The 57,671-nt window shown below is 51.3% G+C and carries 51 protein-coding genes and 2 tRNA genes (2 of these 53 cut by a window edge); 13 read left to right on the top strand and 40 right to left on the bottom strand.

The features are described from left to right. From HCX92_RS12670 to HCX92_RS12685, 4 genes are all read left to right on the top strand, one after another. Positions 1-409 carry the 3' portion of a hypothetical protein gene (locus tag HCX92_RS12670; protein ID WP_169295325.1) on the top strand. 29 nt of this gene lie to the left of the window's left edge, so 409 of the gene's 438 nt are visible here — the last part of the coding sequence; its start codon lies beyond the left edge, outside the window; its stop codon occupies positions 407-409. A 117-nt stretch (positions 410-526) separates the two neighbouring features. Further along, a complete protein-coding gene (locus HCX92_RS12675) occupies positions 527-1,597 on the top strand; it encodes an FAD-dependent oxidoreductase (RefSeq protein WP_169295326.1) in 1,071 nt (356 codons plus the stop codon). Next, on the top strand, positions 1,594-1,821 hold the full coding sequence (thiS, locus tag HCX92_RS12680) for a sulfur carrier protein ThiS (protein ID WP_169295327.1): 228 nt from the start codon (positions 1,594-1,596) through the stop codon (positions 1,819-1,821). Before HCX92_RS12675 ends, thiS begins: the two co-directional genes overlap by 4 nt. An 11-nt stretch (positions 1,822-1,832) precedes the next feature. Then, positions 1,833-2,639, top strand: a complete 807-nt coding sequence (locus HCX92_RS12685) for a thiazole synthase (RefSeq protein ID WP_169295328.1) — start codon at positions 1,833-1,835, stop codon at positions 2,637-2,639. Between the two features lie 50 nt (positions 2,640-2,689). On the opposite strand, the gene HCX92_RS12690 is transcribed toward HCX92_RS12685, so the two are convergent. From HCX92_RS12690 to HCX92_RS12720, 7 genes are all read right to left on the bottom strand, one after another. Then, positions 2,690-3,019 carry an AzlD domain-containing protein gene (locus HCX92_RS12690; protein ID WP_169295329.1) on the bottom strand — a complete coding sequence of 110 codons (330 nt, stop codon included), beginning with the start codon at positions 3,017-3,019 and terminating at the stop codon, positions 2,690-2,692. Then, entirely contained in the window at positions 3,006-3,701 is a 696-nt protein-coding gene (locus HCX92_RS12695; protein ID WP_169295330.1) for an AzlC family ABC transporter permease, read from the bottom strand. Before HCX92_RS12695 ends, HCX92_RS12690 begins: the two co-directional genes overlap by 14 nt. An 84-nt stretch (positions 3,702-3,785) precedes the next feature. Further along, positions 3,786-4,586, bottom strand: a complete 801-nt coding sequence (locus HCX92_RS12700; RefSeq protein ID WP_169295331.1) for a heme ABC transporter ATP-binding protein — start codon at positions 4,584-4,586, stop codon at positions 3,786-3,788. Positions 4,587-4,600: 14 nt separating this feature from the next. Then, a complete protein-coding gene (locus tag HCX92_RS12705; RefSeq protein ID WP_371808423.1) occupies positions 4,601-5,545 on the bottom strand; it encodes a FecCD family ABC transporter permease in 945 nt (314 codons plus the stop codon). A 55-nt stretch (positions 5,546-5,600) separates the two neighbouring features. Beyond that, positions 5,601-6,431, bottom strand: coding sequence for a hemin ABC transporter substrate-binding protein (locus HCX92_RS12710; protein ID WP_169295333.1), 831 nt, complete (start codon positions 6,429-6,431; stop codon positions 5,601-5,603). Between the two features lie 7 nt (positions 6,432-6,438). Continuing rightward, positions 6,439-7,476 carry a hemin-degrading factor gene (locus tag HCX92_RS12715; protein WP_169295334.1) on the bottom strand — a complete coding sequence of 346 codons (1,038 nt, stop codon included), beginning with the start codon at positions 7,474-7,476 and terminating at the stop codon, positions 6,439-6,441. Between the two features lie 38 nt (positions 7,477-7,514). Then, the gene (locus tag HCX92_RS12720; RefSeq protein WP_169295335.1) at positions 7,515-9,815 is read right to left on the bottom strand and encodes a TonB-dependent hemoglobin/transferrin/lactoferrin family receptor; all 2,301 of its coding nucleotides are present in this window, start codon (positions 9,813-9,815) and stop codon (positions 7,515-7,517) included. Positions 9,816-10,036: 221 nt separating this feature from the next. On the opposite strand from HCX92_RS12720, the gene HCX92_RS12725 reads away from it, so the two are divergent. Together HCX92_RS12725 and phbB are read left to right on the top strand one after the other, a co-directional pair. Further along, a complete protein-coding gene (locus HCX92_RS12725) occupies positions 10,037-11,800 on the top strand; it encodes an alpha/beta hydrolase (RefSeq protein WP_169295336.1) in 1,764 nt (587 codons plus the stop codon). A 21-nt stretch (positions 11,801-11,821) separates the two neighbouring features. After that, the gene (phbB, locus tag HCX92_RS12730) at positions 11,822-12,580 is read left to right on the top strand and encodes an acetoacetyl-CoA reductase (RefSeq protein WP_169295337.1); all 759 of its coding nucleotides are present in this window, start codon (positions 11,822-11,824) and stop codon (positions 12,578-12,580) included. A gap of 96 nt (positions 12,581-12,676) precedes the next feature. Here phbB and gstA read toward each other — a convergent pair whose 3' ends face one another. Beyond that, entirely contained in the window at positions 12,677-13,282 is a 606-nt protein-coding gene (gstA, locus tag HCX92_RS12735; RefSeq protein WP_169295338.1) for a glutathione transferase GstA, read from the bottom strand. 98 nt (positions 13,283-13,380) lie between these two features. Beyond that, entirely contained in the window at positions 13,381-13,863 is a 483-nt protein-coding gene (gene rraA, locus HCX92_RS12740) for a ribonuclease E activity regulator RraA (protein WP_169295339.1), read from the bottom strand. A 155-nt stretch (positions 13,864-14,018) separates the two neighbouring features. Between rraA and HCX92_RS12745 the strand changes: the two genes are divergently transcribed. The 3 genes from HCX92_RS12745 to HCX92_RS12755 are packed head-to-tail and all read left to right on the top strand — an operon-like array spanning position 14,019 to position 16,669. Then, a complete protein-coding gene (locus HCX92_RS12745; protein WP_169295340.1) occupies positions 14,019-14,450 on the top strand; it encodes a YeeE/YedE family protein in 432 nt (143 codons plus the stop codon). A 37-nt stretch (positions 14,451-14,487) separates the two neighbouring features. Then, entirely contained in the window at positions 14,488-14,907 is a 420-nt protein-coding gene (locus HCX92_RS12750) for a DUF6691 family protein (RefSeq protein WP_371808422.1), read from the top strand. A gap of 34 nt (positions 14,908-14,941) precedes the next feature. Further along, entirely contained in the window at positions 14,942-16,669 is a 1,728-nt protein-coding gene (locus HCX92_RS12755; RefSeq protein WP_169295384.1) for a sulfate permease, read from the top strand. An 88-nt stretch (positions 16,670-16,757) separates the two neighbouring features. On the opposite strand, the gene HCX92_RS12760 is transcribed toward HCX92_RS12755, so the two are convergent. The 10 genes from HCX92_RS12760 to HCX92_RS12805 all read right to left on the bottom strand — a co-directional run bounded on the left by HCX92_RS12760 (position 16,758) and on the right by HCX92_RS12805 (position 27,124). Then, on the bottom strand, positions 16,758-17,396 hold the full coding sequence (locus HCX92_RS12760) for an isochorismatase family protein (RefSeq protein ID WP_169295341.1): 639 nt from the start codon (positions 17,394-17,396) through the stop codon (positions 16,758-16,760). A 49-nt stretch (positions 17,397-17,445) separates the two neighbouring features. Further along, positions 17,446-18,783: an amidase gene (locus HCX92_RS12765; RefSeq protein ID WP_169295342.1), complete on the bottom strand. Its 1,338-nt coding sequence runs from the start codon at positions 18,781-18,783 to the stop codon at positions 17,446-17,448. Next, positions 18,783-19,004 carry a hypothetical protein gene (locus HCX92_RS12770; protein WP_169295343.1) on the bottom strand — a complete coding sequence of 74 codons (222 nt, stop codon included), beginning with the start codon at positions 19,002-19,004 and terminating at the stop codon, positions 18,783-18,785. The genes HCX92_RS12765 and HCX92_RS12770 overlap by 1 nt, the downstream gene beginning before the upstream one ends. 23 nt (positions 19,005-19,027) lie before the next feature. Further along, on the bottom strand, positions 19,028-20,431 hold the full coding sequence (locus HCX92_RS12775) for an amidase (protein WP_169295344.1): 1,404 nt from the start codon (positions 20,429-20,431) through the stop codon (positions 19,028-19,030). Positions 20,432-20,445: 14 nt separating this feature from the next. Beyond that, a complete protein-coding gene (locus tag HCX92_RS12780; RefSeq protein ID WP_217735374.1) occupies positions 20,446-21,504 on the bottom strand; it encodes an AbrB family transcriptional regulator in 1,059 nt (352 codons plus the stop codon). Between the two features lie 2 nt (positions 21,505-21,506). After that, a complete protein-coding gene (locus HCX92_RS12785; RefSeq protein ID WP_169295346.1) occupies positions 21,507-22,496 on the bottom strand; it encodes an ABC transporter ATP-binding protein in 990 nt (329 codons plus the stop codon). A 47-nt stretch (positions 22,497-22,543) separates the two neighbouring features. Continuing rightward, complete coding sequence (locus HCX92_RS12790) at positions 22,544-23,572, bottom strand: ABC transporter ATP-binding protein (RefSeq protein WP_169295347.1); 1,029 nt, start codon at positions 23,570-23,572, stop codon at positions 22,544-22,546. 10 nt (positions 23,573-23,582) lie between these two features. Beyond that, positions 23,583-24,521 (bottom strand): ABC transporter permease, encoded by a 939-nt coding sequence (locus HCX92_RS12795; RefSeq protein WP_248290058.1) that lies wholly within the window; start codon positions 24,519-24,521, stop codon positions 23,583-23,585. A gap of 11 nt (positions 24,522-24,532) precedes the next feature. Continuing rightward, entirely contained in the window at positions 24,533-25,486 is a 954-nt protein-coding gene (locus tag HCX92_RS12800) for an ABC transporter permease (protein ID WP_169295348.1), read from the bottom strand. 84 nt (positions 25,487-25,570) lie between these two features. Further along, on the bottom strand, positions 25,571-27,124 hold the full coding sequence (locus tag HCX92_RS12805; RefSeq protein ID WP_211182399.1) for an ABC transporter substrate-binding protein: 1,554 nt from the start codon (positions 27,122-27,124) through the stop codon (positions 25,571-25,573). 367 nt (positions 27,125-27,491) lie between these two features. On the opposite strand from HCX92_RS12805, the gene HCX92_RS12810 reads away from it, so the two are divergent. Next, on the top strand, positions 27,492-28,199 hold the full coding sequence (locus HCX92_RS12810) for a TetR/AcrR family transcriptional regulator (RefSeq protein ID WP_169295349.1): 708 nt from the start codon (positions 27,492-27,494) through the stop codon (positions 28,197-28,199). A gap of 66 nt (positions 28,200-28,265) precedes the next feature. Here the strand turns inward: HCX92_RS12810 and HCX92_RS12815 are convergent. The 8 genes from HCX92_RS12815 to mnmC form a co-directional block, all read right to left on the bottom strand. Then, positions 28,266-28,341 (bottom strand) — tRNA-Lys (locus tag HCX92_RS12815). Positions 28,342-28,414: 73 nt separating this feature from the next. Then, positions 28,415-28,490: transfer RNA gene (locus HCX92_RS12820), tRNA-Lys, on the bottom strand. Positions 28,491-28,543: 53 nt separating this feature from the next. Continuing rightward, positions 28,544-29,338 (bottom strand): MetQ/NlpA family ABC transporter substrate-binding protein, encoded by a 795-nt coding sequence (locus HCX92_RS12825; RefSeq protein ID WP_169295350.1) that lies wholly within the window; start codon positions 29,336-29,338, stop codon positions 28,544-28,546. A gap of 16 nt (positions 29,339-29,354) precedes the next feature. Next, positions 29,355-30,008 carry a methionine ABC transporter permease gene (locus HCX92_RS12830; protein ID WP_169295351.1) on the bottom strand — a complete coding sequence of 218 codons (654 nt, stop codon included), beginning with the start codon at positions 30,006-30,008 and terminating at the stop codon, positions 29,355-29,357. Then, positions 29,989-31,056: a methionine ABC transporter ATP-binding protein gene (locus HCX92_RS12835; RefSeq protein WP_169295352.1), complete on the bottom strand. Its 1,068-nt coding sequence runs from the start codon at positions 31,054-31,056 to the stop codon at positions 29,989-29,991. The genes HCX92_RS12830 and HCX92_RS12835 overlap by 20 nt, the downstream gene beginning before the upstream one ends. 127 nt (positions 31,057-31,183) lie before the next feature. Continuing rightward, positions 31,184-32,059 (bottom strand): polysaccharide deacetylase family protein, encoded by an 876-nt coding sequence (locus HCX92_RS12840; protein ID WP_169295353.1) that lies wholly within the window; start codon positions 32,057-32,059, stop codon positions 31,184-31,186. A gap of 1 nt (position 32,060) precedes the next feature. After that, positions 32,061-34,193: a glycoside hydrolase family 31 protein gene (locus HCX92_RS12845; protein ID WP_169295387.1), complete on the bottom strand. Its 2,133-nt coding sequence runs from the start codon at positions 34,191-34,193 to the stop codon at positions 32,061-32,063. A gap of 237 nt (positions 34,194-34,430) precedes the next feature. Next, the gene (gene mnmC / locus HCX92_RS12850) at positions 34,431-36,320 is read right to left on the bottom strand and encodes an FAD-dependent 5-carboxymethylaminomethyl-2-thiouridine(34) oxidoreductase MnmC (protein WP_169295354.1); all 1,890 of its coding nucleotides are present in this window, start codon (positions 36,318-36,320) and stop codon (positions 34,431-34,433) included. A 108-nt stretch (positions 36,321-36,428) separates the two neighbouring features. Here mnmC and HCX92_RS12855 point away from each other — a divergent pair, with 108 nt between their 5' ends. Together HCX92_RS12855 and mgtE are read left to right on the top strand one after the other, a co-directional pair. After that, positions 36,429-37,298 carry an inositol monophosphatase family protein gene (locus tag HCX92_RS12855; protein WP_169295355.1) on the top strand — a complete coding sequence of 290 codons (870 nt, stop codon included), beginning with the start codon at positions 36,429-36,431 and terminating at the stop codon, positions 37,296-37,298. 2 nt (positions 37,299-37,300) lie between these two features. Further along, positions 37,301-38,791, top strand: a complete 1,491-nt coding sequence (gene mgtE, locus HCX92_RS12860; RefSeq protein ID WP_248290059.1) for a magnesium transporter — start codon at positions 37,301-37,303, stop codon at positions 38,789-38,791. Between the two features lie 110 nt (positions 38,792-38,901). Here the strand turns inward: mgtE and secA are convergent, their stop codons facing one another. Together secA and HCX92_RS12870 are read right to left on the bottom strand one after the other, a co-directional pair. Beyond that, positions 38,902-41,649 carry a preprotein translocase subunit SecA gene (secA, locus tag HCX92_RS12865; RefSeq protein WP_169295356.1) on the bottom strand — a complete coding sequence of 916 codons (2,748 nt, stop codon included), beginning with the start codon at positions 41,647-41,649 and terminating at the stop codon, positions 38,902-38,904. A gap of 94 nt (positions 41,650-41,743) precedes the next feature. Continuing rightward, positions 41,744-42,751 (bottom strand): M23 family metallopeptidase, encoded by a 1,008-nt coding sequence (locus tag HCX92_RS12870; RefSeq protein ID WP_169295357.1) that lies wholly within the window; start codon positions 42,749-42,751, stop codon positions 41,744-41,746. Between the two features lie 105 nt (positions 42,752-42,856). Between HCX92_RS12870 and HCX92_RS12875 the strand changes: the two genes are divergently transcribed. Continuing rightward, positions 42,857-43,360 (top strand): DciA family protein, encoded by a 504-nt coding sequence (locus HCX92_RS12875; protein WP_169295358.1) that lies wholly within the window; start codon positions 42,857-42,859, stop codon positions 43,358-43,360. Here the strand turns inward: HCX92_RS12875 and lpxC are convergent. The 11 genes from lpxC to murF form a co-directional block, all read right to left on the bottom strand. Then, positions 43,357-44,280, bottom strand: coding sequence for a UDP-3-O-acyl-N-acetylglucosamine deacetylase (lpxC, locus tag HCX92_RS12880; protein WP_169295359.1), 924 nt, complete (start codon positions 44,278-44,280; stop codon positions 43,357-43,359). The two genes, HCX92_RS12875 and lpxC, sit on opposite strands and share 4 nt — an antisense overlap. A 213-nt stretch (positions 44,281-44,493) precedes the next feature. Further along, positions 44,494-45,687, bottom strand: coding sequence for a cell division protein FtsZ (gene ftsZ / locus HCX92_RS12885; protein ID WP_169295360.1), 1,194 nt, complete (start codon positions 45,685-45,687; stop codon positions 44,494-44,496). 204 nt (positions 45,688-45,891) lie between these two features. Beyond that, entirely contained in the window at positions 45,892-47,121 is a 1,230-nt protein-coding gene (gene ftsA, locus HCX92_RS12890; RefSeq protein WP_169295361.1) for a cell division protein FtsA, read from the bottom strand. Further along, positions 47,118-47,927 carry a cell division protein FtsQ/DivIB gene (locus HCX92_RS12895; protein WP_169295362.1) on the bottom strand — a complete coding sequence of 270 codons (810 nt, stop codon included), beginning with the start codon at positions 47,925-47,927 and terminating at the stop codon, positions 47,118-47,120. The genes ftsA and HCX92_RS12895 overlap by 4 nt, the downstream gene beginning before the upstream one ends. A gap of 14 nt (positions 47,928-47,941) precedes the next feature. Beyond that, complete coding sequence (locus tag HCX92_RS12900) at positions 47,942-48,895, bottom strand: D-alanine--D-alanine ligase (protein WP_169295363.1); 954 nt, start codon at positions 48,893-48,895, stop codon at positions 47,942-47,944. Continuing rightward, positions 48,892-50,301, bottom strand: a complete 1,410-nt coding sequence (gene murC, locus HCX92_RS12905; protein WP_169295364.1) for a UDP-N-acetylmuramate--L-alanine ligase — start codon at positions 50,299-50,301, stop codon at positions 48,892-48,894. Before murC ends, HCX92_RS12900 begins: the two co-directional genes overlap by 4 nt. Continuing rightward, a complete protein-coding gene (gene murG, locus HCX92_RS12910; RefSeq protein ID WP_169295365.1) occupies positions 50,298-51,371 on the bottom strand; it encodes an undecaprenyldiphospho-muramoylpentapeptide beta-N-acetylglucosaminyltransferase in 1,074 nt (357 codons plus the stop codon). The genes murC and murG overlap by 4 nt, the downstream gene beginning before the upstream one ends. Next, positions 51,368-52,588 carry a putative lipid II flippase FtsW gene (gene ftsW / locus HCX92_RS12915; protein WP_169295366.1) on the bottom strand — a complete coding sequence of 407 codons (1,221 nt, stop codon included), beginning with the start codon at positions 52,586-52,588 and terminating at the stop codon, positions 51,368-51,370. Before ftsW ends, murG begins: the two co-directional genes overlap by 4 nt. Beyond that, positions 52,585-54,114: a UDP-N-acetylmuramoyl-L-alanine--D-glutamate ligase gene (gene murD / locus HCX92_RS12920; protein ID WP_169295367.1), complete on the bottom strand. Its 1,530-nt coding sequence runs from the start codon at positions 54,112-54,114 to the stop codon at positions 52,585-52,587. The genes ftsW and murD overlap by 4 nt, the downstream gene beginning before the upstream one ends. Next, on the bottom strand, positions 54,111-55,280 hold the full coding sequence (mraY, locus tag HCX92_RS12925) for a phospho-N-acetylmuramoyl-pentapeptide-transferase (RefSeq protein ID WP_169295368.1): 1,170 nt from the start codon (positions 55,278-55,280) through the stop codon (positions 54,111-54,113). Before mraY ends, murD begins: the two co-directional genes overlap by 4 nt. Further along, a protein-coding gene (gene murF, locus HCX92_RS12930) for a bifunctional UDP-N-acetylmuramoyl-L-alanyl-D-glutamate--2,6-diaminopimelate ligase MurE/UDP-N-acetylmuramoyl-tripeptide--D-alanyl-D-alanine ligase MurF (protein ID WP_169295369.1) crosses the window boundary here: on the bottom strand, positions 55,270-57,671 show its 3' portion. 388 nt of this gene lie beyond the right edge of the window; the window shows 2,402 of its 2,790 coding nt (coding positions 389-2,790); its start codon lies off the right edge, out of view; its stop codon occupies positions 55,270-55,272. The genes mraY and murF overlap by 11 nt, the downstream gene beginning before the upstream one ends.

Here is a 57,671-nt window from a genome sequence, read left to right on the forward strand (position 1 = left end):
GGCGGCTGTCTTGGCCAGTACCTGCGCTACCGCCGCACTGGCCAAAATTCCGGTTCATGTCAGTGGCAACACCCCCAATGATGCCATTGGCACCCATATCGTTGCGCAACTGCAAAACCGGATCATGATGTCCCCTGTCCTGCAACTGGTTAACCACCCGGACCAGGCAGTGGCCCGGGTAAGACTGATTGGCGCAGATCCTAACCGTGACGGCCGCTTTACCGCACTGGCCGAAAACGTGGATATCGTCAATGTGCCTGCCCCCCATGCAGCCTGGCTGAATATCCAGCAACATATCCGCATCTGTCTGTCAGAGTCCAGCGAAACATGTACCCAACAAATTTATACCGACCTTGAAGCAGTGGCCAGGCAATACGGGCCACAGTTGCAACAAAAACTGGGCCGTTGAAATTTGATCTTTATCATTAAACCCGGAACCAGCCGCCAATGTTGTCACTGGCGCAAGCCTGCCTGTTTATAATGTTGCCTTGTTTCAGTAAAACCAATCAACAGGCAAAGAAAAAACATGAAAATCGCTATCGCCGGAGCCGGCCTGTCAGGCCGTTTGCTCGCTTTTGTTTTGTCATCACAGGGTCACCAGGTAAGTGTGTTTGACCCGGCCCCATCCATGTCCAGTCCGGTTGCCGCCGGCTGGACGGCCGCAGGCATGCTGAGCCCGATTGCCGAACTGGAAAGCGGTGATGAAAACGTCTTTCAGCTGGGCAAGCGATCGCTGGATTTATGGGCAAACCTGGTTCCCCGCCTGAGTCTGCCGGTTGAGTTGCACTTTAAAGGAAGTCTGCTGGTGGCGCACCGCGGTGATGAAGGTGCCGCAGACCGGCTGGTCTCCCTGCTTAGGGCAAAAGCCCCCGAACACGATCAGCCCCAACCCCTGCCACGCCAGGAACTGGCCCGACTGGAGCCATCCATACAAGGCCCCTCCCACACCTGGCTGCTGGCCAACGAAGGCCAGATTCATACGGTACAGGCCATGCAGGCGTTGGCGGCATCTGCCCTGAATGTGCAATGGCACTGGAACCGGCCGGTTACCTTGCTGACGCCGCATACCATTCATACCGGCACCGAAAAACATACCTTCGACTGGGTTTTTGATACCCGTGGCGTTGGTGCCCGTGACAAACCCATGCATAACCATGCCGAACTTTCCTGCCAGAATGTACGGGGCGTGCGCGGAGAAATTTTCTGGGTCCAGGCACCAGGCGTCAGTTTGCACCGTCCCATTCGCCTGCTTCACCCCCGCTACCGGGTTTATATTGTTCCGCGCGCACCCGATACCATCGTGGTCGGTGCCAGTGAAATCGAAAGCGAAGACCGCTCCCCCGTTTCAGTCCGTACCACGGTTGAACTGCTGGCTGCCGCCCACAGTATTCTACCGGAAATCGCCGAAGGCAGAATCATTCACTCGGAAGTCAACCTGCGCCCCGCCCTGGCTGACAACTTTCCGCGCATTGAAACCGAGCCTGGCCTGACCCGCATTAACGGCTTGTTTCGCCATGGCTGGCTAATCGCACCCGCTCTGGTTGAAAACGCCTTAAAATCGGTCTTTTCCGCTGACTTTTCTTTATTGCAGGTATGACAACAATTTCAATTTCAGTTAATGGTCTTGAGCGCACAGTTGAACAGGGCACTACACTGGCCGCCCTGGTTGAACAATTACAAACCGAAGCCCATCAGGAAACTGACCCAACCGCCGTCGCCACCGCCGTCAATGAAATTTTCGTTTCCCGTTCGGCACGTGAAACCTATACATTGCAAGCCAACGATGCCGTCTTCACCTTTTCACCCATTACCGGTGGCTAAGCAGGAATAATATGTCATTCACTATTGCAGATACCCTGCTGTCCAGTCGTTTTTTTCTTGGCACAGCCGGCTACCCCTCACCCAAGGTTTTACAGGATGCCATCGCCGCCTCGGGCGCACAGGTGGTTACCGTTGGCCTTAAACGCCAGCTTGCCCCCGGACAAAATCCCTTGAGCAAAAGCACGACCGACGGGGTGTCCAATGCTTTTTTCCAAATACTCAAACAAAATGGTGCCCGGCTTCTGCCCAACACGGCTGGCTGCAAAACCGCCCGAGAGGCCATTACCCTGTCGCATATGGCACGGGAAATTTTTGATACCAATTGGATCAAACTTGAAGTAATTGGTGATGACTACACCTTGCAGCCCGATCCGATTGAACTCATTAACGCCGCCACGCAACTGGTCAAGGACGGTTTTGAGGTTTTCCCATATTGCACCGATGACCTGGTGACTTGCAACCGCCTGCTGGATGCCGGTTGCCGCATTTTAATGCCATGGGGCGCCCCCATTGGCTCGGGCCAGGGACTGGTTAACCCCTTTGCCCTAAGAACCTTGCGTGCCCGCCTGCCCAATGTGCCGCTGGTGGTAGACGCCGGCATTGGCTCCCCGGTTGATGCGGTGAAAGCCATGGAACTGGGCTTTGATGCAGTCCTGTTAAATTCCGCCGTTGCACAATCGCATGATCCGGTCAAAATGGCCGAAGCGTTCAAACTGGCCATTCAATCGGGCCGGATGGCTTATGAAGCCGGCATTATGGCCAGACAGGATATGGCCACACCCACCACCCCCGTAACCGGCAGGCCGTTCCTGCTGTAATGTTATCTGCCGTTAACAGGCAGCACGCATTTTGTCCTGCCTGCCGGCATTTACACCAGCCACATCAGGAAACCGTAAGCCAGCATCCCCACCAACATGGCCAGGCCGGTGTTTTTGGCCGCCTTCAGCACGCCAACCAGAATCAGCACCGCCAGCACATAAGCGCCCACCTCCTGCCAGGACGTGGTTTCTGCCAGCCCCGAATACAGCACCACTGTAGTGGTTGACACCAGCAAGGCCGGTCCCATGATGGCAAACCGGCCCGAATTCAGGCGTGACAGCAAGCGGCTGCGCTGCATCAGAACAAACGGCAGGGCCCGCATCAAATAAGTGAACACGCCCATGGCCACCATGGCAATCACATATTCATACTTTTGCATTGTCTTCTCCGGGCGTATAAAACAGGCAGGCCCCAAAAGCCCCCACCAGAATGGCCAGGGTTGGGAAGCCCAGTGAGACCACCCCTATCGTAATCACGACACCGGCAGCCATGGCCTTTAACATATGATGTTGAATACTTTGCACCGTGACCGCCACAAACATGGCCGGCAAGGCAAACCCCAGGGTTTTTTCAACCACCGGAAAAGCCTTTAATAATTCATCACCGGCAAACACACCAATGGCCGTACCAGTAGCCCAGGACAGCCAGGCCAATATGCCCAGGCCCATATACCAACTGCCACGGGCCGCATTTTCCACCTTACCCATGCCCACATAACAGGTCGCAAACACCTCATCGGTGAGGTAAAACGCCTTGACCAGACGATTCTTCAGCCCTTTGGGCAGGTATTTTTCAATAATCGGACCATACAAAAGATGACGGGCATTAAGCAAGGTCACCAATAAAACCATGGTCACCAGCGGCGTGCCCAATTGCAAGGATGCCAGGATAAAAAATTGCCCGGCCCCCGCATAGACAATCAATGACGTGGCAATGAGCTCCCAGGCACTTAAACCCAAACTGGCACCCGCTATGCCAAACGCCATGGCAACGGGAATATAGCCCAGCATGATGGGCAGCCCCGCGCGCAGGCCCCGGCCAAAATAATTCAACTGACTCATTCTGATGATTGCTTTTGTTAGTTTGCTTCAGGAAAAAGGTGAGATATTACACCATTGCCATGACAGCCTGCCGTAAAAAGCGTTTTACTCCCAGATTACCAGCTGTTTACCTGGCACCAGTGGATGGGCAATGGCCTGCCCGTAAATGCCATACACCGCATGCAGATTCTCTCGGGTCAGCACTTTTTCGGGGGTATCGCAGGCAATCAGCCTGCCCTCGCATAGCAGGGCAAGCCGGTCACAATAACGGGCGGCAAGATTCAGGTCATGCAAAATAATAAGCACACCGATGTTTTCCTGGCGGGCCAGCTTGCCCAGGGTCCTTAATAATTGCTGCTGGTGTTTGGGGTCCAGGCTTGACGTGGGTTCATCCAGCAAGACATAACGGGCCGCTGTGTCCTGTTCACGTAGGGCCAGCAACTGCACCAGCACCCGGGCAAACTGGACCCGCTGCCGCTCTCCGCCAGAAAGGGTCTGGTAGTTACGCATTTGTAAACTCTGCACATCGGCCCATTGCAGGGCCTGCTCAAGCAAAGTCGTGGCCTGTTCCTGCGTTATCCCTGCAAACGGGTACATGCCCATTTCAATAATTTCCAGCACGCTCATATCAAAGGTCAGCGAGGCATTTTGCGGCAATACAGCTCGCCGCCGGGCGCATTCGGTCGCGCTCAAGCTGGAAATATCCGTCCCGTTAAGGGTAACGGCCATGCGCTCATGCGCAGTCAGTCCCTGCTTCATTTCACCGGCCAACACCGACAGCAGCGTTGACTTGCCGGCACCATTGGCACCCAGCAAAGCCAGTACCTGCCCGCTTTCAATGGAAAGGGAAACATTATCAAGAATACGTCGTTGCTGCCGATAAACACGCAGCGACTTACCTTTCATGGCACTTGTCATTATTACCTCTTGATCTGGCGAATCAATAGCCAGAGAAAAAACGGGCCGCCAATCAGGCTGGTCACCAGCCCAATGGGCAGTTCTGAAGGCAGGATAATGGTACGGGCCACCCAGTCAGCCCAAATCAGGGCCAGGCCGCCCCCCAAAAAGGAAGCCGGCAACAGATAACGATGATTGGCACCAATAACCATCCGCATAATATGCGGCACGACCAGACCCACAAAACCAATGCCCCCCGTAACCGCCACCAACGGACCAATCAACAGGGCCACACAAACAATCAGCCGGCGCCGCAAAGCCTGCATGGAAAAACCCAGATGCTCCACTTCCCGCTCTCCGAGCAGCAAGGCATTCAGGGCTTTCCATTGCCGGACGGCATAAACGGAAAGAACGACCGTCCAGGGCAGCATAAAACCCAGTGTAGACCAGGACGCAGCCGCCAGGCTGCCCATGCTCCAGAAGGTCAGGTCCCGCAGTTCGTTATCGGTGGCTATATAACTGAGCAGGCCGATAAGGCTGCCGGTAATGGCATTAATCGCAATACCCGCCAGCAACAGACCCGCCACCCCGGGAAAACGGCACCCTACCCAATAGGCCAGCCAGGTACAAAGCAGACTGCCGGCAAATGCCGCCAGGGCAATACCCCAGAAGCCGGTGTTGGCCAACACAATAACCAGCACCGCCCCCAAGGCTGCCCCAGACGAGACACCAATCAGACCGGGCTCTGCCAGCGGATTCCTGAACAGGGCCTGCATGACCACTCCCGACAGGGCCAGCGCGGCTCCCGCCACCAGGCCAAAGAGGACGCGTGGCAGGCGGATATCAAGCAGCACGGCCTGCATCAGGCGCTGGCTTTCGGGTACCTGCCCCCATAGCAAAGCGGGAATATCCGCAAAAGGAATGGCAACCGCGCCACTGCTGGCAGACCCGATCAGGCTGATCACCACCAGTAGGGCCAAAACAAAAATAATGCGGACTGAAAACAGGTTTTTCCGGTAATGACTACTGTGCTGCATTTGATGCCAGTTTAAGTTGTTCAATAGCCTGGGCGACACGTGGCCCCAGACCCAGGGCGAGAAGATCATCCATGACGACAATCCGTTTGTTAATGGCTGCCGGTGTTGTGGCAATGGCAGGATGCCTGAGGAACTTTTCCAGGCCGCCACTGGCCTGCACCGATCCCTCAGTGACAATGATAAGCTCAGGTCCGAAATTCACCAAGCTTTCTGCCGATACCGGTTTATATCCTTTTTGTGCCGGTTCCAGTACATTGCTCAAGCCGGCCAACGACATCAGGGCGGAAGCGGCGGTATGGCTGCCAGCTGCCTGAAGGGTGCCAGTCCGGTTAATAATCAGGGCCGCCTTCAGGTTTTTGCCTGGCCGGGCCTGCGCCCGGGCCACCGCGGCACGGATTTGTTCAATAAGCGCATCCCCCTTGTCCTCGGCAGATAAAACCCTGGCAATTTCACTCACCCGCTCGTACAGGGATTCCAGGCTGGCGCGGTCGGATACCTTGACAACCTCAACACCCAGTTTACTGATGCTTTCCAATGCCTGCGCGGGTCCCGCGTTTTCCGAAGCCAGGATCAGGTCCGGATGCATGGCCACCACCCCTTCAACGGGTACGGCACGATAATAACCCACCCGGGGCAGGCGAGTGGCTGCCTCGGGATACAGACTGGAAAGGTCATCGGCAATCAGGCGCTCACCCAGCCCCAGCTCATACACAATCTCGGTCACCGAACCACCCAGGGTAATGACCCGTTCTTTATTGGCGGCCAAAGCCATGGGTACAAAAAACAGCCCCAATAAAAACAGCAGTATTTTTTTCATGATGGGATCAGGCCGCAAGCGGCTCCTTGCATAAGGATTCCAGTAAATTACGCCAGGCTGGCAATTCGGGGATACCCGGTTTGCGCACGCCAAAAAACTGCACGATCAGTTCACCGGATTTTTCATAAACCTCAAGAGATGTCACCCATCCATCGGTGGTTGGCTTGTTCACCACCCACACAGAATTAATGGCGGATGTATTTAAATGCAAGTTGAATTTCTCATCCAGAATATTGAACCAAGGGCCTGTACGCAACAATTTATGGATCACGCCGGAATGGATCTGCACCATTCCCCGGTTGCCGGTAAAGCACATGATCGGGATTTCCTGTTCTACACTGAGTTGCAACATCCGTTCAACGGCATCATGATCCACCTGCTGGGCCAAGTCATCGCCCGCCGCCTGCAAGGCGGTCATGCGGGAGACATTCCATTTTTTTAATAAAGGAAAAAACGCATGGGTATCTTTCATACCCAACCAGTCATCGCGCAACTGGTCCGGAGCCTGCTCAGAAAGACCGGTTTGCCCGGGCTCGGGCGCCGTGACGGCCGGTACCTGTACCAAATCGGTCCTGAAACGCGCTACCAACGCCTCATAAGCCTGCCTGTCTGTCTTTTCAGTGCCGTAAACCTTATGAATCGCCATACCGGTTTCATCAAAAAACTGGATACTGAACCGCCCGTTCTGCCTGACTGCCCAGGCCGTTTTCCAACAGGCAAAAAACATCCGTAAATCAATATCCGGCCCCAGGACGATGCCAATAGAGGCCTTGCCCACCTGGATATCTTCAAACAGGCCATGCCGCTCATGCACGCACCATTCATTGCGGGTCAAGACCATCACCTCGCCCAAGGTGTCCAGCTGTTTAAAAATCTCCTTGATATCGGTACCCAGATAAACCGCTTCGGCATCGCAGCATTGAGCGGCCAGCAACTGCATTTCACTGACATTCAGGCGCTCTGCCACATTGCGGATTCGCAACTTGGGTTCCTGCTCCAGCAGGCGCTCACATTGAGTGCGCAAAGATTCAAATGATAAATTCATATATTTTTACCTTAAAATAATTAACATGAGTATGGTTATCAATATTGGTAACTGACAGAGATCGTGGCATGACGTCCCGGTTCGGTGTAATAGTCGATGCCGCGGGAAATCCGGCTGCTACCCGCCGTTGGCACATTCAGGGCATTCCAGTATTTTTTGTCAAATGCATTCATCAGGCCGGCCTGAATGCGCAGTCCCTTCACCGCCTCGGGGGTCCAGTGCGCCACCAGGTCAAGCGTGCCATAACCGGGTGCCTTGAAATCGGGGTAAGGCACCTGCGCGGTCGCATCGGGGTACTTGACCTTGTTGCGTTTGGCCGCCATTGTCCAGATGGCTTCAGCGCCCCACTGTTGGCTTTGGTAGCCCAGCGCCAGGATGCCCTTGAGCGGTGCCACCGAATTCAGGTAATCACCCGTGCTGCGGTCTTTGCCCACCGTCCATGCCACAGAACCCCGGGTATACCAATGGCTATTCATCTTCCAGTAAGCACTGGCCTCAAGCCCATAAATGCGGACACGATCCAGATTGACATGGGTGAATACGCCAAACGGATACAAGCCCTTTTGCATCATTTGCGCATAGATGGAACCGGCCGCCACCGGCACGCCCGATTCAATAAAATTTTTATAGCGCTGATCAAAGAAAGTGAGTGATCCACCTGCCGTCTCCGTATTCACGGCAACACCCCATTCCCATCCGCGACTGGTTTCCGGTTTCAGGGATGCTTCACCCTTGCGCAGGTAATTGGACGATGAACCAAACTGCATATACAACTCGGGGGCGGTAGGTGCCCTGAAACCATGCGCATAACGGGCAAACAAAGCGAGCGTGTCATTAGGATTCCAGGTAAATTCCAGGGATGGCGAAAAATGCCCTCCGCTGCGTTTATCCATTTGCGCCAGGCCACCGTTGGGATTATTCATAAAATCGCCAGCCGCTGATGGGTTCCGCTCGTAATGATCGTAACGCAGGCCCGGCGTAAGGTTGTATTGCCCATTACCCCATGAAAATGTGTTTTTGGCATACGCAAACCAGTCATTGCTTTTAACCTGGGGCACATCAGCCTGGTTGGTATGCAAAAATTCGCAAGAACGGGGACCAAACGGGGCCGGCAACATGGGTGAAACCACAGGGCAATTATCCACCCCTCCTGAATGCTGGCGATAACGGTCGCTGGTAAATCCTGCACCTGCCATCCAATGCGAACGCAACGGTGCTGTCCCCCAATAACCCGATGCATCCATATTCAGGCCCCAGCCTTTTTGCCCTACACTGTTATGGCGGTTATATTCCCCTGACGGAAAACCATATTTGTAAGGATCGCGGGGAATGATATTACCCCTGGCATCTTGCTGGCGATAGGCATTCTGTTCATTAAGCAGGTCGGTCCTGTGCCAGTAAGCCAGCATGGAAAACCGGTCAAGTGCCTCTCCTGCCTGTTCAGACCGGTATTCATAATCCAGCCAGATCCGGTCACGCTTGATTTCTTCTTTATACTGGTTATCGCCAATGTAATAAGTGGATGTATTTTGCTCGCTTAACTTGTCAATATCCCTGTCAAGTCGGAACAGGCTTGCGCCCAGGCCAAGCTGATGCCCGGGTGCCAAATCATGCTCAATCCGGAATAAAGCCGAATTCCGGTGATAATCAGCGGGGTCTTCTTTGGTCCTGTTGTCACCATAACCGCCGGTGCTGGCCTGGTTTTTAATTTCATGCCCCTTTTTATAGGCATACTGGAACAGCATCCGGGTTTTTTCACCCAGCCGGGTAGCCAGCGCCACATCTATGCCCGCACTGTCATCAAGACCCGAATAGGTGGTTTTACCCAAAAAGCCAATATCCTGCCCTTCTGGCAGCAAATCACTGGGCGACAGACTGGTTAAGGCCACCGCAGCTGTCATGGCGTTGGTTTGATTGGCCCCGGGCCCTTTAACAATATCAATCGCTGACAGGGAGTCAAAGTTAATCGCATCAAGCCCCCCTTTTACACCACGGCTGCCATCGCTTAACCATGGCAATGGCACACCATCCTCGGTAAGCCGGATACGGTTGGCATCCAGGCCCCGTATATTCACGCTATTGTTCTGACGATTAAAATTAACACCGGGTGACAAACGTTGCCCCAAATCTGTCCAGCTTTCAATGCCTGCGTTCTGCAATGCTTGGCTGTCTATCCTTTCCACGCGGGGTGTTTCAGCTTCAACCGCTATTGCCTTTACCTGTGGCAAAGTAACGATTTTTTCATTTTGAAGTGCCACTTGTGCAAACACCGGATTGTTGGCCACCAAGCCGGCCAGCATCAGTATCCCTTGATAACGGGATCGAATTGAATACTTCATTTTTATGATTACCTTATTATTCTAAATAACAAAACGAGAATCATTATCATTTGTATTATTATTAATGTCAATATCCTTGATGCAAATCAATATAAAAATATAAAATGATGGGTATTCATATCATCGCAATAAAAATGCAATACTCTATAGTTAAAGATGTCATGTTTCATAAGTGGCTATCACTCTCACCGAAAAGCACCATTGTTCCAGAGGACTTTTGAATGGTAAAAAACACCTACGACCCCCAAACCGCGATGGATCAGCTTGACCAGCGTTTCCAGGCATCTATTGCCAGGGGCACGCTGTCAATGTCTCCGGTACAGGGTTTACTCAGCTATATCGACTGGTCCAGGCATTTGGCCATTTCACCGGGAAAGCAACTTGAATTGCTCAATCTTGCCATCGGCCAGGGACTGGCCTTGGCCCAATATGCCCAGCGTACACAAACCGTTGGCATCCCCGGCACCCCCAGCCACCACATCAACCTGAACATCGAGCCACCCATTACCGACAGACGCTTTAGCGGTCCGAAATGGAACACCTGGCCCTTTAACATGATGCAACTGTCTTATCTCATGACAGAGCAATGGTGGAAAGAGGCAACCAGTGATATTCGCGGCGTTACCCCGCACCACCTGGACATTGTCCGCATGTCAGCCCAACAAATCCTGAATGCGCTATCGCCTAAAAATTTTGTGGCCAGCAACCCCGAAGTATTGCAAAAAACACTGGAAGAACAAGGAGCCAACCTGCTACGTGGTGCCATGAATGCATGGCAACAAGCGCAACAACAATTTACGGGTACCCCCGATCCCAAGCTTGAAAATTTCAAGGTGGGCAAGCAACTGGCCACCACACCCGGCAAGGTCGTACTGCGTAACCAGCTGATGGAACTGATTCAGTACACGCCCACAACCAAAAAGGTTCATCCCGAACCGGTACTGATCATCCCTGCCTGGATCATGAAATACTATATTCTTGATCTTTCGGCACACAATTCCATGATTCGCCATCTGCTTGATCAGGGATATACCGTTTTTTGCATTTCCTGGAAAAATCCCGGTGTGGAAGAACGCAATATGGGCATGGATGATTATCTTTCCATGGGTTTTTTTGCCGCACTGGATGCCATCAACCACATCACCGGCCAGAAAAAAGTCCATGCCACCGGTTATTGTCTGGGCGGCACCCTGCTGTCTATTGCCGCGGCCGCAATGGGCAGGGACCAGGATGACCGCCTGCTTTCCATGACCATGCTCGCCGCCCAAACTGACTTCAGCGAACCCGGTGAACTGTCCCTGTTCATTGATAACAGCCAGCTGGCCATCCTGGAAGCGGAAATGGCCGATATCGGCTATTTAACCGGCGAACAAATGTCAGGCGCATTCCTGCTGCTGCGTTCCGACTTGCTGATCTGGTCGCGTTATATCAAGGAATTCCTGATGGGTGAAGAATCCACCATGAATGACTTGATGGCCTGGAATACCGATACGACCCGCATGCCAGCCAAAATGCACTCCCAATATTTGCGCAGGCTGTTCCTGAACGACGACCTGTCCGAAAGCCGCTATCCCGTCAATGGTCGCCCTGTTTCACTGACAGACATTCACGTGCCCATTTTCTGTCTGGGTACGGAAACAGACCATATTGCACCATGGCGCTCGGTATATAAAATTCACCATTTGTGCCGTTCCGACATTACCTTTGCGCTCACCAACAAAGGACACAATGCCGGTGTCGTGAGCGAGCCCGGTCATAAAAACCGCCATTTTCGTGTACTTACACGAAGCAACAATGACCCCTATCTGGGGCCTGATGAATGGCTCGAAACCGCACAGTTCCAGGAAGGTTCCTGGTGGAACTGTTGGTTCAACTGGCTGAACGAGCGTTCCAGTGAACCGGTACCACCCCCGCCCATGGGTAATCCCGACAAAGGTTATTCCGTACTTTGTGACGCCCCCGGTGTTTATGTTTTTGAAAAATAATGTTTACTTGGAGTGAATGAAATGACAGCTGTAAATGAATCAGTCAAACGTACTGCTCTGGTTACCGGTGGAACCGGTGGGCTGGGTACGGCAGTGGCTCGTGCCCTTCATGATGCGGGCCATACCGTTCTTGTCACCGTGCGTCCCGGCCATGACCCATCCGACTGGTTAAAAAAGCAAAGTGATGAAGGCTATACTTTCAAGACTTATTTTATTGATGTCGCCGATTATGACTCCTGTATTGCCGGTGCCCAACAAATGCACGACGATGGTTATCACATTGACATTCTGATCAATAATGCCGGCATTACCCGCGATGCCAGCTTCCGTAAAATGGACAAGGAAAAATGGGATCAGGTCATTAAAACCAACCTGGACTCCATGTTTAACATGACCAAACCCCTGTGCGAAGAAATGCTGGCCACCGGCTGGGGACGTATTGTCAATATTTCTTCCGTTAATGGCAGCAAGGGTTCATTCGGCCAGGCCAACTATTCATCGGCCAAATCAGGTATTTATGGTTTTACCAAAACCCTGGCGCTGGAGTTTGCCCGTAAAGGCGTTACGGTCAATGCGATTTCGCCCGGTTACCTGAATACCGAAATGGTGGCTGCCGTTCCCAAAGACGTCATGGACACACAGATTTTGCCCCAGATTCCGTTAGGCCGTTTGGGTGAACCGGCCGAAGTGGCTGCACTGATCGTTTTCATCTGCAGCGATCTGGGCGGTTTCATGACTGGCGCCAACGTGGCCATCAATGGCGGACAACACATGTATTAATATCCAGCTCTTCGGATAAGACAAAAATGCCTGCCCGGCAAAGATACCGGGCAGGCATTTTTCATTTTCTGCACGATGCCTGATAAAACAAAACGCTTAAATCAAGCCTTCCGCTTTCATCGCAGCGACCACTGCCGGACGCTGTGCCACACGTGCCTGATAAGCAGCCAGATTGCCCCATTTGGCCAGATCCAGCTGAATATACCTGGCCCAACCCAGAACAGTAAACAAATAAGCATCGGCAACCGTAAAGGTATCGCCCATTAAATAGTCTTTGCCAGCCAACTCGGCATCAACATAAGACAGGCGTTGCTCCAGAATGACAAGACAGGCATCTTTCCACTCTTGCGGGGTGGACGGCTTGAAAAAGGGACTGAATCCCTTGTGAAGTTCAGTCGCCACAAAGTTCAGCCAGGCATGGGTTTGATAGCGAGCCGTGGACCCTGCTGCAGGGATCAGGTTTTGGGAAGGATTACGGTCACCCAAATATTCCAGAATGGCCTGGCACTCTGTTAACACTTCACCATTATCCATTTGCAGTGCCGGCACATATCCTTTTGGATTAATGGTTAAAAAGTCCACGCCTGATTCAGTCACCTTGGTTTTGAGATCGACTTTTTCAGCTTCATAGCCAATACCCAACGCTTCCAGCACAATATGCGGCGCCAAAGAACATGCCCCCGGTTTATAAAACAATTTCATTTAACAGCTTCCTTGATAACGATAACAACATGACAGTGCAAAATCCTTCACGGGCCCCGTAATAACAGTTTGCACATCAACATTCAAATAAAAACACACTAAAGAAGGACAGGATTTTCGGTCACCACGATGCCATCGACATCACTGTACACATACCATCCAGACCGGAAGGTAACACCGCCGATCATGACAGGAATATCCAGTACACCCTGCCCGGCCTTATGACTCTTGCGAGGATTGGTACCCAATGCCTTGATGGAAAAATCCATTTCATTGATCTGGGCACTGTCACGAATAGCACCATACACAATAATGCCGCCCCAGCCGTTATCCATGGCTAATGTGGCAATCATGTCTCCTACCAGGGCCCTGTGCAACGAAGCGCCACCATCCACCACCAGAATTTCTCCTTCTGATTTTTCTGACAAAACCTGTCTGACCAAGGTATTGTCCTCGTAGACCTTAAGCGTTCTGATCCACCCGCTGATTGCCTTGCGCTTGCCCCATTGTTGGAACTGAAGATCGCAAGAAGCACTTTCGGCAAAGGCATCCATCACATCGCAGGTAAGTAATACTGACATCACTGGTTCTCCTTTTGGCTGAAATATTCGATTTTTAAAATTGACGATCAAGTGTAATCCATGATCTTTGAGTTTTCGACAGGCCTGACCTGTATTTTTATTATATTTTTATATATAATATATTTTTATATAATATTTACCCTGGAAATTTTCACATGATTATCGACTGGCAAAACTTTACGCCCTGGTCTTCACTGGGCGGTGGTATTTTATTGGGTATTGCGGCTGCCATATTCATTCTGGCAAGTGGTCGCATTCTAGGCATCAGCGGTATTCTCGGTGGCCTGCTCAAACCAGGCAAAGACGACACCAACTGGCGTATCGCCTTTCTGCTGGGACTTTTTTCAGCACCATTAATTTATCTACTGGCAGTGGGATCCATCCCCATCGAAATTAATACCGGTTGGCCACTTATTATTCTGGCCGGCTTGTTGGTTGGCTTTGGCACTCGCCTGGGCTCGGGTTGCAGCAGTGGCCATGGTATTTGCGGCCTGTCGCGACTTTCCGGCCGCTCGCTGATTGCCACCCTTGCCTTTATGGCCAGCGGCATTCTAACCGTTTACCTGGTACGTCACCTGATCGGCTAAACCCTCGTCTTCATCGCAATAAAAGGATATCAACATCGTGAAACGCATCACAGAATATTTTGTAGGACTCCTCTTTGGCATGGGTCTGATTATTTCAGGTATGGCCAATCCTGAAAAAGTACTTGGCTTCCTGGATATTACCGGCACCTGGGATCCCTCCCTGGCATTCGTCATGGGCGGCGGCGTACTGGTGGGGCTGTTTGCATTTACCGCGGCAAAAAAACGCCAGACTGCCTGTCTGGGTGACCCCATGAACTTGCCATCAAGTCGCAGTATTACACCCCGTCTGGTAATTGGCAGCTTACTATTTGGTATTGGTTGGGGTCTGGCCGGCATTTGCCCCGGACCTGCCCTGGTTTCAATGGCCGCAGGTGAATGGAAAGCATTGCTGTTTGTGATAGCCATGATTGCAGGTATGGCTGCTTTTACCATCTTTGAAAACCGTAAAACTCAATAAACCCATTAATACCCAACCGGCAAGCCAAATCACCGTGACCAAGCGCAAATTACCCGACTTTCTGCCTGACTGGATTTCAGCCTATCAGAAAAGCCTGCTTTCAGGTGACCTGACTGCGGGCCTGATTGTAACCGTCATGCTTATCCCGCAAAGTCTGGCCTATGCCATGCTGGCGGGTCTGCCACCTGAAATGGGATTATATGCCAGTATCCTGCCCATCATTGCCTACGCCCTGCTCGGATCAAGCATGACATTAGCCACCGGCCCGGTGGCGGTTATTTCTCTTATGACCGCCAGCGCCCTGGCTCCACTGGCCCAATCCGGTTCAGCCCAATATATCGAACTGGCCATTCAAATGGCCCTGATCTCCGGTGTCATGCTGCTGGCATTCGGGCTATTGCGACTGGGTTTTCTGGCGCACCTGCTAAGTCATCCGGTCATCAGTGGCTTCATTAGCGGCTCGGCCATCCTGATCAGTCTTGGACAACTCAAACACCTGTTGGGCATACCGGCTTCAGGCAATAATATCGCAGCCACCCTGCTTGACCTTACCCGTCATTTGTCCCAAACCAATCCGGCCACCCTGGTCATAGGCAGCAGCAGCCTGCTTTTTTTATGGTGGTCACGCCGTTCCTTAAGTACATTGCTTGAAAAGGCCGGCATGTCATCCCGACTGGCCGGGATGCTATCCAAGCTGGCCCCCATGATCAGTGTGATCGGCTTTACCTTTATGGTTTATTTTTTCAGCCTGGACACGCGGTTTGGCGTCAGCGTGGCAGGCCATGTTCCGCAAGGCCTGCCTTCCTTGGGTCTGTCCCTCCCGGGCTTTGATGCGATAGCCGCCTTGTGGCTGCCTGCACTTCTGATTTCTCTGGTTGGTTTTGTGGAAAGCGTCTCGGTAGCGCAGTCACTGGCCTTGAAACGCAAGGAACGCATCCTGCCCAACCGTGAGCTGATCGGTCTGGGTGCGGCCAACCTTGCCAGCGCCATTTCTGGTGGATATCCGGTTACGGGCGGGTTTGCACGCTCGGTGGTCAACTTTTCCGCGGGTGCCAATACACCCCTGGCCGGCATCATCAGTGCCCTGCTCATGGCCATCGTGATTGCTTTCTTTACCCCTCTTTTTTACTATCTGCCCCAGGCCGTACTGGCCGCCACGATTATTTCGGCCGTTACAGCCCTGATCGACTGGCGCAGTCTCAAGAACACCTGGCAATATGATCGCGCCGATGCATTTTCCTTATTGACAACAATGCTGGGGGTTGTGTTATTGGGCGTGGAAGCCGGCATTTTATTGGGTATCGCCCTTTCCCTTGCGGTACTGGTTTGGCGCAGCAGCCATCCGCATATGGCCGTTCTGGGCCGTGTACCCGATACTGAACATTACCGCAACATAGAACGCCATGCGGTGCAAACCGTGCCGGGCCTGGTGGCATTGCGCGTTGATGAGAGCCTGTTTTTTGCCAACGCTGCGGTAGTGGAACAAAAAATCATGGCACTTGCCAATACCGACACAGATGTTAAAAACATGCTGCTGGTTTGCTCGGCAGTTAATCAAATTGATGCCACCGCTCTGGAAATGCTGGACCAACTTGAAAAAAGCCTGGCTGCCCGCAACATCCAGCTGTATTTTGCCGAAGTCAAAGGTCCCATTATGGATCGTCTGAAAAACACGCCCTTGGGCAAACGAATGAAAAACAAAATCTTTTTAAGTGTGCACACGGCGTTCCAGCACTTGAGAAAAGATCGGGAACCGAACTGAAAAAAGGTTTCAATACCGATATACCAATAAAAAAGAGGGAATGCAAGCCGCATATACAAGCCTGCTCCTTGCATTCCCTAACACCACATTAGGCCTCTGCGCACTCGGTTTCCCTGGCAAAGTGCGCTATCGTTTCCTCCAGGCTGAGCAAGTCGGCATATTTCTGACCCATATCAAACAAACTCGACTCATGCGGTCCCTGTGCACGGTCACCCACACAGTCAACAACCACCATCGGCCGCAAACCATAGGCCGAAGCATCATTGACACTGGCTCTCACACATCCACTTGTTGTACAACCGGTAATAAACAGTGTATCGACACCCTTGAAGGCCAACCAGGAGGCCAGGTTGGTGCCGAAAAAGGCGGAACTGTGTTTTTTCAGCGTGACAAACTCGCCTGGTGCCGGTTTGACACTGTCAACAAACTGGGCATCAGGTGCATCCGGCGTAAGCGCTTTCATGGCAGGCACCTTCAAGGCAAACGTCAGGAAATCGCTGCCATCGCATTCGGTCGCCACTCGCACGTGAGCAACCGGCACATTATTTTCCCGGGCTGTTTTCAACAAAATGGCAGTGTTGGCAATCGCATCATTAATGTTGTAGCCACCCAGTACATCGCTTTTTGAAAAACCGACCTGAAAATCAATAATCAGCAAAGCCGATTTTTTGCCAAAACCCAACCGGCTGCCAAAATTCTGTGTTTTAAAAATATCCAAATCACTCATCATACATCCTAAATTTTCATGAATTTACGCACAAGGGATGCTGTGCCCCTTAACTGAAAGTGACGGCCTCATCCTGAGTCACCAGTTTCAGTTTTCCCGGCTCCGGATCAAGAACAGGCTCACACAGTTTGGCAATTTCCAGCAATCGGGCATCTGACATGCGGGGACCGACCAGCTGGATACCCAATGGCAGACCGAGATCTCCCAAACCAACGGGAATCGCCACGCAGGGTGCATGCAATAAAGTCCACATGGCATTGAAAACATGATCACCGGATGTATGCAATCCTTCTGGCGCCTGTCCAGGTGCCGGCAGCGTCAATACCACATCCAGTTCTGGACCAAACAAATTGTCAAAGGCCACCCTGCATTCAGCCGCCAGGTCATAAGAATGCAACAGGTCTTTTTTCGTGAAGCCCTGGGTGTTCATGACGATATCAACAAAGTATCCATTGAAGGCTGGATTTCCGGCATAGTATTCAGGCAGGAAAGCCGAGCGGCCTTCGCTCTTCATAATCACTTCCTGGGCGTGGTTCAATTTGCTGAACCGCTCATCAAAATCAAGGTCAAAAACGATGGCGCCTTCGGCCTCCAGTAAGCGGGCGGCCTGCATCAAGGCTGCGCGTCCCCATTGATCTGCCTTGGCCCAATTCGGACTCCGGCACAAACCAACCCTGAGCCCCTTCATGGTGGTTGGCGCAGGCTCATCAAGATCCATAATCCGGAAATTGCGTCCCACCAGCATCAAATCATCGACGCAACGCCCATACCAGCCGATGGTGTCAAGAGAATAGGAGTATTGTTTGGCCCCTTCCCGACTCACAAGCCCATGGGTTGGCTTGATACCATAAATACCATTGAAAGCGGCCGGCCGAATATGCGAACCGCCCGTTTGTGTACCAAAAGCCAATTGCAGTTGCCTGTCACCGACTGCCGCACCCGAACCCGATGAAGAACCACCCGGTGTATGAGCCAGATTATAGGGATTGCGCGTTGCCGCCATTCGTCCGCCTGACGCGAACTCAACCGTATCTGTTTTGCCGACAATCAGTGCCCCCCGGTGCCGGACAACGGCCACGCAGGCAGCATCTTTATTTGTCTCATGACCATAATACAAAGGTGAGTTATGTGTGGTGGGCATGTCTTTGGTATCAATCATGTCCTTCACACCGAACGTCAACCCATGCAACTCGCTCTTTGGCGCGGTCTGGTCCAACTCACGGGCATTACGAATGACCTGGTCAGGGTCAAAAAAACGAAAGGCCTTGATGATCGGCTCACGCTCAATGATCCGTGAAAGCGTGGAACGTGCCAGCTCTTCACAAGATAACAAACGTTTTGAAATCAGGCTGGCAGCCTGTGTTGCGGTCAGTTCATAGGGTTCCATTATGCATTCCTTTTGGCTTGAATTAATGGGAGACAGAAAATACTGGCGGGTTCCTCAAATTTGGATGGCATGCGAACAATTCTTTGTCCAAGCTGTACAGCCGCATTGCTCAAGCCCACGACATGTTCAAGTTGTTCCGCTGGCACAGCCACACCATATCGTTTGAAATAGGCATAAACCTCTTGTGAGGTCCATTGGGTATCAAGGTTAGAAGCAGACATTTTTTCTCCTGATTCATTTAAGATCAAAGCGCTGGACGTGTTTTGCGAAAGTCCGTCGCGCGTTCATAAGCATGGCCAACACGCAAAACCATGGCCTCATCCAACCACTTACCAACAATCTGCGCGTTGGTTGGCAATCCATTTGCATCAAATCCGGTACATATACTCATGGCAGGGTGACCTGAGATATTGAAAACAGGACAAGCCGTATCGGTCGTAAAGGCCTTGACATGTGCATCGTTGCCATATTTAGGTGCTGTATGCAATGCACATGGCATAATCAATGCGTCATAGTTTTGGATGAGCTCATCGGTCGCCATAGCCAATGCTTTTCTTCTTCTTTGTGCATTCACATAATCGACGGCACGGTACATGAAGCCACTGGTCAATTTGTCACGAAGTGCCTGACCCATCAAATGGGCACTTTGCAGAAACTCTTTCTCATGTAGGGAGTAAGACTCTACCTGCCCGATAATGCCATTGGCATCACGATAGTCAGATAACGACGTTGGCAATTTCACTTCCACCAATTCAGCACCTTCGCTACGCAACACCTGAATCATGTTTTCAAATGCCACTCGGTTGGCCACATCCAACAAATCATTACTGCTATCCAAATCACTGACGCAGGCGATTTTCAGGCCTTTGACGCCTTTGCCCAGTTCTGCCATATAATCAGGCACGGCTACGTCCAGAGATGCTGAATCCTTGGGATCATAGCCAGCAACCGCCTGCAGCATGATCGCGCAGTCTTCGACCGTCCAGCACAAAGGCCCGGCCACATCAAGCGACCAGCAGTTAGGCAATATTCCATACTTGCTGATACGACCATAGGTCGGCTTCAGGCCCTGCAATCCGCAGGCTGCCGCAGGCAAACGTACGGACCCACCCGTATCCGACCCCATTGATACCATGGCTGTGCGGCCGGCCACCGAAGCACCAGAACCGCTGGATGATCCGCCCGTGATGTAGTCTGTATTCCAGGGGTTGCGTGCCGGCTCAAAGGGTAAGTCAAAATGAACGGAACCGGTACCCGTACCATACTCCCAGGTATTCAATTTGCCCAACATCACGGCGCCAGCCTGATCCAGCTTGCTAATAACGGTTGAATCGAAATCTGGCACATGATCCATCAAAACCCTTGAAGCCACACATGTCCGGATGCCTTTCGTAAAATAGTTGTCCTTGACCGCATAGGGGATACCATGCAAAAGACCTTTATAGTCACCCGCAAGAATCTCTTTTTCCGCTGTCTGGGCATGCTCACGTGCCTGCTCCGCTGTCACCAGAATATAACTGTGAATCTTCTCATCGACCTCATCGATTCTTCCAAGAAAGGCATCCAATAATTCGACTGGCGACACTTTTTTCGCCGCAAGCATTTTGCTTGCTTCACCAGCGGTAAGATTTAAAAGTTCCGTGCTCATATATAACTCCAAAGTTATCGCCCTGAGGGTACTAGCTTAAGCACCCCAAGTCGTTGTAGAAAAAAGAAGAGATAAGGGGTAATGGAAAGAAAGACAAAGACCCGCACCACATGAAAACCCACAACTGTGGGCACATCCAGACCCAGAGTTTTGGCCGAAAGACTCATGTCGGCAATACCACCGGGCGCTGTTGCCAGAATCATGGTCGGAACCGTGGTACCGGTACCCAAAGCAATCGCGGCACCGATCAATGCACACATACCGGTAATAAGAAAAACATTGAGCAACAAGTTCGGCAGTGTCCGACGAACCATTAACAAAGAGTCTCGCCTGAACATCGCCCCCATGTGAACGCCAATTAATACCTGGGCCACGGCCGTCAGAAATCCGGGAGGTGGCGATGTATAAAGCCCGGAGACAGAAACCACCATGCCAATGGCCAAGGGCACGAGCAACCACGCATTCATCATGCCCATTCTTGCCAGCCAGGCAGTAACCAGAATCGAACTGCACAACAGCAGGCCCAGAACAAACCATTCCTTGCCTGTCACAATATGTGCAGATTTCACGACCACCGAACCATCAACCAGCAACAAGGACGGCAAGACCGACACCAGCAACACAATCCGCAAAAGTTGCGAAACAGCGATCACTTCCGGGATGGCGCCAAAGCGCTGTCCAAGCATGCTCATTTCTGCGGCACCACCCGGTATGCTTGACAGGAAAGCGGTGCTTCGATCCAGTTTGGCCATCTTTGCCAGCAAAAGAGATGCGGCTGCAGCAAACAAATAACTGATCACAACAGCCAAAAGAATCCAGCCCATGTTATCCAATAGCCGTTCAAGGGCGCTGGGCGTAAAATAAAGCCCAAGACAGGTCCCGACAATCCCCAGCCCCAACCGTCGCCCCCAGGACCAAACCCGCACAGGTCCGACAAAAATGGATAATCCCGCGATACAGAAAATGGACCCCACCATCCATGGCAAAGGCACACCAACACGATAAAAAACATAACCGGATACAATGGCCAATGGATAAGCCAGTATGAGAGGGACAGGAGACTGGGATATCATATTCACACCGTTTCTTCAGCAAGCATTTGGGATGAATGGATACAACGGGAAAAATGCTGTGACCCTACCTGAACCATGTCAGGTATCCGCGCACTACAGGCTGCTTGCGCTTGCGTGCAACGGGGTGCAAAACTGCATCCGGGCGGCAAATCGGATAAGTCCGGCGGTGAGCCTTCGATAGGCTTGAGCAGTTCCCCACGTTTTCCACCATGAACGGTCGAGCGCATCAGCCCTTTGGTGTAAGGATGTTGCGGGTTAAGCAAGACGTCCTCGACGCTACCCGTTTCCACGAAACGACCACCATACATAACAGCTATCTTGTCAGCCACCTCGCAGGCAACGCCCAAGTCGTGGGTTACAAAAATGGTTGCCATACCCATTTTCTGTTGCAACTCACGCAGCAAGAGCAAGACCTGGATCTGTACGGTCGCATCCAGTGCGGTAGTAGGCTCATCGGCCAGCAACAGCTTGGGCCGACACGATAAAGCCAGGGCAATCATCGCACGCTGACGTAAACCACCGGACAACTCATGCGGATACGCATCCAGCCTTCTGGCGGCGGAAGGAATTTGCACCAGTTCCAGCAGCTCAAGTGCCCTGCTTCTGGCCTCTACCTTATCAACGCCAAAATTGATCTGAATGGCCTCAGAAATCTGCTGCCCGATCGTAAAAACGGGATCAAATGCCGTCAACGGCTCCTGAAAAATCATTGAAATAACAGAGCCACGGATCGTATGCAGTTGATCGTCCGGCAGGTTGACAACATCAATACCGTCAATCGTGACTTCGCCCTGCAATTGGGCTGATCGTGGCAATAAGCGCATCAGGGAACGCATGGTGACGGATTTGCCTGAACCGGATTCACCCAGCAGACACAGCACTTCACCTGCCTTCAAATCAAAAGATACGCCGTTTACAACAGAAACATCGGTTTCATGAGATACAAATCTAACGTGCAAATCCTGCACTTTTACCAGTGGCTGATGACTCATGTAATACCCCTTAATTTTGTTAATACGGTTTATTCAATAACGACTGATCACAAAGGGAAGTGACAAGCCACCTGGTGAGCGGATGTACTGGACTCTGCGGACAACACAGGTGAAACATGCTCACATAACAATTGCGCCTTATTGCAACGTGCACGGAATCGACATCCTTTGGGCGGATTAATGGGATTGGGTGGATCTCCGCTTAACGGAGGATCCACGACCCGTTTTTGGGGATCCATGGATGGCCTGGATGACAACAAGGCTGCCGTATAGGGATGACGTGGCGTGTTATAAATCTCATCAACCGGCCCCGCTTCCACCACCTGCCCCAAATACATCACCATGACCCGGTCACTTAAAAACTGAATGACATTCAAATCATGGGAAATGAACAGATAAGTCAGGCCAAGCGTTTCTTTCAATGACTGCAACAGATTCAGTACCTGTGCCTCCACGGATTTATCCAGCGCAGACACAGACTCGTCCAATATGAGCAGCCGTGGTCCCATGGCCAATGCCCGTGCAATATTGACGCGCTGGCGCTGTCCGCCTGATAGCTCATGGGGATACCGTTCGGCAAACATTTCAGGTGCCAGCCCCACCAGTTTGAGCACTGAACTGGCTCTTTTTTTGGCTTCTGCGGCAGATACACCCATGACCTGTGGACCAAAAGCGATACTGTCCCGAATGGTCAAGCGCGGATTCAGGGATGCATAGCTGTCCTGAAAAACCATTTGTACATGCTTGCGCATTTCCCGGACACTGATCCCGCTGGGTGCCCCAACCTCTTCACCATCAAAGATCACTTCGCCGTCATCCGGGTTCATCAGATGCATCAGCAAGCGGGCTGTCGTGGATTTGCCGCAACCGGACTCGCCAACGATACCGAGCGTCTCACCTTTGGCCACCTTGAAACTCACACCATCAACAGCATGAATAACTTGTGGCTCACCCGACTCCGTGCGACCACCGATCGGAAAGTATTTCTTCAACTCATTGACAATCAGCAATGGCTGGGCGGGCCCGCCACGATCATCCTTGTCAACCAAATATTCATAATCCAGCGTCGTATTCATGGTTAATTCCTTATGCCTTGACATCCATTGCGCTACGTAAACCGTCACTCAACAAGTTGAAACACATTGACGTCACGAAAATCATGATGCCGGGAAGAATGGCCTGCATCGGTGCTACATAAATTGAAGACCTGAGCGTATTGAGCATTAAGCCCCATTCCGCATCGGGCGGACTCACACCCAACCCCAGGAAACTCAAACCGGAGGCCATCACAATGCTGACGCTGATCAGGCTTGATGCATAAATCAGGACCGGCCCGGTCACGTTATTCAATACATGGTGACGCATGATCATCCAGCCACGTGCTCCAGTCGCTCTTGCCGCCTCGACAAAATCCTGATTGCGGATCTGCGTAGTCACACTTTCAGATACCCTGGCGATGGAAGGAATGAACACCAATGTCAGCGCAACCAGACTGTTCAGAATACCGGCCCCCATGATGGTTGAAATAGCCACAGCAAGCAGCACAGAGGGGAATGCATAGAAAACATCTACCGTGCGCATGATGATCATATTCACGCGTCCGCCAGCGAAGCCCGCAACTATGCCCAACATTCCACCAATCAACGTTGCAATCACGACGGGAGCAAAACCCGTAAACAGGGAAAGACGGGCACCATAGATGAGCCGGGAAAGCATGTCCCTGCCCAGCTCATCGGTTCCCAGCAAATGCCCTGGCGTACCGATTGGTTTAAGCCTTTTTACGATATTCATCTTGTTGGGATCATCCAGTCCCAACCAGGGCGCAAATATGGCAAGTGCCACCAATACGAGCAGGATGAAGGCACAGATCATTGCCACCGGATCCCGTTTCAGGCGACGCAGGGTGGACACCCAGAAACTGCGCGATACTTTCTTGGGACTGCGTGGTACCTTGGGACTGGCAATCGTCGAACTGCTGCTCACCGGTTCGGCGACAGAATTCAATGGAATAGATTGGCTCATCATTACCACTCCTCTCATTTACGTTTAACACGAGGGTCTACTGACATCTGAAGCAGATCGACCAGCAGATTAACCACTACAAAAAACATGGACAGCACCAGTATCGTTCCTTGCAGAACAGGAAGATCCCTGGTGAAAATGGCCGAATTGAGCAAGAATCCAGTTCCCGGCCATGAAAACACCGTCTCAACCAGAATGGATCCCCCCATTAACTGCGCAAACTGCAAGCCCATAATCGACATCACGACGGGCGCCACATTTTTGGCTACATGCAGAACGATGCGGCGCTGATTCAGGCCTTTGGCATACAATGCCTGTACGAACTCTTTCTGATAAACCTCGGAAACCGCTGCCCTGACAGAACGGGCGATAATGCCGGTAGGAATAACCGTTAACGTAATCACGGGAAGAATCATGTGAGCAAAGCTGTCCATACTGAAATTGAACTCTGTAGATCCGCCCGATCCCATCCCCACTGAAGGTAACCAGCCAAGCTCAACGGAAAAGAAAATAATCAGTACCATGCCGAGCCAGTAATGGGGCACTGAAACACCGGTAATCGCAATACTGCTTACAAACCGGTCAAGCAAACGATTTTGGGTTTTGCCGGCAATCCAGCCCAGCAAGGTACCGGCAATCATGGCCAGAAAGATGGCAACCACCGCCAGCACCAGAGAATTGAACATGGCGGGTACCAGCTCTTGAAGCACAGGACGATTCGTGGTGATGGAACGGCCAAAATCTCCTGTCATGACATTGCCGACCCAAATCAAATATTGCATTGGCAATGGTTTATCAAAGCCATACTCCGCCTTGACCTGTTCAACCAGTTCCGGTGTGGCGTTGTCAGGCAAAATGGCATCAATAGGATCACCCGGAGCAACATGCACCAAGGCGAAACAAACCAGGGAAACACCAATTGCTATAGGCACGAAATAAAACAAACGACTCAGTAGATAGCGCCACATACCTCACCTCTTTTTTGAAAATCCGAATTCAAAATCAGGTTTTCCGGGGTAGGGTTATCTCCCCCGGAAAAATCTGTCACAAACTTACTCAACGTAGACCGGGCTCAAGTCCTGGAACCAGCTTTGTGCCTGTACAAAACCTTTCACCTTGGGCGAGAGCGCCCGAGGGTTCAAGTCATGAACAACCCAGACCCACATCGCTTCGTCAACGATGGCAGCATGCAACTTGGCAAGCAACTCATCCTGCTTGGCGGGATCAAACTCGGCCTTGGCTTTTGCGGCCAATTCATCCGTATTAGCCCTTTGGAACAGACCCCAGTTATAGCCACCTGGAGGGGGTTTGGCAGACCAGGATGTATTCAATAAAGCAATATCCGGATCCCAGAATCCCCAGCTATTGTTAATGGTATGTATGCCTTCATTTTCCTTGGCGGCGGCTCCCGCACGACGGTGCGCGCGCAAAGACTCCCACTCCATCACCTCAAACTCGGCATCAATACCCACATCCTTCCAGTTGGCCTGAATGAATTCATTCATCGGCAAAGGCTGCATCTGACCGGATCCTGCGGTAGAAATGGCCACTTTTACCTTGACCGGATTCTTGGGGCCATAACCCGAAGCGGCAAGCAATCGTTTGGCTTCCTCGGGGTCATACTTGATCTTGAACGTCGGATTGCCATACCATGGATGGCCTTCATAAACCATACCTGTAGCGGGCTGGGCCAACCCACCCAGAAAACCCGACAATCCTTCCCGATCAATCGCCAGATTGGCCGCTTTTCGAACATTAATATCGGCGAAGGGAGAATTATCCAAATGACTCAGCTGGTAAGGCCAAACATGCGGATAAATGTTTTTCACGATCTTCATGCCCTGTTTTTCAAGACGAGGCACCGTATCGGGAGGCGGTGCTTCCACCCAGTCAACCTTGCCGGACAACAAAGCGGCAACCCGTGTCGTTGGATCCGGCATGGTGAACATGACAAGCCGGTCTGATTTGGGAATACGCGCTTCATTCCAATAATTGGGGTTTTTAACCAGTTCAGCCCGTTCGCGGGGAACCAGTTTTTCAAGCATCCATGGACCGGTACCTGATGGCTTCTTGGCAAATTCCGCCCAGCTTCCACCTACCTCGTTCCAACGAGCAGGACTGGACATATAGACTTGCGAAAGTAAATACGGTAATACGGCATCAGGCTCTTTAGTTTCAATTTCAACCGTTTTATCATCAATGACTTTATATGCCTTGATGGGTGCTATATAAGTTGCCGCTTGGGCAGCCTGGGTCTGATCAAATTGTGGTGACGATGTGTTCAACAACTTGTCCAGGTTCCACACAACTGCCTGCGCGGTGAAATCAGATCCGTCATGAAACTTGACACCATCACGCAGTTTAAATGTCCAGCGGGTTTTCGTGTCATCATCAACTGACCACTCTGTCGCCAGTCCGGGCACCAGGACAGCAGGCTTGTCAGCCTTACTCAGGTCCCATCCCACCAAACCATCATACAAGGTATTGCCAATAAAGCGCTGTCCCTCTGCCCCTTGACTGGGCTGTCCGGTTGTTAGCGGAATATCAGCCATGGTTGTCGCAACGCGCAAAATAGACTCTGCATGAGATAAACCTGGTGACATCATAAATCCAACGGATATCAACACTGAAACCATGGATTTATAACGAATAGCTCTATTAGAAAACGGACGAATCATAAGTCCTCCTGAAAAAATTACCTCATCATTTAGCTGACAGGTAATACCTGAAAAAAACACAAAAATCTAAACATGTGTTTAATTCTATTCCCGGGAAATAATTCGGTCAATAATAAAGTTAATATTCCAAATTAATTTACAGTTTGTTGTTTTTAAAGAATATTTTCAACTCATAGTGGTGCAAGGCGTTTTATTTTGGTGCACTAAAAATCACCACCATGGTGCTTTTTTCAAATTTCAATGTTAAAATACCAAAAATATTTAAACAATTGTTTTAATTAAATGGAGAGTAAGAATGAAACTGGAATTAAAAACCCATAACACAGGCGGCAACCAAAACGCCAAAGAGCGGATTTTAGAAAGCGCCAAAATATTACTGGCATCCAAAGGACCGGAAACCGTTACCGTCAGGGATATCGCCGAAAGCAGCAACGTTAATGTCGCCTCGATTAATTATTATTTTGGCTCCAAGGAAGGACTTGTTTGTGAAGCCTTGCTGGCTATTCTGGAACCCACCAATATTTCAAGAAAAGAAATGATCCTGCAAGCAAAAGAACGCTTTCAGACAACGCCCATTCCATTACCCGTTATTCTGGACGCCATCATCAGACCGCTGGTCGAATCGGAGAAAGGCATGGACAAGAGCCGCCTTTTTATCCGTGTTGAGCAATACTTGCAAACCAATCCTTTAAGTCCCTACGCCAAATTCGTGTATGAGCACTTTCATCAATATGCCAAGCTGATTATTAATGAACTTCACAGAACCCTGCCACACCTGAGTGCCAGCGAGGTTGTCTGGCGCTATGAGTTTGCCAGAGGCGCCTTGATCCACCTATTGGCCAATATCGAACCGGGATCCACCCGCCTGAAAATGTTAAGCCCGAAAACTTCCTGGATAGACTTTGAGAACGAGGAGGCCATTATTCAAACAATTACCGCCAACATACTTGGTGGAATAGCCGCCCCCACAACCGGAAACCACCCCGCTTCCCAACATAATTAGTTAGCAAATAGCAGGCAAAAAAAATGCCTTACATTTAAAATATGTAAGGCATTTTTATGCAATTCCTGGTGGGCTGGCCGGGACTCGAACCCGGGACCAACGGATTAAAAGTCCGCTGCTCTACCAACTGAGCTACCAGCCCGAATAAAAAAGCCGCTTGGATATAAAAAGCGGCTAATAATATGTACTACAAATTACGTGCTTTAAATTTCAGGTGGTGGGCTGGCCGGGACTCGAACCCGGGACCAACGGATTAAAAGTCCGCTGCTCTACCAACTGAGCTACCAGCCCCTGAAAGAATGAAATTATGACTGATATGACTCAGGCTGTCAATATTTTTTTTATTACCACGCCACCAAAATAGAGTCTTGGTACTTTTTCACAACAAAATCTTTAACCGGTTGTGACTGGTAAATCTGCACGAACTCTTTCAAGTCTGCACGATCAAGATCTTTCTCACGTACGGCAATAATATTGGCATAGGGAGAATTGCCATCTTCCAAGACAATTGCATCTTTCTTGGGGGTCAGGCCTGCTTCAATCGCAAAATTGGTGTTCACAGCGGCGAAATCCACATCGTCCAGTGAACGGGGCAACTGGGCCGCATCCAATTCGATGAAACGCAGTTTCTTGGGATTTTCAAGCACGTCAATAGGGGTTGCCTTAATACCTGCTTTCGGATCAAGCTTGATCAAGCCCTGCTTTTCCAGCAATAACAGGGCACGGCCACCATTGGTGGGATCATTGGGCAGGGCAAAACGCGCGCCTTCCTTCACCTCACTTAAATCCTTAATCTTTTTACTGTAAATACCAATGGGGAAAATGACGGTTTTTGCCATGCTCACGATGCCGTAATTGCGATCGGCATTGGCATTTTCAAGGTAAGGCAGGTGCTGGTAACTGTTGGCATCCAGATCGCCTGCCGCCAGGGCTACATTGGGCTGAACATAATCGGAAAACTCGATAATTTCAATGTTGTACCCTTTTTTGGCTGCTTCCTCTTTAACCACTTCCATGATTTGTGCATGAGGGCCGGCTGTAACACCCACTTTCAGCGTTTTGTCTGCCGCATATGAGGCAGAGATAAAACCGGCACCCAAGGCAAGGGCCAGGATATGACTAACAAATGTTTTCTTCATTTCGAATCCTTTAGGATTATTTATGTGACAAACGTCGGGAAATCCAGTCACCCACACTTTGAATCAACTGAACCATAACAATCAGCACTACCACTACAATCAGCATGACCTCGGGCAAGAATCGCTGGTAGCCATACCGGATACCAAGATCACCAAGGCCGCCCCCGCCAATGGCACCGGCCATGGCCGAATACCCGATCAGACTGACCAGCGTGATCACCATCGCGGAAATCAAGCCGGGCAAAGCTTCAGGCAATAAAACCTTCACAATAATTTGCATGGGAGATGCCCCCATCGCCTTGGCAGCCGTGATCAGGCCACGGTCAACTTCCCTCATGGCCGTTTCGGCAACCCGGGCCATGAATGGAATGGCAGCAATAGCCAGGGGTACAATAGCCGCCGTGGTGCCAATCGATGTCCCGGCAATAAAGCGGGTAAACGGAATGATCGCCACCATCAAAATAATAAAAGGCACCGACCGGGTTGCATTAATGATTGCCCCCAGGACACGGTTAACCGCCAGATTCTGCAACAGACCACCTTTGTCGGTCACGATCAGGGCAACCCCAAGGGGCACGCCCAGAAAGAGTGCGGCAAGTCCCGAGACCCCCACCATGAGCAGGGTTTCCAAAGTAGCATCAATCAATAAATTAACCATTTGCGGATTCATACACCACCTCCTGTATTTGTACACCACCCTCATTGCCCAAGGCCTGTCGTGCCTTCAGGATGGCTTGCGCGCTACCCTGTACCTGCACATATAATTTACCAACGGCGACCCCCTTAATGTCCTCCACTTTGGCCTGCAACAGGGACAGACTGACACCCTCATACCGGGCCGCTCCTGAAAACAGTCCACCAGACACCTGGGCATCGTGCAAATGCAATTCCCAGATGGCGGCATCCTGCCCGGGATGTTCGTTCACCCATTTTTTCAGGCGTGCCACATGAATTTCGAAAGAATCTTCCGACAAGGTGGATTCGGTTGCCGCAGACACCATGGCCCGGGTAACGTCATGCCGTGGATTGGCAAATACATCAGCCGTATCTCCCACTTCCACCACTGCCCCATGACTTAACACCGCCACCCGGTCACAAATTTGCTTAACCACTTCCATCTGGTGTGTGATCATAACAATCGTAATACCTGTCTTGCGGTTGATATCACGCAACAAGTCCAGAATATTGGCCGTTGTTTCAGGGTCCAGGGCCGAGGTGGCCTCATCACTTAACAGGACATCCGGATGGCAAGCCAACGCACGGGCGATCCCCACACGCTGCTTTTGTCCGCCGCTGATCTGGGCAGGATAACGGTCGCTTAAATGTGACAATCCCACCAGGGCCAACAGCTCATCCACCCGGGTTTTGATGTCTGCCTTGTTGACACCGGCAATTTCAAGTGGCAAGGCCACATTATTGAAAACAGTACGGCGCGACAATAAATTGAAGCTTTGAAAAACCATGCCAATCCGTCGTCGTTGCGCACGCAACTCGATTTCAGACAAACCGGTCAACACCTGACCATTAAGGGTAATGGAACCAGAATCGGGCCTTTCCAATAAGTTGATACATTGCACCAGTGTACTTTTACCCGCCCCACTGGGACCAATAATGCCAAAAATCTCACCTTTTTCTATTTTAAGGTCTATTTTTTTGATGGCTTCAACCCCCCCTTTCGGGGTTTTGTATGTTTTTCTTAAATCTTTAATATGAATCATGATGTGGTATTGTGATCTGTCTGCCAGTTTCAGCAAACAAAATTATAGTAAGCCCCTTATTTCTTTTGGAAATAAGAGACTTGCTTTTCTTAAATCTTTTTTAAACCGGCAATGCAGGAAATAAAGCCTATGCCTTGTTGGCTCGCCTCAGTTCCCTGGCTCTGCGTTGCTGCTTGCGGAATTTTTTCCAGCGATTATACAAAGGCCCCCAGTAAGGATTTTTGGCAATACCGATTCTGTGCATTAACCAGGCACCGGGTTTATTTCGGACGGCTATCCGGTAAACATATTTGGGATCACCGCCGACAACATTAAAGCCATAGGCATCGGTCGTATAAAAAACACTAAAACCCAATGCCTCGGCCGCCTGAATATAGTCATCATCAAAATAACCCTGTGGCCAGCACAAATGCGGTGTATCTTTATTCAATTCCCGCAACAAGGCTGCCCTTGATAACTGCAAATCGTTGGCAATACCCGCACACTTGCCGGCTCTGTCACAGTTCAGATCCCAGCGGGTATGAGTATGGGTATGACAATGAACCTCAAATGTCCCTGCCGCTTCCATGGCCCTGACCTCTGACCAGCGAACGGCAATATCATTTGCCTTGCCCGCCGCAACAATTGCCTTGCATTCATGGTGTGAAGGGCAAACCGGCAAAGGATCACCCGAACCGTAAACAGGACGCGGATCGCCCTGCCCAGCCCAATTGGTAACCAGGAACATGACGGCATGCATGCCATGTTTTTGCAAAATCGGATGTGCATAAACATAGTTGTCCAGATAGCCATCATCAAACGTGATCAGAACTGATTTTTCGGGTACCGTCTCACCGTTGAGATAGCCGGCGAACTGGTCTGCCGTAAGACTGGTATAACCATTGGCGGCCAAGGCCGCCATTTGCGAATCAAAGTTTTCGGGGCTCGTGGTAATTTGCCCGGAAGACGGTGTCACGTGGTGATACATCAGGACCGGTACAGACCTGGCATTTTTCGAACCCATCTTATCGCTCCCGTGAGATGCGTACCTCGGCACCGCGACGCTTTACTTCCAGTCCCTCGGATTGCAAAATGCGTAAACCTTCAAGACCTTTGATATAACTGGACCCTTGCATTTGCATGACACGTATTTTATTACGCATCACGACCGGATTATGTAATGGCATGCCAAACATCCAGACCTCATCCAGGATTCTGGCCGTATTGAATTCGCCCAAGTGTTTAAGTACGGGCCCCAGGCACAACATATGTCCTTCACGCCCAAAAACAGGTACGGAATCAAGGGGACATTCAAGGCTGATGGATTGACCGCCCTCATAACGCCAGCGGGTATTCAGATCCCACCAGGCTTCGCCTTCAGGCAAATAAACCACCACCTGCCCACCCGGTTCCAGTATGGGCGCCACCAACAAGGCAGGACCAAACATGAACTGGGTATCAAACTCTAGCGCCCTGGCATCATTAGGAAAAGCCAGCGGCATCATGCGCTGAACCGGTAAACCCGTTCTGACCGAGTCTTCTATAATACCCAACACATAAGGAATAAGCCGGTAACGCAATTCAAGCAGGGTTTTGATGTGCGACTGCGTATTTTCATCGAAAGCCGTTGGCAACAGTGCCGGGTTTGCATGCAAGGAGAAACCGGCAGAAAACACCGACAGCCCCAAATAACGCAAGTACCATTCAGGATCAACAGGGCCTGACAAATGATTCGGATTACCAAGATCATGCACCTGCGTCACAATACCGCTGGCCTGAACCGACAGGGCACTGCGTAAAACCTGACTCATGGCATCCCAGTCATTGCCGGGGCATTCCAATTGCTTCCAGGGCGTACGCTGCGAACCCAGGCCAAGACTGTCATTCAACACTACCCCTTCTGCCGGTATCTTGTTACGTGAGACGGCCTCAAACAAGGCTTTTTTCAGTAACAGCGGATAAAGCGTACGCAAAAGCGGGCCCGACTCTCCGTTGCGGGCACTGACCGAATCGGGCAGCTCCACGGGCAGTTTGCACTCAATGGCACTGGCGCCCTCCTCAATGAGCTGCGCGTGTCGCTCTTGCCAGAAAAGGAAAGCGTCTTTATAGGTTAAATCCAGCAGGCCAAACGGCTGCCCGTCTGTGGCCGGGACACCGTCAAAAACCTGCGCCAGCCCTTCTTCATTGCAAAGCAGCCAGCCACGATCTTCAAGGTCGGCGAACAAAGGCGTATTGGACAATACACCCGGAAAAGTCGTTACACTGGCATACCATTGATCTTCGGCCAACTGGGCAAAATAACGCCTTGCATCGTCAAGACGTGATACATCCCATTCAAGCGCCTGCTTGTCCTGTTGAAACTGGATCAGGGATGGGTTGCCAAGTCTTAGGACATCCAGCGGCAGACCCTGCTCACGCAGTGCTTTGGCCAGATTACTTATTTCATTAATGTCCTGGCCCTTTTGCTGGACTAACCAGGCCCCCATGGCCCACAGCGGCGGTTGACCCGCACGACCGGTGAGCGCGGAATATTGATTGAATATCTCAGCGGGCTCACTGGCAAATAAAAAGAGGTCGAAGACACTATCTTCCACAAACAGCTGGTAGGTATCCGGCTCGTCCGGTGTACCTGGGGCATGCAAGACCCGGCCCAGGGCATTGACATAAATGCCCCAACCTTGAGGGCTCCAGGCCAAGGGCAAATAGTTGAAACCGGGCAAATCGGAAACGACTTCCTCACCACGACGATTGAAATCGCCAGTGGTTTCACCCAGGCCATAAACCGGTGTATTGTCAGGCAGCCCCAACATGAGGCCCCAGCTTTCTGGCTGGTCATTTCGGACTTCAGCCACAAAAGGACTAACGAATTGACTATCGGTACTTAATAACAGCTGCTCATTGCGAAACAGGGCGAGCCGGAATGGCCGGGCATGCATTTGCAGCGTAATGTCACCCTGCACAAAACGCCAACCACTTTCCTGTATGAGAGACTCGGTGCTCATTTCACCAATTGCCTCGGGCCTGGCCAACAATAACTCCTGACGAGCCCTGGCACGCGCATTCAGTTTTTCATCGTCCAGCTTGGAGGCTGGACCACAGCGCAAACGAAATACACCCGGTGCGTGTGCCTCTATGCGAAGAGTCAGGCCCGAATCCATTTCAAAAACGGCATGTGCTGAATGTGCGGATACAAATTCTAGATTATCAAGCTGGATCACGTAAGTTCTTTTTAAGTATTGCGCTTAGTGTGGCGCAAAAACGGCCACACTATAAAATGTATTATTTTGACTCATTTATAGCAAAATTAAAATCAAAACACGGATTTAGCAGAAAATTCACCTTATATATCGCCAATTTCACCTTTTAAAGCGGCAAATACAGAAAACATTTCAAAACTAGCGCGGTGAAATCGCTTTCAGCAAATCACGCTCAAGCGGAACCGGTTCGCCTTCCAGCCGGGCACCGATCACATCTCCGGCCAAACTGGACCACGTCAGACCGTGAGAGGCATAGGCGGCAGCAATCCACACGCCTTCGGCATGATCCAGTTGGCCGATCACCGGCAAACGCCCCTGCAAAACAGCCCGCATGCCCGCCCAGCCACCAATTTCATTGTTCTGGACCGCTTTTGCAAGATCGGCAGAAAGCGCCACCGGCATTTTGGCTAAAATGGCTTGCTGTCCTTGTTGACTTGTGCAAGGTGCATATTGATTATGCCTATACGTACTACCCATAACACAAAGATTGTTGACGGCAGGCAGGAAATACCCCTCGCCACCAATAATGCAACGAGGCCCGCCCTTCACAAGCCCGGCAGGCACATGCATGACCTCTCCCCCCATTGGATGAAGCGTATTCAGCTTGGGCATGGCCGGCACGACCGCTCCCGAGCGGCGGGTTTGCTGCATCAGTCCGCTTTCCTGCATGATGGACAGCGTTTGCAAACCACAGGCAACAATCACCGTATGCCCACAAGCCTGTACAGTACCATCGGCGCCCAGCAACTCCCACTGCCCGGCTTGCTCATTACACAGTAAAAACGCAACCCTGGCGGCCACGCATTCAATCGCCTCACTGTCCAGCAAGATTCGTATAAGGCCTTCCGGATTCACCAGCATTCCGGCGGAAAAATAGGCGCCCGCCCTATCGATGGGCATACCCGCCAACGCCGAGGCCCCGGCACCATCCACATTACGAACCCATTCTTCGGGAAACTGCATGGCTTTGACGGCCTCGATCAGATCCTTGGCATGGCCTTTATTGCGGCTTAACTCAAGCGTGCCACAGCGGGCAGGAATGGCCGATTCCGGAAAATCCCGCCATCGGGCATGCGCCCGTAAAGCACCGGCCCGACTTAAACGTGAACGGAAGTTGTCATCAATGGACAGCATGGGTGTCAGGGCAGCGGCAATATGCCCTTGCTGCCCAGCCGACTTGGCATGCGCAAAAGCCGGATCAAAAACCTTGACCTGCCAGCCACGAAGTGCCAAGGCATGCGCCACCCCTGAACCGGCAAGCCCACCCCCGATCACCAATGCCGTTCTGTCCCGATCAGCCCGGTAAACCGGCATTGGCCTGCCTGAACGCGCCAGCAGGGCCAGATACTTTCCCTCGTCACCCATGCGGGTTTCTCCTGCGACCAGACCTTCGATTTTCAGGGCCTGCCTCAAGAGACTTTCATCCTGCACACGACTTATCACACAAACCTGTGGCGAGGCATAACGCAACCAATCCCCATAGCTTTCTTGTGCAAGCACGGCAGGACTACAACTGTCAGCCAGGATATAGGCATCAATGGAGGCATGAATATTTTTCAACATCCGCCGTTTTTCGCCATACGCCAGCGTGATGGTCAGATTGCCCTGCTCAAGATCAATGCGATGCATACCTGGCAACACACAGGGCCATTGACTGGCCAACTCGTTGACCTGTGCCTGAACATGCCCGGGAAAAAGACACGCCCCCATTATCACGAAATCCTCACGGGAAAGCGGCTTCTCTTCAAACACCACCAGATGCAAACGCTGGCAGGGTGATGGACTTTTCTTCCAGTATTGACGCAGCAAGAGCAGATGCATGGCAAAACGCGTACCATTCAGGGCAATGGTATAACGTGCCTTGCCCTGCCATTGCAAACAGGATGACACGAAAGTTGCATACCATGCGTCAAGCTCGGAAAAACTTTCTGCCGTGACCGCAACAGCGTTATCTGTATTGGACAACATGAAGCCATTGGCTTGTGCGACCAAGCTGGCAGGATATAAAACAGGATACGTGAAAGACATGAAAGAAAGCGTTCGGGCAAATCAAAAATTTAAGTATCAGGAGCCAGGGACCCAGGAGTCACTCCTGTGTATAATTCCTGTTTATAAGGACTGAATGGGCGATTTACGATGTTAACAAAGAATTATTTGGATTTTAGCAGAGCATTGGAAGCCGGCATTACCGCAGCACATGCCGCCGCGTCAATTTTACAGGCATATGCCCATAACAGATCTGATCTGGTTATTGATCACAAATCGCGCAACGACCTGGTTTCCCAGGCAGACCGCGAAGCCGAGGCCGCAATTCTGGAGCAACTGACCAAACTAACACCAGAGTTTGGTATTGTGGCTGAAGAGACCGGCGGCAAACCCACCGGCACAGCCACCTGGTATATCGATCCGCTTGATGGCACCACGAATTTTCTGCACGGCATTCCGCATTACGCTGTGTCACTGGGATTAATTGCCCATGCTGGCACCCAACTGCAAGCCGATACCGAGCCCCTGAGCCGTGACACACCGGTTGTCTCGGTGGTATACGACCCCTGCCGGGAAGAACTGTTCACCGCCATTTATCAGGAAGGCGCCCGACTGAATGGCGAGCGGATTTACTGCTCGACCTCACAATCACTGTCAGACTCCATTCTTGGTACAGGCGTACCGTTCCGGGATTTTTCTTTTGCCGATCAATACATGCCCACCTTTGATGCTGCCCTGCATACGACTCGCGGCATACGCCGCCTGGGCGCAGCAGCTCTTGATCTGGCCTGGGTTGCCTGTGGCCGGTTTGATGCCTACTGGGAAATGGGTCTGGCTCCCTGGGACGTTGCCGCAGGCACCCTTCTCGTGCGCGAAGCGGGCGGGCAGGCCGAAGACATGTACGGCATTGATCCCTGGCCTGTTAAAGGTTATGTTGCCGCCGCCAACAAACAGGTTTTCCCCGAACTCATGGCCATGCTCAAGCCACACCTGACTGCCCCCACCATTAAAAAAGAATAAGCATGAATAATGACATAAAAGAAGAAAGCAAAGCGCCCGAAGCCGTTGCCATCATGGTACCCAGAAGACTGGATACCGAAGATGCGCAACTGGCACTGGAAAGGATTCAGGAACTGCTGAAAAAACATGAAGTAGTAGAAAACCTGGTCCGCCGACAGGAAGAAGGCGACGAACAAGCCCCTATTGTTGAAGGGCTACTAAAGCGCCAGCATGAGGTCGAGCTTGAACACTTGCTCAACCAAATGCATCCGGCAGACATTGCCTTTATTCTTGAGTCATTACCGTCTGAACAGCGTCGACTTATATGGGGCCTGGTTAATGCAAAATATGACGGCGATATTCTGCTTGAGGTTGCCGATTGGGTTCGTGAAGATCTGATTGCCTCCATGAACCGCGAAGATCTTCTGGCTGCCACCGAGGATCTTGACGCTGATGAGCTGGCCGACCTGGCTCCCGACCTTCCTGCCGATATTGTTGCCGAAGTCCAGAAAGGCCTGACTAATGAAGAAAGGGCCCAACTTCTTGAGGCCATGGGTTACCCTGAAGGCACTGTAGGTGCCATGATGGATTTCGACATGGTACGGGTACGGGAAGATGTCAGCCTTGAGGTTGTTTTACGCTACTTAAGGCGGCTTGAAGAACTTCCCGACCATACCGACCAGATTTTTGTGGTAGACCGCCAGGATCGTATCCAGGGCGTCCTGAGCCTCTCTCAATTACTGGTTAATGATCCAGAGACCGAGGTGAAAAAAGTCATGAAAACCGACTACCTTTCCCTCAAGCCAAATGAAGAAGACTCTGAAGCCGCATTAGCTTTCGAGCGTTATGATCTGGTTTCCGCCCCGGTTATTGACAAGCAAAACCGGCTGATTGGCCGGGTAACCATTGCCGAAGTCGTGGATGTCATTCGTGAAGACTCACAAGAGCAGGACTTGTCCCGTGCCGGTCTGCATGAAGAAGATATTTTCGCACCGGCAGTCAAGGCCCTCAAAAACCGCGCACCCTGGCTATTGATCAATTTATGTACGGCCTCAACGGCCTCAGTCATTGCTTCACAGTTTGAGGACACCGTCAGTCATATTGTTATTCTGGCTTTCCTGATGTCGATTGTTGCTGGCATTGGCGGCAACTCGGGCAATCAGACAATGACCCTGGTCATCCGTGCCCTTGCGGTAGGGCGCATTACCTCAAAAAATTTCCGATCTCTGCTTCAAAGGGAATGTATCGTTACATTTTTAGTTGGATTTCTTGGCAGCATAGTTGCCGCAGGTTTTGCCTGGGCTTTTTCCGGCTCACTCAAAATCGCCCTGGTCATGGCTGCAGCCATGGTTAGCAATATGCTCATTGGTGCCGTACTGGGTGTCCTGATCCCTATTGTTCGCGATAAATTTGGCAAAGACCCGGCCATGGGCTCATCTGTCATGCTTACCTTCGCAACCGACTCTTTAGGATTTTTCATTTTTCTGGGACTTGCCAGCATCTTCCTGCTGTAAGCTTGATCCTACGCAGAGCTTGGGATCAAGCAAAACCAGCACAAATTAACCATAAAAGAGGCTGAATACCGTTGAATCCGGTATTCAGCCTCTTTTCCTTCACAAACGTTTTATTTCAGTTGGCCATGGCAATGTTTATATTTCTTGCCACTACCACATGGACACGGATCATTGCGTCCGACATTGGCCATCATGTTTTTAACAATAATACCACCTGCAGAGACATCACCATTTTCATTGACTTCAGCACCCAATGCTTCGTCGAAATCAGAATGATGAAGCCTTACGTTCTGCACGTGCGGCTTGGCTGCCTCTTCCCCGGCTTGCTGGACCTGTTCGGGAGAGCGGATCTGGACAGTCATTAACACCTTAATCGTATCATTGCGGATACGCTCAAGCATACCGGCAAACAACTGGAAGGCTTCTTTCTTGTATTCCTGTTTAGGATCTTTTTGTGCATATCCGCGCAAATGGATGCCCTGACGCAGGTGATCCAGTGATGCCAGATGCTCACGCCAGTGTGCATCAATGGTTTGCAACAGGATGGAACGCTCAAACGAAGACCACTGTTCCTGCCCAACCAGTGCAACCTTGGCCTCATAGGCATTCTTGGCTGCCTCCTGGATGGCCGCCAGGATTTCTTCCTCACCAATACTGTCATCCGCCTGAATCATGGCCGTCAAAGGCACCTCTATTTGCAGCTCGGCGGCAAGCGCGGTTTCCAGCGCAGGAATATCCCATTGCTCTTCCATGGAGTCTTCGGGCACATACGTGCGCACCAGATCATTCACTGCAGCACTGCGCAATTCGGCAACCATATCCGAAATGGAGGCCTCCTCAAGCACCTCGTTACGCTGGCCATACAAGACCTTGCGCTGATCGTTGGAAACGTCATCGTACTGAAGCAGTTGCTTGCGAATATCGAAGTTGCGGCTTTCCACCTTGCGCTGTGCCGACTCGATAGAGCGGGAAACCATTTTGGCCTCGATAGGCTCACCGTCGGTACCCAGGCGCTCCATGATGGCACGCACCCGCTCACCGGCGAAAATACGCATGAGCGAATCATCAAGGGAAAGATAAAAACGGGAAGAACCGGGGTCGCCCTGACGACCGGCACGACCACGCAGCTGGTTGTCGATCCGGCGTGACTCATGGCGTTCGGTACCGATAATACGCAATCCGCCCGCAGCCTTGACCTGCTCATTAAGCGGTTTCCAGGCTTCGCGGATGCTGGCGATTTTTTCTTCTTTCTGGGCGGCCGTGAGAGAATCATCGGCACGAACCTGATTGATGGCTTTTTCTATGCTGCCGCCCAATACGATGTCGGTACCACGACCGGCCATATTGGTGGCGATCGTAATGCGCCCGGGTTTTCCCGCCTCGGCCACGATTTCCGCCTCACGGGCATGCTGTTTGGCATTAAGCACTTCATGAGGCAGTTTTTCTTTTTTCAGCAGCTCAGACAAAAGCTCCGAATTTTCGATACTGGTGGTACCCACCAGAACAGGCTGGCCACGCTCATGACAATCACGGATATCTTTAATGATCGCGGCGAATTTTTCCTGGTCATTTTTGAAGATCTGGTCGTTCTGGTCGATCCGGATCATGGGCAGGTTGGTAGGAATAATAACGGTTTCAAGACCGTAAATTTCCTGGAACTCATAGGCTTCGGTATCGGCCGTGCCGGTCATGCCCGCCAGTTTTTCATACATGCGGAAATAATTCTGGAAGGTAATGGAAGCCAGTGTCTGATTCTCATTCTGGATTTGTACACCTTCCTTGGCCTCAACTGCCTGGTGCAAACCATCGGACCAGCGACGGCCCGCCATGAATCGTCCGGTGAATTCATCGACAATAATCACTTCGTTGTTTTGCACCACATAATGCTGGTCTTTGAAGAACAGATTATGGGCCCGCAAAGCCACCATCAAATGATGCATTAAAGTGATGTTGCGTGGATCATACAAAGACTCGCCTTCGGGCAAAATGCCGGCCTGACGCAAAAGCTGCTCGGCTTTTTCATGACCGGCTTCAGACAGGTAAATTTGCTGGGATTTTTCATCTACCCAGAAATCGCCTTCGGGCTCGGGTTCCTGCGGCTTGGGCTCTTCGTTCATGCGCGTAAGCAAGGCAGGAATACCATTCATGCGAACATACAATTCGGTATTGTCTTCAGCCTGACCCGAAATAATCAATGGGGTACGGGCCTCATCAATCAGGATCGAGTCGACCTCATCGACGATCGCATAATTAAGGCCACGCTGACGACGGTCCTCGACACGGTATTCCATGTTGTCACGCAGGTAATCGAAGCCAAATTCATTATTGGTGCCATAAGTGATATCAGCACGGTAAGCGGCAATTTTTTCCTGGTTGTCCTGCTGGGGAACCACCACCCCTACACTCATGCCCAGGAAGTTGTACAGGCGACCGTTCAACTGCGCGTCACGACGGGCCAGGTAATCATTAACCGTTACCACATGCACACCTTTGCCACTTAAGGCATTCAGGTAAACGGGCAAAGTACTCATGAGGGTTTTACCCTCACCGGTACGCATTTCCGCGATTTTACCGTTATGCAGGGCAATACCCCCCAACAGCTGCACATCAAAGTGACGCATGCCCAAAATCCGGCGAGATGCCTCGCGGGTAACGGCAAAGGCCTCGGGAAGCAAGTCATTCAGACTTTCTCCCTTTTCGAGACGGGCACGAAATTCAGGTGTTTTGGCTGAAAGTTCTTCATCGGAAAGCGCCGAGACTGTTTTTTCCAGCGCATTGATTTTTGCCACTATTTTGCGATACTGTTTGAGTATGCGGTCGTTACGGCTGCCAACTAGTTTTTTAAGTATAGAAATCATTCTTATTTTGCAATATAAGCTTGGATTTTCGCAGGCGCTGCCCGCCAAACCGGTCCAATGTGGTTAGTCAAAATTTTTACTCTAAGCCAGTAGTTTAACGCATACCGGTTCCGCTTGTAACGCCAGAACGCAAACTGCCTCCAGCTTTTCCGCCAGAACCCAGTTGCGCCCCAATAACAGCCGCACTTGCCTTGCTGACCGTGTCAAGCAATGAATTCTCGGCAACCGCCGTTGCCGGAGCCGTTGAGGTTTGCTTCAGGAACATAAGCGGATCAACCGGATTGTCGTTGACACGGACCTCGAAATGCAAATGCGACCCCGTTGAGCGCCCTGTGGAACCTACCCGGCCAATAATTTGTTTTTTGGAAACCAGGTCACCTTTTTTCACCAACAGCTTGGACGCATGGGCATATCGGGTTACCACGCCATTGCCATGATCAATATCTATGGAGTTTCCATAAGCGCCGTTATAACCTGCTTCCACAACAAGGCCGGCCGAGGAGGCATAAATCGGGGTACCGGTGGGTGCCGCAAAGTCGGTGCCTGAATGTAAATGATATTTTTTTCTGATAGGATGGTGACGCCAGCCATAGGCGGATGAGATACGGGCTGCCGTCATGGAAACCGGTAAAGCGGAAGGAATACGACTACGATCGGCATTACGCGTATTAAGCAGCAGCTCCATGGTTCTGAAACCATCATTTTGCATTGAAATCTGTTGTTTGAGCATATCCAGCTCACGACCGATTTCCTCGGCTGACATGATCGTGTCATTGGTAATCAGATCATCTTCAAAAGAAAATGACTCATCCGACTCTTTTGCCGCGGGCAAAATGGCTGCCGCCTCGGGGGATTTGAGCAGACCTGCCGTACCGGCCACCCGGGTACCCAGTTTTTCCAGGCTTTCGACCCGGGCACGCAACTCACCCACCTGGGTGGCCATGAAGTTGACGCTATTACGGATAAGCGCCTCATCGCGGGCGGAAGGTTGCGTATTGGTGACCAAATGGCTATTATTTTCCTGGTTAAGAGATTGAGCGCCCCAATATCGCTCTAGCATTGCACCACTGGCTACTGCAACACCCAAAACCAGGACTGACATGCTGAATGTCCAGATTTTCCTGCTGGACTGCCTGTATCTATATGAACTTTCTGATAAAAAAAGATCTTTTCTACGCTTTCTAAACATTTTACCTATCTACTGTCTATGTCCCTGTTTCGTAAATATTATAAAAACAAAAACCATGCCACCCATCGCCAACAAAGCAATGGGGAAAAGACTGCCCTGGGCTGGCTTAAGGATGATGAGCAAAAGGCGAACATCCTTAAAACAGCCAGTTATTACCTGGACATACAAAATACAATCCTGGCCAGTTTACATGATCCGGTTACCCAGGCATGTAAAATCCTGAAGTTCGATAACGGAACCCTGGTCATTGCGGTACCCAGTGCCGCCTACGCGGCAAAGATACGCCAACTTACACCAAGAATCAGCCAGCTCCTGATGAATCAGGGCTTGAACGTCAATGAGGTTCGCATCAGAATACAGGCCAACCTGTACCAACCCGAACCGCAGGCCCGGGCTCATACTGAAAACAGGGCTATTTTAAACCAATCTGCACTGGATGCCTTTGATAAATTGCATAAAACCCTGCCGGAAGGCGAATTTTCTGATACCATTGCCCGAATTTTAAAGCGAAGAAAAACCTAAGCCAGACGCCAGTCACGGCTAACAGCATCGGCTGCGGCCGCCTGTGAGTCATAAGTGACGATTTCCCAGGCATCTTCCTGGGCCAACAAAGCACGGCACAGCTTGTTATTCAGGCCATGACCCGATTTACAGGCCACATAACGGGCCAGCAAAGGTTTACCAATCAGATAAAGATCACCGATGGCATCAAGGATTTTATGCTTGACGAACTCATCATCATAACGCAGACCATCGCTGTTAAGAATTCGATAATCATCCATGACAATGGCGTTATCAAGACTGCCGCCACGGGCCAGACCCATAGAGCGCATGGCCTCGACATCGCTGGCAAAACCAAAGGTACGGGCGCGGGCGATTTCCTTCGTGTAAGAATCACGGGCGAAGTCCACTTCGGCAAAACTGGCCGTTGAATCAATGGCCGGATGTTGGAAATTGATTGAAAACGCCAGCGCAAAACCTTCATAAGGCTCAAGGCGGGCCCATTTGGCATTCTCACCCTCGCCTTCACTCACCTCTACCGTTTTCAATACTTTAAGAAAACGTTTGGGTGCATTTTGTTCAACAATACCGGCAGAGCGCAACAAATAAACAAAAGTCCCGGCGCTGCCATCCATGATAGGCACTTCTTCGGCATTCAGGTCTATATGGATATTATCTATTCCCAAGCCGGCCAGGGCTGACATTAAATGCTCTACGGTAGAGATACGGACGTTGCCATTTTGCAGGACTGAAGCCATACGGGTATCGCCCACCTTGTCTGCCAGGGCGGGAAAATCAATAACCTCAGGGGTATCAATACGATGAAAAACAATACCGGTGTTTGCCTCGGCAGGACGCAGGACGATTTCCACGCGTTCTCCGGAGTGGACACCGACACCCGTTGTTTTAACTAGATTCTGAATTGTTCTTTGTCTGAGCATAAGTGTAATATCGCAACAAGGCCAAAATTTACCTTTTATAAAAGGCCATTTTACCTTGAAATGACATGCCAAGTTATTGATTTGACAAAAAGGTGTTTCAATCGAAAACAAAAAAGAAACGGCTTGGGGAAACCGTTTCTTTTAATGGATGGAAACTACTAAGCTGATTTCCATCCGGAGTTGGTACTGCCTTTTTGTTGGTTCTGCTTTTTATTAATCGGCCTGTTTGCGTAAAAAGGCAGGAATATCGTAGCGTTCCATACCTGATGTTTCAAGCGCCCTTACCTGATCGGAGGCCGCCTGGCTGCGAGCACGAGGATTACGGAATACCGGTGGGGTATCCAGATTGAACGCTTCAGTCTGGTTCTCAACCGCATTCAAATTCAATACCAGATCATCGGTACCTGTACGCACATTCTGGTTTACATTATGCACCAATTCAGGCTGTTTGCGTCCGAGACCCGTGGCAACCACGGTAACACGCAGGCTGTCACCCATGGATTCATCAAAGGCACTACCAAAAATGAAGTGAGCATCTTTGGATGCATAGCTGCTAATGATTTCATTGATCAGCTTGGTTTCCGTCATTTTCAGGGAACGGCTGGCGGTTACATTAACCAGGATACCGCGCGCGCCATTCAGGTCAACACCTTCGAGCAGCGGGCAGGCAATGGCCTGCTCGGCAGCTACCCGGGCGCGATCCTGGCCGCTGGCGACTGCCGTACCCATCATGGCCTGGCCGTATTCGCCCATCACCGTCTTGACGTCTTCGAAGTCGACGTTGATATCGCCCTGGACATTAATGATTTCTGCAATACCTGCGCAGGCATTGTACAGAACATTGTCGGCCTCCTTGAAGCACTCATCCTGGGTCGCGTCTTCGCCCATCAACTCATACAATTTTTCGTTCAGGACCACAATCAGGGAATGTACATGCTTGGCCAGCTCGGCAATACCTTCTTCCGCCGACTTCATGCGACGGGTTCCTTCAAACGAAAACGGCTTGGTCACCACACCAACCGTCAAAATACCCAGCTCCTTGGCCACTTCCGCTACCACAGGACCAGCACCGGTTCCGGTACCACCACCCATGCCGGCAGTAATGAAAACCATATTTGCGCCATTCAGGGCGGCCCTGATTTCTTCACGCGCAAGCTCTGCAGCAGCACGACCCTGCTCTGGCTTGGCACCGGCACCCAGACCGGAATTACCCAAACGAATTTGCACGGGTGCCTCTGTAGCAGTGAGCGCCTGGATATCGGTGTTGGCGCAGATGAAATCCACACCCTTAATACCTGAACGCATCATATGCCGCACCGCGTTGCCACCTGCTCCACCTACACCAATCACCTTGATAACAGTACCGCTGCTATTGCTGTCATCTAATATTTGAAAACCCAAATCCATGTTAACCAACTCCTATAATCCAGATAAATATCGAAAATTCCCCAATTTTCGGAAATCATTTAAAAAACAAGGCCAAAGCAATTCCCGCATTTGTCTTTTAAATAACCCCTGGATGATGTTCATCACCCTTTTGCAGGGTTAACCCCTGCAAAAATACGTTTTAAGCATAAAAAAATCACGTAATCCTTTAATTATGCTTATATTTTAATTCATAAACCACTCTTTCATGCGTAAAAAGATCGATTTAAATCCTCCTTTTTGTTGCATGGTCTTGCTACCTCTGAGGCGTTGCACACGCGCTTCGGTCAACAAACCCATCACGGTTGAAAACCGTGGATTGCGAACCACATCGGCAAGGCTTCCCCGATACTCGGGAACCGCCACCCGAACCGGCTTGAGAAACACATCCTCGGCCAATTCAACAATTCCCGGCATCAGCGATGTTCCACCAGTCAGTACAATCCCTGACGCCACCAGATCCTCATAGCCGGAATCCCTGACCACCTGCTGCACCATCATGAACAGTTCCTCGATACGAGGTTCGATAACCGCCCCCAGCGTTTGCCGCTTGACCTTGCGTACATCGCGGTCACCCAGGCCTGGCACTTCGATCAATTCCTCAGGATTGGCAAGGGATTGTTTGGCAATGCCAAAACGCAACTTGATGTCTTCAGCATCGGGCGTGGGTGTCCTGAGCATGGCCGCGATATCACTGGTTACCTGGTCTCCGGCAACAGGCAAAACGGTGGTATGACGAATGGCGCCACCAGTAAAAATAGCCACATCGGTTGTACCACCGCCAATATCCACCATGACCACGCCCAACTCTTTTTCATCATTGGTCAGGGTAACCATGCTGGATGCCAGCGGTTGTAAAATGAGGTCCTGCACTTCCAGTCCGCAGCGTCGGACGCACTTGACAATATTCTGGGCGGCACTGACCGCACCTGTCACAATATGCACGCGCACTTCCAGCCGTATACCGCTCATGCCAACCGGCTGCCTGATATCTTCCTGGTTATCAACAATGAATTGCTGGGTCAGGACATGCAGTACCTGATGATCAGTTGGAATATTAACCGCCTTTGCGGTTTCAATAACCCGTGCCACATCGGCCTCGGACACTTCCTTGTCTTTGATGGCCACCATGCCACTGGAGTTGAAACTGGTAATGTGATTGCCGGCAATGCCCGTATAAACTTCCCTGATTTTGCAATCAGCCATCAACTCGGCCTCTTCCAGAGCACGCTGGATGGAGTTCACGGTTGAATCAATACTGACAACAACCCCTTTACGCATTCCCTTGGACTCATGCTGCCCAAGCCCAATTACTTCAAATCGCCCGTCTTCAGGCAACGCTTCGGCAACTACCGCAACAACTTTGCTAGTACCGATATCCAACGCAACAATTAGGTCCTTAAGGTCACGACTCATTTTTTCTCTTTACTATCAACTGGTAGCGTATTATCCACTGGAGCATACGTTAAGGCAAAGCCCTTGGTATAACGAAGATCCACCTTGTTTATTTTCCTGCCTTCGATACGGTTTTGTAATACCGGCCATGCACGCACAAAACGTTCGATGGTCGATGCGAAAGAGACGGCCCCCTGCCCCCCGTGCGGATTGACGGCATCAGCACCCGGGTCCCTTCCCATTACCAATTCCATATCATTACTCAATTCTACACGCCATGCATAGCGATCGCTAAGCGTTATTTCATTAACACCCAATTTTAATGGCGCCAGCCAGCGAACCAGCTCGGCATACCGTTGCACCACCAGTCGCTCAGAACCATCTGGCCCATTGAATTGCGGCAACTCCGATTCGGAATTCAATTCAGCCTGGTTTGCTGAAAACAGCTCACCCCATGTATTGATCATCTGGTTTTCATTCCAGAAAGCAAAGGGCTCATGCTCTTCTATTTTAAGCGATAAGCCATCCGGCCAGACACGTCGCAGATGCGCCTGCCTGACCCAGGGAGAGGTCTCAAAAATCTTCTTGGTCTCACCAAGGTCAATCGTAATAAAATTGCCCTTGAGTTTACCCGCAATGGTTGCCTGAATGCTGGCAGGCGACACGTAATTGAGCACCCTTCCGTTCACCGGCTCGATGGTGATGCGGGACAGATTGAACATGGGGCGATGCGCAAGCCAATAGATACCCCCCGCAATCAAAATGATAACGGCCATGACTGCAATAACGTTTGCAATGAGGTTGGTTGCACGGGCATTATTCAGCACTGTTTACATCCCTGTTATCCGTTTTCAGACACAGGCCTGTGTATTTTGCACGAGGCCTGCGACAGGATGAAGACACACAGATCGGCATAACTCATCCCTTCCGCTTTCGCTCCCATCGGCACCAGCGAATGAGTGGTCATGCCCGGTGAGGTGTTGATTTCAAGCAACCAGGGCTGGTTTTGGGCATCAAGCATAATATCGACCCGCGCCCATCCTTCACATCCAAGGGCCCGATAGGCCTGTACGGCAATGCCCTGGATCCGGCTGGCCAGCTCGGGGGCCAAATTGGCCGGACATTCATAACGCGTATCGTTTGAAATGTATTTATGCTCAAAATCATAATTGCCGTCTGGGGCAAAAATTTCAATCACCGGTAAGGCCCGGGCATCTTCCCCTTTACCCACCACGGGAATGGTCAGCTCACGGCCAACCACAAACTGCTCGGCCAATAGTTCATGATCAAAATTAATGACCTGCCTGAAAGCCTCATGCAACTCATCCGGTTCGCTGACTTTATACAGCCCCAGAGTCGAGCCTTCATGCGGCGCCTTGAGGATCAGGGGTAGCCCCAGTTCGGCACAAGCGGCATCGGTATCGGCCAGGTTCCTGACCACTTTGTATCTGGGGGTTGGCAAGCCTTGCTCAAGCCAGACGCGCTTGGTCATGATTTTATTCATTGCCAGGCTTGAGGCCATCACACCGCTACCGGTATAAGGAATACCCAATAATTCGAGTGCCCCCTGCAGCGTGCCATCTTCTCCATAACGACCATGCAAGGCAATAAAAACACGATCAAAATTCTGTGCCGCCAATTCTGCCAGGCTTTGCTTACCGGTATCAAACAGATGGGCGTCTATCCCCTTGCTTTGCAAGGCCGACAAAACACCTTCACCCGATTGCAGGGAAACCGTTCTCTCGGCTGAGTGGCCACCATACAAAATGCCGACTTTGCCAAATTCGTGCGTCATACCAACTCTCCAATTTGCCCGGGAACCTTACTGATTGAACCCGCTCCCATGACCACTACCACATCACCATCCCTGACAAAATCAATAATTGCCTGTGGCATTTCACTTACGTCTTCAATGAAAACCGGTTCCAGTTTCCCCGCCACACCAATTCCCCGCGCCAGGGCACGACCATTGGCAGCCACAATGGGCGTCTCACCGGCAGCATATACCTCTGTCAGCACAACCGCGTCAGCACTATTCAAGACTTTTACAAAATCCTCAAAACAATCGCGCGTACGGGTATAACGATGTGGCTGAAAGGCCAGAACCAGACGACGATCGGGCCAGGCGCCACGCGCTGCCGCGATAGTGGCAGCCATTTCCACCGGATGGTGTCCATAATCGTCGATGACCGTAAACTGACCGCCCCCATTTTTCTCGGGAATATTGAAGTCACCCGTATGGGAAAAGCGGCGTCCAACACCATTAAATCCTTTTAAGGCTGAAACAATAGCCTCATCAGGCAAATCCAGCTCGGTTGCCACGGCAATCGCGCCCAGGGCATTCAACACATTATGGCGGCCCGGCAGGTTCAGGGTGATGCTCAAGGTGGGCAACCACTCATCAACCCGGATACGGCGAATAACGTCAAAGCACATCATGGTACCTTCTGCACGCACATTGACTGCCTGAAAATGGGAATCATCGCTAAACCCGTAGGTGGTGACCGGACGGGAAATGAAGGGGATGATTTTACGAACATTGTCATCATCGTTACACAGAATTGCACTACCATAAAACGGCAGCCGCTGGGTGAACTCCACAAACGCGCTGCGCAAGCGGGCAATATCATGACTGTAAGTGTCCATGTGATCGGCATCAATATTGGTAATGATGGCCATGACCGGTAATAAATTCAAAAACGAAGCATCCGATTCATCCGCTTCCACCACAATATAGTCACCCTGCCCCAGACGCGCATTGGCACCGGCCGAATTCAGCCGCCCGCCAATCACAAAAGTCGGATCAAGACCGGCTGCCGCCAGCACACTGGCCACCAGACTGGTCGTGGTGGTTTTGCCATGGGTGCCGGCAATGGCGATCCCTCTTTTCAAACGCATTAATTCCGCCAGCATGATGGCCCGGGGCACCACTGGAATTTGTCGGGCCCGGGCAGCAAGCACCTCAGGGTTACTGTTGGCCACAGCGGTTGACGTCACAATCGCATCGGCATCCCGCACGTTCTCCGCCTGATGCCCAATATGAATGATGGCACCCAAATTGGCCAAACGGCGCGTGACGGCCGACTCCTGCAAATCGGAGCCGCTGATGCGATAGCCCAGATTGAGCAATACTTCGGCGATGCCGCTCATGCCAGAGCCACCAATGCCAACAAAATGGATATTTCTTATCCTGTGTTTCATTTTTTATCCTTAACTACACTGGCGCACACATCCGCGATCAGCTGTGTAGCGTCAGTTCGTGCACATTGCCTTGCCTTTTCGGCAACGGCCTGCAATTCATGACGTGTTTTATCCTGTAACCAGGATGACAGCCATTCGGCTGATAATTCTTTTTGCGCTTTGGACCACGCCGCATTTTCACGGACAAGCCACTGTGCATTGGCCGTTTGATGATCATCAATCGCATGTGGCAGGGGAATAAACAAGGCAGCCACCCCGATCGCAGCCACCTCGGCAACCGTCATGGCACCCGCACGGCAAATAAGCAAATCAGCGGCTGACATGGCTGCCGCCATATCGGAAATGAACGCCACGCACTCAGCTTCCACCCCCAGATCGGCGTAGGTTTTTTTCAGGGTATCAAGATGTTGGGCGCCAGACTGATGCACAACATGAGGGCGCGTCTGCGGTGCCATGCCGGCCAATGCCTGGGGCACAATAGTGTTCAGGGCATGCGCCCCCAAACTGCCCCCCACCACCAAAATATTCAGACGCCCCGAACGATTCCCGTAACGCTGGGCCGGAGTCGGTGTGGCAAGCAAATCCGTGCGTACCGGATTACCCACCATTTTCCCCTTGGGCAATACACCAGGAAACCCGGACAACACACGGGTGGCCACCTTGGCCAGCCATTTATTGGCGGTACCTGCCACGGCATTCTGCTCATGAACCACCAAAGGAATACCACGCAAAGCTGCCATCATACCACCCGGAAAAGCCACATAGCCGCCCATACCCAGGACAACCGAAGGTTTTTCCCTGGCCAGAATTTTCCAGGCCTGGGTACTGGCCTGCAACAGGGTAAACGGCAATTTGACAATAGCCGCAATGCCCTTGCCCCGAACCCCTGAAAAAGTCATGGGTACCAAAGTAAAACCATGCGCAGGCACCAGCTTGCCTTCCATTTTGGAGGGATCGCCCAACCAGACGACACACCAACCGCGCGCCTGCATTTCATGTGCCACGGCCAGCCCTGGCATGATATGCCCGCCCGTTCCGCCTGCCATGACCAATAATGTTGGCTGTTTCATGAGTACGACCTTTTATTTTCTTTGTTGACAGGCCGGCCACGCATCATTTGACGGACCTCGTAATCAACGCGCATCAACATGGCAATCGCAATCAGATTCATGACGATAGAAGACCCCCCATAGCTGACCAGCGGCAAGGTCAGACCCTTGGTCGGCAACAGACCCAGGCAAACCCCCAGATTAATAAATGCCTGCACACCAAACCAGACACCAACCCCCTGGGCCACCAGGCCATTGAACTCGCGATCCATCGCAATGGCAGAACGGCCAATATCAAAGCTTTTTTTAACAATGATGAAAAACAGCACCACCACCAGGAAAATCCCGACAAAGCCCAGCTCTTCGCCCACCACTGCAATAATAAAATCAGTATGTGCCTCGGGCAAATAATGCAATTTTTCAATGCTTGAACCCAGACCAACCCCGAACCATTCTCCGCGCCCGATGGCAATCAGGGAGTGCACCAGCTGGTAAGCACTGGATTGCACGTTTGATTCATGAAACGGCTCAAGATAGGCCATGATTCGCTCCAGTCGCCAGGGAGCAAAAACAATCATCGATACAAACAAGACAACCAGTGCACCAATGGCAAAAACAAAAAGTCCAAGATTAATGCCCCCAAGAAACAGGATCCCAACAGCAATCGACACCGTTACCATTAAAGCCCCCAAATCGGGCTCAAGCAACAAGAGTGTGGCGACCGCTACCAATGCCAGGGCCATGGGAATAAAGCCACGAATAAAATCCTGCATGTATTTCTGCTTACGCACCGTGTAATCGGCGGCAAAGAGCAACATGGCCACCTTCATGAGCTCGGATGGCTGAAAGTTGATGGGGCCAATGGGAAGCCAGCGTGAAGCGCCATTGACCTCTTTGCCAATAAACGGCACCAGAACCAGAACCAGCAGCAGCATTGCAAACAGAAAAATCCGGAAAGCGTTTTTTTCCCAGAAGCTCATGGGTACAGTCAGCGTCAGAAAAAACAGAAACACGCCCACTGTAATATAAATCCCATGACGGAGGGCGAAGTAATACCGGCCCAAATTGGCATACTTGGGCCCATCGGCCAATGCAATAGAGGCGGAAAACACCATAATCAGACCAAACAACAACAAGGCAGAGACCGCAACGCCCAACAGCAAATCATAATTGCGCATGGTCGTACGACCCGGCTTGACCGCACTGACACTGGAACGCAGCTCTGCCAGCAAACTCATGCCACCTCTCCGTTTTCAAGGGCCAGCTCGTTGACAGCATCAATGAAGGCATTGCCACGATGATTGTAATTTTTGAACATATCCATACTGGCACAGGCGGGTGATAACAACACCACATCGGTTTCCTGCGCATGATCCAGCGCAATACTGACAGCCTCTTCAAGCGACACGGCATGAAGACATGGCACACCGGCAGGTGCCAAAGCCTGCTCAATAACACGGGCGTCCTGCCCGATCAGAACAACAGCACGGGCAAAGCGCGCCACCGGTGTGACCAACGGAGAGAAATCCTGTCCCTTGCCCAGTCCACCGGCAATCAAGACCACCTTGCGACCCATACCCTTGAGGGCCGCGACCGTAGAACCCACATTAGTGCCCTTACTGTCATTGATGAAGTCAACCCCCCGGATGCTTCGAACAAAATTGGTTCGGTGTGGCTCAGCCACGTAATTTCTTAACGCATTCAGCAATGGAGTCCAGCCGATACCCAGTACCCGGCACAGCGCCATGGCCGCCAATGCATTCAGGGCATTATGACGACCTCGCACCAGCATGGCATCTGCCGGCATCAAGCGTTTGAGCACTCCCTGTTTTCTAACCGGGCGTTCCGTGCTTTTTTTTCTTCGGCCACCGGTTTCGGGCAGATTAAACTCATCGGCACTGCTCGCAGCCAGCCACAACATGCCATTACTGTCTTCCAGACCCATATCCCCGTCAAGGACAGGCTCGGTTTCACCGAAAGAGCGTACATTCAGGTCATCGGCAAACGCCACCATGGCACTGACCATTTCATCATCACGATTGATAACGGCCACCCGGCTCATTTTGAGCAGTTTTGCCTTGCAATCGGCATATTCCTGCAAATTGGCATGCCAGTCCAAATGATCCTGGGTAATGTTCAGCACAACCGATGCGTCAGGCTGCAAGGTTTTAACGGTTACCAACTGAAAACTGGATAACTCAAGCACCCAGACATCAGGCAAGGCGTTGGCATCAAGAGCCGCCATCAACGCGGTTAAGGCAGAAGGGCTGATATTGCCCGCTGCCACCGCGACCAGCCCGGCTTCCTGCAACATGTCACGGATCATGGTGGTTACTGTGGTTTTGCCGTTCGTACCGGTAATTCCCAGCACCTTGGGCTCATAAGCCTGTGTTTGCCTTAGCTGTAAAAGTGCGCGGGAAAACAGTTCTACTTCACCCAATATTTCAATATTGCGCTGTTCCGCACGGGCAAGAAAACCGGCCAGCTGTGGCTCGGATGGCACCAGACCCGGACTTAAAACAATTGCGTCAATCCCTTCCAGGGCCTCATCGTCAAAGCTGCGTTCACCCAGGAATTTTTCAAAGGGCAAACCTGTTGCATCCAGCTTGTCCAGGCCCGGCGGGTTGGTTCGGGTATCGGCAATGCGCAAGCGCGCCTGATTACGCAGGCACCATAAAGCGGCAGCAAGACCGGTTTCTCCCAGTCCCAGAACCAGGACCGAGGAAGGAAAAGACAAAACGTTATTTTCTGACTGTGTATTCATCGTAATTTCAATGTTGCCAAACCAAGTAACACCAGCATCATCGTGATAATCCAAAACCGCACCACCACCTGGGTCTCTTTCCAGCCACCCACTTCAAAGTGATGATGCAAAGGTGCCATTCGAAGTATGCGACGCCCTGTACCATATTTTTTCTTGGTGTATTTGAACCAGACAACCTGGAGCATGACCGACAGTGTTTCCACCACGAACACCCCTCCCATGATAAAGAGGACAATTTCCTGCCGGACAATGACAGCCACCGTGCCCAACATGCCCCCCAGCGCCAGCGCACCCACATCGCCCATGAAAACCTGGGCAGGATATGCATTGAACCACAGGAATGCCAAGCCGGCACCAGCCAGGGCGGCACACAAAATCAACATTTCGGAGGCACCTGGAATATAAGGGAACAACAGGTATCGGGAATAGTCAACCCGTCCCACCACGTAGGCAAAAATACCCAAGGCACTGCCCACCATAACGGTGGGCATAATGGCCAGGCCATCTAGACCATCGGTCAGGTTAACCGCATTACTGGTACCCACAATGACCACCCAGGTCAATGCGGCGAAACCAAATACGCCCAGCGGATAACTGACGCTCTTGAAAAAAGGCACGATCAGGTCGGCACGGGATGGTAGCGGCATGCTGAAACCACTTAACACCCATTCCTTGAACAAAGGCCATAAATCGGCATTGGCCGGTGCGGAAACGGCAAATGTCAGATATACCGATGCAATCAGGCCAATCAATGACTGCCAGAAAAATTTTTCCCGCGAGGACATGCCTTCGGGATTGCGATAAACCACTTTGCGATAATCATCCACCCAGCCAATCGCGCCAAACCCGAAAGTCACCAGCATCACCACCCAAACAAACCGGTTGCTTAAGTCTGCCCACAATAAAGTACTGATACCAATCGCGATAAGAATGAGCACCCCCCCCATGGTGGGCGTGCCATTTTTGACCAGATGCGATTCGGGTCCATAAGCCCGGACCGCCTGGCCAATTTTAAGCGCCGTCAATCTCCGGATGACACGCGGGCCGGCCCACAAGCCAATAAACAATGCAGTAGCGCACGCCAGCATGGCTCGCAATGTAATGTATTCAAAAACACCGAAGCCACTTATACTTGTAGACAGCCACCCGAATAACTCATACAGCATCTTGTTCCCCTTCAATGGATGAAGCTTTTTGCAAGTCTGCAATCACACGCTCCATACGCATTGATCGTGATCCTTTCACTAAAATATTTAACGGTTTGAGAATTCTGATGTACGGTGCCATCTGATGAATGTCTTCAAAATGCGTTGCCTGTGAACCAAAGGCTTGTACAGTTTGCCTGGATGCCTTGCCATAAGCCAGCAAGTAATCAATACCTTTTTCTTTGGCATAGAGCCCCACTTCGGCATGCATTTGCGGACCATCATCACCCACTTCGGCCATATCTCCCAGCACCAGCACCCTGGACCCGGGCAATCGTGACAGGACATCGATGGCAGCACGAACAGAATCAGGGTTTGCATTATACGAGTCATCAAGCAATTTTGTGCCGTCAGAAAGCACAAATCCCTGCATTCGTCCCTTAACGGGGCTAAATTTTTGTAACCCAATGATAATCGTATCCACAGGTATACCGATCGCCAGCGCACAGGCAGTGGCTGCCAATGCATTGCGCACATTATGATGGCCCGGAATATTCAATGAAACCTGAGCGGAGGCACTTGGGGTCACCAGCAAAAAACGACTGCCATTGATATCGGCCACCAACTCTTCGGCAGTAACATCGGCCTGTTCACCAAAACCGAATAAAATCCGACGCCGCTCGCCGGCAATATCGTGCCACAAGGCGGTATAAGGCTCATCGGCAGGAAAAACAGCGACCCCATTGGCATCAAGACCGGCAATCACATCACCGTTTTCAATCGCAACGGCCTCTACCGTTTGCATGAACTCCTGGTGTTCCCTTTGCGCGTTGTTCACCAGTCCGACAGTAGGCCTGGCTAGATCGGTCAGGATGCGGATCTCACCCGGATGATTCATGCCCAATTCAAATACAGCGACCTGATGATTTTCATTCAAGCCCAATAAACTTAAGGGGACACCAATTTGATTATTCAGGTTGCCTTTCGTGGCAATACAATGTGCCGGCCCGACATGTACCTCCAAAATGGCGGCAATCATTTCCTTAGTGGTTGTTTTGCCATTACTGCCTGCCACCCCAATAACCGGGATATCAAACAGGGAGCGCCAGGCCTTGCCCATCAATTCAAGCGCCCTGCCCGTATCGGCCACCAGCACCTGGGGCAGATCGATATCCGGATTCTTGCGGCTGACAACCGCCAACCATGCGCCCGCTTGCTGAACCTGTCCCAGAAAATCATGGGCATCAAAATTTTCACCGACAAGGGCAATGAATATCTGCCCTTTGCCAATACTGCGTGAATCGGTGGAGACACCGCTTGCATGACGCAAGGCCAATGCCAGTACAGACCACTCACGATCATCAAAACAGGTTTTGACATGATTGACTTCCTGATAGGTTTCATGCCCTTTTCCTGCCACCAAAATGACATCTTCGGGCAAGGCATGTAATACCGCCTGTAAAATGGCATAGGCCCGATCAGGCTGAACATGAGGTGAAACAGGCATGCCGGCCAGGATGTCGGCCAGAATCCGCTCAGGATTTTCGGTACGGGGATTATCGCTGGTCACATAAACCAGATCGGCTTTTTGCGAAGCAATTTTACCCATGACAGGACGTTTGGTTTTATCCCGGTCACCACCGCAACCAAAAATGCAAACCAACCGTCCTTTCCGGGCCCGGGCGGTTGGCCTCAAGGCATCGAGCGCGCGCTCCAGCGAGTCGGGTGTATGCGAGTAATCCACCACCACCAAAGGCTGCATTCCCGCTTCCCCGGCTACCTCCAGGCCTTTCACAATCTGCAATCGACCAGGTACCGGCTCAAGCAACGAGATGGTTTTAACAACATCGGCCAGCGTCCAGCCCATAGCCTGCAACACACCTGCAACCAGTAATAAATTAGAGATATTGTGCTCACCCAGCAAACGGGTCAATACCTGCGCCTCGCCCTGCGGGCTGAACAAATCGAAAGCCAGTCCGTAATCATCAAAACGGTGCTCTTTGGCAAGAATCCTGGCATCTACATGATTTTTCAAGGAGTAACCAATCGTGTTTTCGGCACGGGAGTCTAGAAATATGCGCTCACCGGCCGGATCATCCAGGTTGATCACGGCATGCTGCAAGCCGGGCCAATGAAACAGACGCATTTTGGCCCGCTCGTATTCTGCCATGTCCTTGTGATAATCAAGGTGGTCAAGGGTCAGATTGGAAAAGGCGGCAATCCGGATACGCAATCCGTCCATACGCCCCTGATCCAGGCCGATGGAAGAGGCCTCGATAGACACCGCATTAATTTCCCTGTCTCGTAACTCTGCCAGCAAACGATGCAAGGTCAGCACATCAGGGGTCGTTAGTGAACCACCCAAATTGGTATTATCGGGCAATACCATGCCCAGTGTGCCAATGGTGGCAC

It is taken from the genome of Advenella sp. EE-W14 (genome assembly GCF_012923605.1).
Lineage (GTDB): Bacteria > Pseudomonadota > Gammaproteobacteria > Burkholderiales > Burkholderiaceae_B > Advenella > Advenella alkanexedens.

What these genes read in the sequence shown, in the direction of transcription:
- murG (WP_169295365.1), bottom strand. Translation starts at nt 51,371, where the DNA reads ATGAAACAGCCAACATTATTGGTCATGGCAGGCGGAACGGGCGGGCAT.
- HCX92_RS12710 (WP_169295333.1), bottom strand. Translation starts at nt 6,431, where the DNA reads ATGAAAAAAATACTGCTGTTTTTATTGGGGCTGTTTTTTGTACCCATG.
- HCX92_RS12775 (WP_169295344.1), bottom strand. Translation starts at nt 20,431, where the DNA reads ATGAGCACGGAACTTTTAAATCTTACCGCTGGTGAAGCAAGCAAAATG.
- thiS (WP_169295327.1), top strand. Translation starts at nt 1,594, where the DNA reads ATGACAACAATTTCAATTTCAGTTAATGGTCTTGAGCGCACAGTTGAA.
- HCX92_RS12795 (WP_248290058.1), bottom strand. Translation starts at nt 24,521, where the DNA reads ATGATGAGCCAATCTATTCCATTGAATTCTGTCGCCGAACCGGTGAGC.
- HCX92_RS12675 (WP_169295326.1), top strand. Translation starts at nt 527, where the DNA reads ATGAAAATCGCTATCGCCGGAGCCGGCCTGTCAGGCCGTTTGCTCGCT.
- mnmC (WP_169295354.1), bottom strand. Translation starts at nt 36,320, where the DNA reads ATGTCTTTCACGTATCCTGTTTTATATCCTGCCAGCTTGGTCGCACAA.
- HCX92_RS12700 (WP_169295331.1), bottom strand. Translation starts at nt 4,586, where the DNA reads ATGAAAGGTAAGTCGCTGCGTGTTTATCGGCAGCAACGACGTATTCTT.
- HCX92_RS12870 (WP_169295357.1), bottom strand. Translation starts at nt 42,751, where the DNA reads ATGTCAGTCCTGGTTTTGGGTGTTGCAGTAGCCAGTGGTGCAATGCTA.
- HCX92_RS12785 (WP_169295346.1), bottom strand. Translation starts at nt 22,496, where the DNA reads ATGAGTCATCAGCCACTGGTAAAAGTGCAGGATTTGCACGTTAGATTT.
- HCX92_RS12690 (WP_169295329.1), bottom strand. Translation starts at nt 3,019, where the DNA reads ATGCAAAAGTATGAATATGTGATTGCCATGGTGGCCATGGGCGTGTTC.
- HCX92_RS12720 (WP_169295335.1), bottom strand. Translation starts at nt 9,815, where the DNA reads ATGAAGTATTCAATTCGATCCCGTTATCAAGGGATACTGATGCTGGCC.
- secA (WP_169295356.1), bottom strand. Translation starts at nt 41,649, where the DNA reads ATGATTTCTATACTTAAAAAACTAGTTGGCAGCCGTAACGACCGCATA.
- HCX92_RS12780 (WP_217735374.1), bottom strand. Translation starts at nt 21,504, where the DNA reads ATGATATCCCAGTCTCCTGTCCCTCTCATACTGGCTTATCCATTGGCC.
- HCX92_RS12835 (WP_169295352.1), bottom strand. Translation starts at nt 31,056, where the DNA reads ATGATTCATATTAAAGATTTAAGAAAAACATACAAAACCCCGAAAGGG.
- HCX92_RS12800 (WP_169295348.1), bottom strand. Translation starts at nt 25,486, where the DNA reads ATGTGGCGCTATCTACTGAGTCGTTTGTTTTATTTCGTGCCTATAGCA.
- HCX92_RS12810 (WP_169295349.1), top strand. Translation starts at nt 27,492, where the DNA reads ATGAAACTGGAATTAAAAACCCATAACACAGGCGGCAACCAAAACGCC.
- HCX92_RS12790 (WP_169295347.1), bottom strand. Translation starts at nt 23,572, where the DNA reads ATGAATACGACGCTGGATTATGAATATTTGGTTGACAAGGATGATCGT.
- mgtE (WP_248290059.1), top strand. Translation starts at nt 37,301, where the DNA reads ATGAATAATGACATAAAAGAAGAAAGCAAAGCGCCCGAAGCCGTTGCC.
- HCX92_RS12840 (WP_169295353.1), bottom strand. Translation starts at nt 32,059, where the DNA reads ATGGGTTCGAAAAATGCCAGGTCTGTACCGGTCCTGATGTATCACCAC.
- HCX92_RS12715 (WP_169295334.1), bottom strand. Translation starts at nt 7,476, where the DNA reads ATGAATTTATCATTTGAATCTTTGCGCACTCAATGTGAGCGCCTGCTG.
- murC (WP_169295364.1), bottom strand. Translation starts at nt 50,301, where the DNA reads ATGAAACACAGGATAAGAAATATCCATTTTGTTGGCATTGGTGGCTCT.
- HCX92_RS12760 (WP_169295341.1), bottom strand. Translation starts at nt 17,396, where the DNA reads ATGAGTGATTTGGATATTTTTAAAACACAGAATTTTGGCAGCCGGTTG.
- ftsA (WP_169295361.1), bottom strand. Translation starts at nt 47,121, where the DNA reads ATGAGTCGTGACCTTAAGGACCTAATTGTTGCGTTGGATATCGGTACT.
- HCX92_RS12685 (WP_169295328.1), top strand. Translation starts at nt 1,833, where the DNA reads ATGTCATTCACTATTGCAGATACCCTGCTGTCCAGTCGTTTTTTTCTT.
- HCX92_RS12855 (WP_169295355.1), top strand. Translation starts at nt 36,429, where the DNA reads ATGTTAACAAAGAATTATTTGGATTTTAGCAGAGCATTGGAAGCCGGC.
- ftsW (WP_169295366.1), bottom strand. Translation starts at nt 52,588, where the DNA reads ATGAGTTTGCTGGCAGAGCTGCGTTCCAGTGTCAGTGCGGTCAAGCCG.
- HCX92_RS12900 (WP_169295363.1), bottom strand. Translation starts at nt 48,895, where the DNA reads ATGACGCACGAATTTGGCAAAGTCGGCATTTTGTATGGTGGCCACTCA.
- phbB (WP_169295337.1), top strand. Translation starts at nt 11,822, where the DNA reads ATGACAGCTGTAAATGAATCAGTCAAACGTACTGCTCTGGTTACCGGT.
- rraA (WP_169295339.1), bottom strand. Translation starts at nt 13,863, where the DNA reads ATGTCAGTATTACTTACCTGCGATGTGATGGATGCCTTTGCCGAAAGT.
- murD (WP_169295367.1), bottom strand. Translation starts at nt 54,114, where the DNA reads ATGAATACACAGTCAGAAAATAACGTTTTGTCTTTTCCTTCCTCGGTC.
- HCX92_RS12765 (WP_169295342.1), bottom strand. Translation starts at nt 18,783, where the DNA reads ATGGAACCCTATGAACTGACCGCAACACAGGCTGCCAGCCTGATTTCA.
- HCX92_RS12725 (WP_169295336.1), top strand. Translation starts at nt 10,037, where the DNA reads ATGGTAAAAAACACCTACGACCCCCAAACCGCGATGGATCAGCTTGAC.
- mraY (WP_169295368.1), bottom strand. Translation starts at nt 55,280, where the DNA reads ATGCTGTATGAGTTATTCGGGTGGCTGTCTACAAGTATAAGTGGCTTC.
- HCX92_RS12830 (WP_169295351.1), bottom strand. Translation starts at nt 30,008, where the DNA reads ATGAATCCGCAAATGGTTAATTTATTGATTGATGCTACTTTGGAAACC.
- HCX92_RS12805 (WP_211182399.1), bottom strand. Translation starts at nt 27,124, where the DNA reads ATGATGTCACCAGGTTTATCTCATGCAGAGTCTATTTTGCGCGTTGCG.
- HCX92_RS12845 (WP_169295387.1), bottom strand. Translation starts at nt 34,193, where the DNA reads ATGGATTCGGGCCTGACTCTTCGCATAGAGGCACACGCACCGGGTGTA.
- HCX92_RS12770 (WP_169295343.1), bottom strand. Translation starts at nt 19,004, where the DNA reads ATGTCTGCTTCTAACCTTGATACCCAATGGACCTCACAAGAGGTTTAT.
- gstA (WP_169295338.1), bottom strand. Translation starts at nt 13,282, where the DNA reads ATGAAATTGTTTTATAAACCGGGGGCATGTTCTTTGGCGCCGCATATT.
- HCX92_RS12875 (WP_169295358.1), top strand. Translation starts at nt 42,857, where the DNA reads ATGTCCCTGTTTCGTAAATATTATAAAAACAAAAACCATGCCACCCAT.
- HCX92_RS12695 (WP_169295330.1), bottom strand. Translation starts at nt 3,701, where the DNA reads ATGAGTCAGTTGAATTATTTTGGCCGGGGCCTGCGCGCGGGGCTGCCC.
- ftsZ (WP_169295360.1), bottom strand. Translation starts at nt 45,687, where the DNA reads ATGGATTTGGGTTTTCAAATATTAGATGACAGCAATAGCAGCGGTACT.
- HCX92_RS12745 (WP_169295340.1), top strand. Translation starts at nt 14,019, where the DNA reads ATGATTATCGACTGGCAAAACTTTACGCCCTGGTCTTCACTGGGCGGT.
- lpxC (WP_169295359.1), bottom strand. Translation starts at nt 44,280, where the DNA reads ATGCTCAGACAAAGAACAATTCAGAATCTAGTTAAAACAACGGGTGTC.
- HCX92_RS12825 (WP_169295350.1), bottom strand. Translation starts at nt 29,338, where the DNA reads ATGAAGAAAACATTTGTTAGTCATATCCTGGCCCTTGCCTTGGGTGCC.